Source organism: Catenulispora sp. GP43, assembly GCF_041260665.1.
In the GTDB taxonomy this organism is placed as follows: Bacteria; Actinomycetota; Actinomycetes; order Streptomycetales; family Catenulisporaceae; genus Catenulispora.
This window is the reverse complement of the sequence record NZ_JBGCCT010000006.1, coordinates 225,067-281,124: the sequence shown is the minus strand read 5'-3', so window position 1 is coordinate 281,124 and position 56,058 is coordinate 225,067. Positions and strand designations below refer to the sequence as shown.

The window sequence follows — 56,058 nt, the reverse complement described above, 5'->3', positions numbered from 1 at the left end:
GGCGCCCACACCTTCGCCGGCGAGGCGACGTACCTGGTCAACCGCGCCCAGGCCGAGGACCTGGAGCACAAGGGCGCCGGCTACCTCGCGATGTTCACGCAGCTCGGCGCCCCGGTCGCCCGCGAACTGGAAGGCACCCACCTGCCCACCCCCGACCTCGTCTACGACGGGGACCACACCCTCGACCTCGGTGGCCGCACCGTCCACCTACGCCCCACCGGCCGCGGCCACAGCCGCGGCGACCAGGTCGTGGCAGTCCCCGACGTCGACGTCCTGTTCACCGGCGACCTCGCCGAAGCGGGCCAGTTCGCGATCTTCCCCTGGTTCCCGCCCCACGACACCGACGTCTCGGGCCTGCGCTGGCTGCGCGTCATGGAACGCCTGGCCGCCGAGCAGCACCGCACAGTCGTCCCCGGCCACGGCACCATCGGCGACGCGGGCCTGCTCGCCGAAGTCCGCGACTACCTCACGGAGCTGCGCGACGAGACATGGCGCCGCCGCGACTCGGCGATGAGCCAGGAGACGATCGTGGAGGAGGTCAGGGCGCTGATGGTGGAGCGGCATCCGGACTGGCGGATGCGCGAATGGATCGAGAACGGGGTCGGGTGCTTCTGCGCTGAGCATGCGGGGCAGGACTGAGGGGGCTGCGAGCCGGGGCGGCGGCCGGGCGGCGGCCGGCCGCCGACTCGGTCACCGCCCCGCCACGCGCCACCTCCCGCGCCCTTCAACTCCTCCAGCGGTGTCAGGACGTCGCAGAGGTCACGTCGTCGCAGGGGTCACGTCGTCACCAATGGAGCTCGCCGGTGCAGATCAGCGCCCCTCCGCCGGCCGCATAGAGGCAGCCCTGCGCGCCGGCGAAGTTGAAGGTGTTGAAGTGGAAGTAGTTGTACTGGCTCGACTGCGTGTGGAACGCACCGTTGTCCCAGTAGGTGCCGGCGTAGTTGTCGTTCTGGTCATAGCGGTTCAGAGCGAACCGCACGTTCCCGTATTCGAGCCCGCTGGAGAAGCTGACGGTGTAGCCGCTCGAACCCTCCTCCAGGCAGATCGTGCCGACGTTGTTCGTGCTCACCGAATTGCACGTCATCTGCCCCGGCGAGGCGGACGCCGGAGCGGCGGCGGCCAGCGGCGCCACACTGGCGAGCGCCAACGCGGCAGCTACGAGGACCTTGCGATAAGTGGCCACAGCGGGACCCTTCGTTGACTGGGCTCTGATGTCGGCCTCAGCCTCGCTCGGTCCGCTGGCAGAAAGCTGGCAGCCGCGGAGCAGATCAGCGCGCTGGAGGAGTAGCCGGCGCCGCATGGCTGGCAGGAGGACCGCTGCTGGACGTCGGCCTGTAGTCCCGCGCGCCACCGCCACATCGCCGAGTCCGCTCGCCGCGCCGCCGACTCGCGAGCTCCATCCGCCATCCGCCAACCGCCAACCACCAACCACCAACCGAGTCGCCCACCACCCCGCAGTGTGAGCCACCCCGCCACTGGAGATCACCTCATCCAAGGACCCACCCCGCCGCCCGGCGGCAGCCCCGCTGGAGGCCCGCGTGCTCGCGCTCACGGTGATCGTCGTGATCGGCGCCTGCGTGCTGGTCAGCGGCATCGTGGGCAACCGGACCGGGATCGCGCCGCCGGTGCTCATGCTGGCGGCCGGGGTGCTGGTGGGGTTCGTGCCGCGGCTGCGGGCGGTCGACCTGCCCCCGGACACCGTGCTGCTCGTATTCCTGCCGGCGCTTCTGTACTGGGAGAGCCTCAACGCCTCGCTGCGGGCGATCCGGCGGGCCCTGCGAGGCGTGGTGCTGATGAGCACCGTGCTGGTGATCTTCTCCGCGGCCATGGTCGCCGTGGTCGCGCACGCGTTCGGGGTGCCGTGGGGTCCGGCGTGGATCCTCGGCGGGGCGCTGGCTCCGACCGACGCCACCGCGGTCGCGGCGCTGGGGCGGGTGCTGCCTCGGCAGGCGATGAACGCGCTGCAGGCCGAGAGCCTGATCAACGACGGCACCGCCCTGGTCGTCTACGGCGTCGCGGTCTCAGTCACCATCGGAACGGAGCACTTCAGCGCCGTGCACGTGAGCTGGCTCTTCGTCCGCTCCTACCTCGGTGGCGCGCTGTCGGGGATCGTGGTCGCCTATGTCGGGGCGAAGGTGCGGGCGCGGCTGGAGGACCCGCTGCTGGAGAACGTCGCCATCCTGCTCATCCCGTTCAGCGCCTTCCTGCTCGCCGAGGCGATCCAGGCCTCCGGGGTGCTCGCGGTGGTGGCGTGCGGGCTGATCATGAGCCAGCTCGGCCCCCGGGTCGGCACCCCGGCCGTCCGCCTGCTCTCCCAGGGCTTCTGGACGCTGGGCACCTACGTCCTCAACGGCGCCCTGTTCGTCCTGATCGGCCTGCAGTCCCAGTCCGCCGTCCGCAACCTCACCAGCTTCGACCTGGCCCGGGCTCTGTCGCTGGTGGCGGCGGTGTGCGGGGTCCTGATCGCCTCCCGCCTCACCTTCCAGTTCGTGGTCGTCTACGCCATCCGGCTGCTGGACCGCCGCGCCTCCCAGCGGGCCCGCCGGGTCAGCCACGGCTTCCGGATCATCACCGGCCTGGCCGGTTTCCGCGGCGCGGTCTCCCTGGCCGCCGCGCTCGCCGTCCCCAACACGCTGCACAACGGCGAACCGCTCCCGGACCGCGACGTCATCGTCTTCGTCACCGCCGGCGTCATCGCGGCCCTGATGCTCCAGGCCTTCGCGCTGCCGCCGGTGGTCCGCTGGGCCGACCTGCCGGAGGACACCGTCATCGAGTCCGAGCGCCGCATGGCCACCCGCACCGCCGCCGAGGAGGCGCTGCAAGCACTCCCCGACATCGCCGAGACACTGGGCACCGCCCCGGAGATCACCGAGATGACGCGCAAGGAGTACCAGAAACGTCTGCGCATCGGCCGGGCCGGCGACCCCGACGACGACAGCGAGGACATCGACGACGACGCCGCCGAGCGCCTCCGCGCCTTCGACGAGCAGTACCGCGAGCTGCGCCTGGCCCTGCTGGGCAACAAACGCGCGACCGTTCTGCGGCTACGGAGCGAGCACCGCATCGACGACGCCGTGCTCCGGCAGATCCAGGCGAAGCTGGACGTCGAAGAGGTGCGGCTATCGCGCACGCAGCTGGTCGAGTAAAGCAGCTCGCCGAATACCGAACGACCCGGGCGACCCGCTACTCCAACTCCAGCCGCGAACGCCGCCCCGGACCCAACTCCCCCAGCCCCAGCGCACTGACCGCCTCACCGAGCTGCCGCGCCAGGTGGGGCACGGTCGTCGAGGCGAGATACAGCTCGGCCCCCGAATCGATCAGCCGCCGCACCGGCCCCCGATAGCTGATCCCGAGCTCCGGATCCTCCAGCTCGGCGACGACCACGCGGGCCTGAGGGAACATCGACCGCAGGTTCCCCAGCAGCTGCGGACTGATCGGCGGGACCAGCAACACGTCCGCCGTGCTCGGCGCGTCGTGCATGTCCAGCACGATGTACTCCGCCCCGAGTTCGTTCGAGAGCTTGGTCCGCGCACTGTCCGACAGCTTCATCGAGGTGGCGACGACCATCACGTCCTCGCCGCCGGACCCCGGCGCCGTCCAAGGCTCGTCCTCGGCAGCGGCGCGCGCCTGGATGACCATGCCTTCCAGCGGAGCGGACCCGGCGGCGGTGAGCGTCGCGACCGGCTCGCCGTCGTGCGTGATGACCACACTCGCACCGGGCGCCAGCCCCGCTATGAGCTCTGCCACCTCGTTCGGCAATCGAGCCAGTTCGACATGCACACCGCGCCGGTCTTTCATGACGGCCAATCTACCGACGCGCCGCGCCTCCCGCGCCGGCCGCACTACATCAGCTGCTCGCTGACCTCCCACAACCGCGCGGCAGCGTCCTGATCGACGGCGTAGGGCAGCACCCCGGGCAGCACCAGCAGCCCGCCGGACTCCGCGAGCGTTTCGGCGTCCACCACCGGGCTGATGTCGCAGTCCTCGCAGTAGACGCCGCCGAGGCCGTCCAGCGCGGGGCTGGTCGCGCACCACACCGTGGTGGCCGCGCCCTGCTCGACGGTCTTGACCCGGCGTGCGGTGTTCAGCACGCGCTTGCCGTCGACCTCCACGACGCCGGCGGCCGCCAGCGCAGCGGGGTCGACGTACCGGGTCAACCCCGTTTCGAGGATCGCGCCGGGGTGCACGGCGAAGGCGCGGACGCCCTCGGCCCGGCCGCGCCGGTCGAGCTCCACGGCGAACAGCGAGTTCGCGGTCTTGGACTGGCCGTATCCGAGGAACGGCTCGTACGGACGGTGTTCGAAGTTCAGGTCCTCGAACACCACCGGCGAGTAACGGTGCCCGCGCGAGGTCAGCGCGACGACGCGCGCCCCGCCGGCGGCGGCCAGCGCCGGCCACAGCCGGGTGGTCAGACGGAAGTGCCCCAGGTGGTTGACGGCGAACTGCAGCTCGTTGCCGCGTGCGTCCCGCTCCAGCGGCGTGGCCATGATGCCGGCGTTGTTGATCAGCAGGTGCAGCGGACGGTCCTCGGCGAGGAACCGCTCGGCGAAGGCGTCGATCGACGCGGAATCGCCGAGGTCGAGCGGTTCGACCCGCACGCCGTCCAGCTCCCGCAGGGCGTTCCGCGCCCCCTCGGTGTTCCGCGCCGGAACGATGACCAGCGCGCCGGCGTCCCGCAGGGTGCGCACGGTCTCCACCCCGATGCCGCTGGCGCCGCCGGTGACGATCGCGGTGGTGCCGGTCAGATCGACGCCCTTGATCACCTCGGCGGCCGTGGAGTCGGCGCCGAAACCGGAGGTCAGGGGCTGTTGCGCTGTAGTGGTCATGACGGTGGGTCCCTTCTGGTTGTGCTGTCATCACCACCGTACGCGCGGCGCGATGTACGATTAATACTCGTGAGTTCGGAAAACTTGCTCGAGAGTTCAGTCGATTCGACTATTTCGGCCGAAATCGACGACCCGCTCTGCGACGCGCTGGCGGTCGCCGACGCCCGCGCGGCCATGTCCGGCGCGTTCGTGGCCGGCGGCGCCTGGGCGGTCCGGCTGCACGCCCCCGACCGGCTGAAGGTGAACTGCGTCGTGCGCGGCGAGCCGGTGCTGGTCCGCGAGGACACCGGCGAGCAGGTGCAGCTCGCCCCGGGCGACGTGATCGTCTCGGACGGCGCCCTGCCCTACATCCTGTGCAGCGCCCCCGACGTCCCGCCGCAGCCCTCCGGCCCGCTGCCCACCGATCCCCGGACCGGCTTCCGCCGCCTGGGCACCGGCGAGGACGCCATGTGCGTCGCGGGCCACGTCGACCTGAGCCGCGACCGCGGCGGCCTGCTGCGCGACGCGCTGCCCGCCCTGGTCCGCGTCCGCGGCGACGCGCCGGAGGCCGCGACCCTGCGCCGCCTGGTCGAGCAGCTCCTCGACGAGATGACCGGCCACCGCCCCGGCGCCACGGCCGCCATGGACCACATCGCCCAACTGGTGTTCCTGCACGTACTGCGCATCAGCCTCGCCGACACCGCGAACCTGCCCGCCGGCTGGCTCCGCGGCCTGGCCGACGAACGCGTCGCCCCGGCCCTGCGCCTGATGCACGGCGACCCGGCCCGCGCTTGGCGCCTGGAGGATCTGGCGCGCGCGGCATCGCTGTCCCGCACCGCGTTCGCCGTGCGCTTCCGGGACACCGTCGGTGTTCCACCCCTGACATACCTGCTCACCTGGCGCATGAGCCTGGCCGCCCGGGCCCTGCGCCACGAGGCCACACCGGTGGCGGTGCTGGCCCGCGAGGCCGGCTACGGGTCGGAGAGCGCGTTCAGCACCGCGTTCAAGCGCGCGATGGGGAGCTCGCCGCGTGACTACCGGCGTTCGCCGCAGCCGTTGGGAGCGGGCGGCCAGTGATTCAGAGTTCTGAGTCACTGTGACTACCGCGCGGGTATCTGGCAGTACTCGTTCGCCGAGACCGCAGACCACAGACGGCGGGGCGCCGAGCCGCGGAAGCACGCGGCCCGGCGCCCCTGTTCACCCATCGACAGCGAACGCCTCCGAGGTCAGGCGTTCATGAACTCGTCGATGCGGAGCGGCCGGCCGGTGATGCGGACATCGCCGAGCCAGCCGTTGTGGATCTGGTTGATGGCGCCGCCGTACTCGTAGCCGCCGAGCAGCCAGGAGAGGTTCAGCGCCGTGATGCCGATCGCCGGCGTCGAGGGGTTGCGGCCCTCCTCGCAGCCGTTCACGTACATCCGGTTTACCTTGCCGTCGTTGACGACCGCGACGTGCCACCACTGGCCCAGCGGCAGCAGGTGGCTCCAGGCGGTGGACGCGCCGGGCTGGTTCAGCGGGTAGACGTTCCACTGGAGTTCGGAGCCGCCGGACAGGCTCAGGGTGGCGATCGGCTCCTGCGGGTCCGTGTTGCCGCCGGACTTGCCGGCCTCGGAGGCCATGCCCCAGCGGCTGAGCAGGCCGCTCCACGCGCTCTGCGAGGAGTCCCAGTCCGCGGGCAGCTTGAAGAACGCCTCGAAGGTGTATCCGTGCTGGAACGTCTCGTTGTTCAGCGGCGCGTTCGGGACGGTCTGCAGCCACGCGCCCTGGACCGGGTGGCCCTGGCCGGTGAAGCGCAGCGAGCCGTGGCCGGGCTGGTCGGGGTGGAACTCGGCGGTGGACCAGGTCAGCGGCGCGCCCGGGGTGCCGGGGACGTTCTCCTTCACCAGGTCGTTGCCCTTGCCGGACAGGTCGCGGATGACCTGCTTGTCGCCGACCGCGGAGCCGTCCGCGCCGCCGCCGTCGAAGCGCCAGTAGGCCAGCGTGCCGCGGACCAGCATCTTGTTCGCCGGGCGCGCAGGACGTGCCGGGACCGGCGCGAAACCGTTGAACCGCTGGTCGAAGTCGACCGACATGGAGAACCGGTCGACCGAGGAGGTCAGCTCGATCTCCTGCCCGGCCTGCTCGTTCACCTCGTTGGTGGGCAGGCCGCCGAAGAACGGCGAGAACGTCGAGACGTCGATCGTGTTGCGCCGCATGTCGAAGCGGTACGTGCGGATCATCGCCGCGCCGCCGTAGTAGCGGTCCTGGTAGTTGGTGATGTGGACGTGCACATCGTGGCCCGCGGTGTTGCTCAGCGTGGTGGACCCGGGCGGCCAGTAGTGGCCGTTCAGGGTCAGGAACACCTGGTCGTGGTTCTTGATCAGGCCGTCCCACAGCTGCTGGCCGTAGTCGGACAGGTAGGCGGTGCCTGAGTCGTCGGCGTAGGCGATCTCGTGCGTGGTGACGATGACCGGCAGCGTCGGGTGGTCGGCGATCACCTTGTTGGCCCAGGCGAACCCGGCCGGCGACAGCCGCCAGTCCAGGCCGAGCAGCAGCCAGTCGCGACCGCCGCCGCGGAAGACGTGGAAGGTGTTGTAGCCGTCGGGGCTCGCGCCGCCGAAGGTCGCGGACTTCGCCGCCCGGGCCTTGGTGAACGTGCCCGAATACGGCGTGGCCCCGCGCTGGTCGGTGCCGGAGACGTCGTGGTTGCCGGCGACGACGCTGTAGGCGACCTTCTTGCGGTCCAGCATCTCGAACACCGAACCGGCCGCGGCGAACTCCCCCGCCTGCCCGTTCTGCGTGATGTCGCCGAGGTGCGCCATGAAAACGATGTTCGCGTCCTCATCCCCGCTGAGGATGTAGCGGAACGAGGCCTCCATCGGCGCCGGGTGGATGCGGTCCTGGTCGAACATGTACTGCGTGTCCGGCATCACGACGAGCGTGAACACCGGGTTGTCCGGATCCGGGTCCCAGCAGGCACCCGGGTCGGAGGTATCGATGGCGGTGATGTCGTAGACACCGGCCCCGCCATGCGCGGCATCAGTGGTGGCACCGGCCGAGGCGGCCGCGGCGGTGGCGGCCGGCCCGAACACCGTGGCACCGGACGCCAGCGCGGTCGCGCCGGCACCCAGCAGCCCGGCGTTGCGCAGGAAGGCCCGGCGTCCGGTGGCGGCGGGCCCGGCGGAGTCGAATTCGGCGGTGCGGGGGCACTGGCAGTGAGCGTCTTCTTCGTGCTCGTGGTTCATAGCGGCTCCGGGGAGGTGAGGATTCCGCCGGTACCGTATGCGGCGCCGCGCGACCGGCGAGGATCACTTCAGCCAAGGCCGGTCGAACATCGGTGAAACGCGTTAGTCGGCGGCTTCACCGGACGCGGTCGGGGCCGGGCCGCGCGTGAAGGGCTTGTGTTGTCAGGGGCGTTGGGGACGATGATCGGGTCCCTCGCCGCTCCACCGGCCGGCGTCGTACTGATCACCGTCGAGTGGCTGCGACGGCGAGCCGAGGACCGCGCTACGGGACTCGTGCGACCGGACCGGCCATGGATCTGATGGCGACAGGCGGGCCGCCGCCTCACAAAAGCGGCCGCACACACTCCGCGAACGTATAAGCCTCCTCCAAATGCGGATACCCGGACAGCACAAACTCCTCGATCCCGACGTCTCGGTACTCCGCGATCCGCTCGGCCACCTCCTCATGGCTGCCGACCAGCGCGGTTCCGGCGCCGCCGCGCACCAGGCCGACGCCGGCCCACAGGTTCGGCGCCACCAGCAGCCGCGAGCGATCCCCGCCGTGCAGCGCCAGCATCCGCCGTTGGCCCTCGGACTCCAGCGTCCGCAGGCGCTGCTGCCCGGCGGCGATCGTCGCGTCGTCGAGTCCTGCGATCAGTGCGTCCGCCGCGCGCCACGCCTGCTCCGACGTGTCGCGGCTCAGCACGTGGATGCGCAGTCCGAAGCGGAGTTCGCGGCCGAGCTTGGCCGCGCGTTCGCGCACCCGCTCCACCTTCTCGGCCACCTGCGCGACCGGTTCGCCCCACGTCAGATACGTGTCCGCGTGCTTGGCCGCGACGTTCAGGGCCGGGTCCGAGGAGCCGCCGAAGTAGACGCGCGGGATCGGGTCCGGGGGTTGGCGCAGGTGGCCGCCGCGGATCTCGTGGTAGCCGCCGAGGTAGTCGAAGGGCCGGCCGGACCATGCCTCCCGGACCACGTCCAGGAACTCCTCGGCCCGCTCGTAGCGCTGGTCGTGGTCCAGGACGTCGCCGTAGCCGCGCTGCTCCGCGTCGCTGCCGCCGGTCACCACGTTCAGCAGCAGCCGGCCGCCCGAAAGCCGCTGGAAGGTGGCCGCCATCTGCGCCGCCAGCACCGGGCTGACCAGCCCGGGCCGGAAGGCGACCAGGAAGCGCAGGCGCCGGGTCGCGGCGATCAGCGCGGCGGTCACGATCCAGGCGTCCTCGCAGTGCGCCCCGGTCGGGGTGAGGACGCCTTCGTAGCCGAGAGAATCAGCAGCCTGCGCCAGCTGCGTCAAGTACTCCAGACTCGCCGGACGCGTGCCGGCCGGATCCGTCGACGCGCCGGGGGTCGCCCCGATCCCCGCGCCGTGGACCGCCGGGCTCAGCCGTCGCGCGTCCCCGCCCGTGGGCAGGAACCAGTGGAACCTCATCGCCGCGACCCGCCGCTCAGGAGTTGCTCGCCGGCAGCCCGGGCGGGTTGAGCTGGGCGGTCTGCACCGCCTCGGTGCTCAGGTTCCAGGCCGCCAGCCACTTGCCGTAGTCGCCGTTCTGAATCAGGTAGTTGATGGCATCGGCGATCGGCTTGGCCAGTCCGCTGTCCTTCTTCGCGGTGGCCCCGATCAGGCCCTGCAACGTCGCCCCCGCGCCGGAGTACTCCCCGGCGATCCGGGTCGGGTTCGGCGACTTCGAGGTCTGCGTCACCTGGTAGGCCACGCCGGGGTTGGGCCCGAGGTAGACGTCGATCTTGCCCGAGGTCAGCGCGAGCAGGGTCGAGTTGCTGTCCGGGTAGTACTTGACGCTCAGGTCCTTGCCCTCGGCGCGCAGCTTGGTCTGCCACTCCAGCAGGATCTTCTCCTGGTTGGTCCCGGACCCGACGGCAACGGTCTTGCCGGCCAGCGCGTGGTAGTCCCCGGTGAAGGACCACGTGCTCGACTTCAGCGTCTCGAACCCGAGGTTGTCCTCGCGGTAGGTGGCGAAGTCGTACTTCTGCTTGCGCTGCTCGGTGTCGGTGATGTTCGCGAACCCGACCGCGTCCTTGCCGCTGTCGATGCCCACGAACATGTTGTCCCACGTGGCGTTGTCGAAAGTGGGCTTGAGCCCGAGCACCGCGGCGACCAGGCGGGCCAGGTCCGGCTCGGAGCCGGTCAGGGTCTTCTGGTCGCTGCCGACGTAGGCCAGCGGCGCGAACCCGGCCGGCAGCGCGCCGACAGCGATCTTGAGCGTGCCGCCGTCGCGGATCGCGGCTGGGAGTTCGGCGCGGATCGCGTCCTGCTGGGCGACCGTCAGGTCGGTCTCGGTCGCGGCGCCGTTCGACAGGGACCCGACCCGCACGACCGTCGAGCCGGCGGCGGCCGGCGCGCTGTCGGTCTTGGCGCCCGATGCACCCGAGGCGCCGCTGGAGCACGCCGCGGCCAGCAGGGCCACGGCGAATGCGGGTACGGCGAATCTGAGCAGCTTAGTAGTCATGTCTATCTCCGATACAGAAAGCTGTTAAAGAACCTTGCTGAGGAACTCGCGGGTACGCGGATGCCGCGGCCGGTCGAGGACTTCTTCGGGCGTGCCCTGCTCGACGATCCGGCCGCCGTCCATGAACACCACCTGGTCGGCGGCCTCGCGCGCGAACCCGATCTCGTGCGTGACGACGACCAGCGTGGTCCCCGTCCCGGCCAGGTCCTTCATGGCCGCCAGCACCTCGCCGACCAGCTCCGGATCCAGCGCGGACGTCGGCTCGTCGAACAACACCACGCCGGGCCGCAGCGCGAGCGCCCGCGCGATGGCGACCCGTTGCTGCTGCCCGCCGGACAGCTGCCCCGGATAGGCGTCGGCCTTCTCGGCCAGCCCGACCGAGGCCAGCAGCTCCAATGCCCGCTCTCGCGCTTCAGCCCTGGTCGCCCGGCCGGTGGCCACCGGCGCCGCGGCGACGTTCTCCAGCGCCGTCAGATGCGGGAACAGATTGAAGCTCTGGAACACGAAGCCGATATCAGCTCTCTGAGCCAGGATCGCGCGCTCGCTCAGCTCCTTCAGCCGCGTCCCGTGCTGCCGGACGCCGATCAGGACGCCGTTCACCGACACGTGGCCGGCGTCCAGCTTCTCCAGATGGTTGATCGCGCGCAGCAGCGTGGACTTCCCCGCGCCCGAGGGGCCGATGATGACGGTGACGTGGCCCGGGCACACCGTCAGGTCGACGTCGTCGAGCACCTTGTGCACGCCGAACCACTTGCTGGCCTTGCGGACCTCGACCGCGGCGGCGAGCGCGCTCATCGGCGCTCCCCCGCCCGCAGCCGGCGCTCGATCCAGTACTGCGCCACCGACACCAGGCTGGTCAGGATCACGTACCAGGCCGTGGCCACCAGCAGCAGCGGCACCACGTCCCCGGGATAGGTGCTGCTCATCGTCTGCACCTGGCCGAACAGGTCCAGCAGCGAGACGTAGAACACCAGCGAGGTGCCCTTGATCAGCCCGATCAGCTGATTGACATAGGCGGGCACGATCGCGCGCAGCGCCTGCGGCAGCACGATCCGCCGGAACTGGTACCACTTCGGCAACCCCAGCGCGGCGGCCGCCTCCCGCTGCCCGCGCCCCACCGACAGGATCCCCCCGCGCACCACCTCGGCGGCATAGGCGGCCTCGTTCAGGCTCAGCCCGATCGTGGCCACGACCAGTTCGGTGGCCAGCTTGTTCTCGTCGAAGCGGAAGAAGCTCGGCCCGAACGGCACCCCCAGACTCAGGGTCCGGTAAAGCGCGCTGAAGTTGAACAGGATCAGCAGCACCACGATCAGCGGGATCGAGCGGAACAGCCAGATGTAGACCCAGCTGATCGTACGCAGCACCGGATTGTGCGACAGCCGGGCCAGCGCCAGCACGACGCCGCCGAGCAGGCCCAGCACCGCCGACAGCGCGGTGACCTCCAGCGTGACCCACAGACCGCGCAGGATGACCGGACGCGCGAACCAGTACCCGAAGCGGCCCCACTGGTAGAACGGGTTGGTCGCCAGGCCGTGCACGAACTGCGCGGCCACTACGAGCACTGCGATGGTCGCGATCCAGCGGCCCGGATGGCGAAGCGGGATGACCCGCTGCGTGCTCAGCTCCGGGTCCGGGCTCCCGGTGACCGTGACGGCCCCGGCCCCGGCCCCGGCGGCGGCGACACCCCCGACGGATTCGACGGATTCGGCGGAGAGCCCCATCACAGGCTCGGATCCGGGTTCACCTGCGAGGCCTTCACCTCGGTGTCGACGACCCCCCACTTGGCGAAGATCTTCGCGTAGCTGCCGTCGGCGATCAGCGCGTTCACCGCGTCGGACAGCGGCTTGGCCAGCGGCGAGCCCTTGGCCGTGACCAGGCCGACCGGCGTGGAGCTGATCTGACCGAGGAACTTGGTGCCCGGCACGTGCCCGGCGTCGTACTTCACGCTCAGCGTGGGGCCGAACATCACGTCGATCTTCCCGTTGGCCAGGCCCAGGAAGATCGGGGCGCTGTCGGAGAAGTACTGGACCTGGTACGGCTTCCTGCCGGCGGCCGCGCACTTGGCCGCGCCGTCGGTGAGGATCTGCTGGAACGTCGAGCCGGGACTGGTCGCGACGGTGTAGCCGCACAGGTCCGTCAGGGTACTGATCTTGTCGGCGGAAACACTCGACGCGCCGAGGAACGACTGGCCGTCGGTGAGGTACGTGGCGAAGTCGACGATCTGCTCGCGCGCCTTGGTCACCCCGAAGTTGCCCCAGCCCACGTCGAACTTGCCGTTCTGGGTGCCCGGGATGATGGTCTGGAACGTGCCGTACTGGGTGTCCCAGGTGACGCCGAGCTTCTTGGCTATCGCGTTGCGCAAATCGACGTCCAGGCCCACTTCCTTGCCGGCGGACACGCCGTCGTGGGGAAGGCCGGCCAGGCCGGTGGGCTGTGTGGTGCCCAGCAGCAGGGTGCCGCGCGCGGCGATGGCGGCGGGCAGTTCGGCCTTCAGCGCGGGGTCGGTCTGGACGCCGGACACGACGTCCTGCGTCGGCAGCGAGGCCGACGTACTGCCTTCGGCGGCCACCGGCGCACCGGCGGCGGCCTTCGAGGCCGAGGCCGGGGACGAGGCCGAACCGCAGGCCGCGGTCAGCGCGAGAATGGCGGCCGCCCCGAAAGCGGCAAGGGGCGATCGACGGCCTGGTTTTAGGAAAAGGCCCAGCCGGCCGGGGGTCGTCACGGAAGTGGTCCCTTCAGAGGGTCATGTATCAGAGGTTTGCTAAAGCACGGCGGACAGGAACGCCCGCGCACGGTCGTTGCCCGGCCGGTCCAGGACGTCGGCGGGCGCGCCGACCTCGACGATCCGGCCGCCGTCCAGGAACACCGCCTGGTCGGCGACCTCCCGCGCGAACCCGATCTCGTGGGTGACGATGATCATCGTCATCCCGCCGACCGCGAGGTCCCGGATCACCCCGAGCACCTCGCCGACCAGCTCGGGGTCCAGCGCCGAGGTCGGCTCGTCGAACAGCAGCAGCCGCGGCTCCATGGCCAGTGCCCGGGCGATGGCCACGCGCTGCTGCTGGCCGCCGGACAGCTCGCGGGGATAGGCGCTCTCCCGGCCGGCCAGGCCGACCCGGGCCAGCAGCTCGCCGGCCTTGGCGGCCGCCTGCGCCTTCGCGGCGCCGCGCACCGAAACCGGCGCCTCGACGAGGTTTTCCAGCACTGTGAGATGCGGGAACAGGTTGAACTGCTGGAAGACCATGCCGACCTGCGTGCGCTGCCTGGTGATCTCGCGCGCCGGCAGTTCGTGCAGCCGGCCGTCGCGGTACCGGTAACCGACCACGGCCCCGGCCACCTCGACGAAGCCGGCGTCCGGCCGCTCCAGGTGGTTCACGCAGCGCAGCAGCGTGGACTTGCCCGAACCGGACGGCCCGAGCAGCACCGTCACCGAGCCCTCGGCGACGTCCAGGTCGACGCCGTCGAGCACGCGGTGCGCGCCGAAGCTCTTCTTCAGGCCCCTGACCCGCACCAGCGGCCGCGCCGCGTCCCCGCTCACGATCCGCTCCCCGTGGCCAGGCCGGCCCCGCCGAACAGCGGCAGGTTGCGCCGGAACAGCGTGCCGAAGCCCTCGCCGCGCCGGCTGGTCCCGCGGGCGTAGCGCCGTTCGACGAAGTACTGCCCGATCGACAGCACGGTGGTCAGGACGATGTACCACAGCGTCGCCACCAGCAGCAGCGGGATGATCTGGAAGTTCTCGTTGTAGATGAGCTGCGCGGAGTACAGCAGGTCCTGCACCGCGATGACGCTGACGATCGAGGTCGCCTTGAGCATCCCGATCAGCAGGTTGCCCGAGGCCGGCACGATCGCCGGCATCGCCTGCGGCAGCACGATCCGCCGGAAGATCCGGCCGCGCCCCAGCCCCAGCGCCTGCGCCGCCTCGACCTGGCCGGCCGGCACCGCCAGGATGCCGCCGCGGATGATCTCGGCGGAGAACGCCGCGACGTCCAGGCTCAGCGCGACGTAGGCGGCGAGGATCCCGCCGAACAGGTGCGCGGTCTTGAACGTGGCGAACTCCGGACCGAACGGGATCCCGAGCGACAGCCTGGGGTACAGCGAGGCGAGCTCGTACCAGAACAGCAGCTGGACCAGCATCGGCACCGAGCGGATGAGCCAGACGAAACCGAAGCCCAGGGACTTCAGGATCGGGTTCCTCGACAGCCGCGCGGCGGCCACCGCAGTGCCGAGGAGGTAGCCGGTGACCAGCACCGCGCCGGTCAGCCAGATCGTGAGCTCAAGGCCGTGCACGACCGAGCGCTCGAAGAAGTAGCCGCGCACCACCGGCCATTGGAAGCGTTTGTTGGTGATCAGTGTGTGGACCAGCATCGCGGCCAGCAGCGCCAGGAACGCGGCGGATATCCACAGTCCGGGGCGGCGCGGGGCCACCAGGCGGGCAGCGAGCAGTTGTTCGTCAGAAGCCATGATGTGTGCCTTCGAGGGGCGGGTCGGGACAAAAGAACAACAACCGGTCAGCAGACCGGGGCGTCACCCGGACACAGCGCACTGTTGACTCGAAGCAGGTCGACATGGCGACGGACGACCCGGAGTTGGGAGTACGGGGACTGCACGCGGGTCACCTCGCCTTCGCTCAGACCCGTGGCACGGCCGGCACTGGTGTGAAAATCTTCCCAGTCGAGACCATGCCTATCGAACTACTGGAGATTCGGTACGGTCATCAGCATGCCAACAAAGTCCGCTGATCCGTCAGTCCCGTCTCACGTCTTGGACGATCCGGCCCGCGCCTCGCTGCTCGGAGCCCATGCCCGGTTCGCCGAATCGGTCGGCGCGGTGCTGCGCTACGACCCCGAGGTCTCCGTCTTCGTCTCCGTGCCGCCGAACCCCGGCGAGCACGACTGGCGCGACGCCGCCAAACTGCTCGGCCCCGGCGGCCGGCTGGCCGTCGGCGGGCTCACGGCGACGCCGCCGCCGGACTGGGAGCAGATCATGAACGTGCCCGGGGTGCAGATGATCGCCGAGGACGTGGCCGCCGCGCCGGATCCCGAGGCCGTCCGGCTCGGCGCCGCGGACGTGCCGGAGATGCTCGCGCTCATCGAGCGCACCAATCCCGGGCCGTTCCTGCCCCGGACCGTCGAGATGGGCACCTACCTGGGCATCCGCCGCGAGGGCCGGCTGATCGCGATGGCCGGCGAGCGCCTGCACCCGCCGGGCTTCACCGAGATCAGCGCGGTGTGCACCGATGCCGACGCCCGCGGCCAGGGGCTGGCCACCCGCCTGGTGCACGCCGTCGCGCACGGCATCGTCGAGCGCGGCGAGACGCCGTTCCTGCACGCCTCCGCCGCGAACGTCACCGCGATCCGGCTCTACGAGGCGCTCGGTTTCCGGCTGCGGCGCGAGCTCCTGTTCGCCGCGTACCTCGTTCCCGTCCGCGATGCGGACTGATGCCCGCGATCTTCTTGACGAACTCCGAACGTGCTCTACTATCCCCAGTATCTCAATAGGGATTAGGTCCTGACAGCGAGGGAGGTGAAGGCGTTGCCCACGGCCACCGGCTATTACTCGCGGCGCCACATCGACCTGCAGCGCATCGCCAGCGCCCTGTGTCCCGCGCTGCCGCGCCTCTGAGTTCTGCCTCTCCTCCTCGCTACCCGCGCTTCTCTCCTCTGCCGACCGCGCCCGCCGCGCACCGGGCAGTTCGCAGTTCGCGCACCCCCCGCACAGAAAGCGATCCAGCATGTCCCCCGATCCCTTGCTGCACCTGGCCGTCGCCCTCGACGGCGCGGGCTGGCACCCGGCCGCCTGGCGCGAACCGGACGCCCGCCCCGCCGAGCTGTTCAGCGGCGCCTACTGGACCGACCTGGTCGCCGAGGCCGAGGAAGGCCTGCTCGACTTCGTCACCATCGAGGACTCCTTCGGGATCCAGAGCACTGACTTCAACGACGTCGACGACCGGGTGGACCAGGTCCGGGGCCGGCTGGACGCGGTGCTGACCGCGGCCCGGACCGCGCCGGCCACCTCGCGCGTCGGGATCGTGCCGACCGTGGTGTCCACCCACACCGAGCCCTTCCACCTGTCCAAGGCCGTCGCCACGCTGGACTACGCGGCGCGCGGCCGGGCCGGCCTGCGGATCCAGATATCGGCCAAGCCGCACGAGTACGCGCTGCTCGGCCGGCGCACCACCGAGCCGGTGGCGCTGGCGGACATCAACACCGCCGAGGTCCAGGCCCGCATCGCCGACCACTTCAGCGAGGCCGCCGACTACGTCGAGGTGGTGCGGCGGCTGTGGGACAGCTGGGAGGACGACGCCGAGATCCGCGACGCCGCCACCGGCCGGTTCATCGACCGGGCCAAGCTGCACCACATCGACTTCGAGGGCGACTGGTTCGACGTGCGGGGCCCGTCGATCACCCCGCGCCCGCCGCAGGGCCAGCCGGTGGTCACCGCGCTCGGCCACGCGACGATCCCCTACCAGCTCATCGCGCGCGCCGCCGACGTCGGCTTCGTCACCCCGCACGACCGGGACGGCGCGGCGGCGATCGTCGCGGAGATCCGGCGCGAGCAGGAGTTCGCCGGCCGGGGCTCGCAGACCCTGCACGTCTTCGGCGACCTCGTGGTCTTCCTCGACGCCACGGCCGCGGCCGCCGAGGAGCGCCGGGCCCGGCTGGACGAGGCCGCGGGCACGCCGTACACCAGCGACGCGCACATCTTCGCCGGAACCGCCTCGGAGCTGGCCGACCTGCTGGCCGACTGGCGGCACGCCGGCCTGACCGGCTACCGGCTGCGCCCGGCGACCCTGCCGCACGACCTGCTCGGCATCACCCGCGAGCTGGTGCCGGAGCTCCAGGCCCGCGGCTTGTTCCGCACCGCGTATCAGGCCTCGACCCTGCGCGGGCACCTGGGCCTGCCGCGGCCCGCCAACCGTTACGCCGCGGCCGATCCGGCCGTCGATCCGGCCGTCGATCGCGCCGCCGAAGCCGCCCCCGCGACGGCCGGCGCCGGGCACTAGGGAAGCAGAGGAAGAGCCCATCATGAGCAAGCCCGTGAAGCAGATCCACCTGGCCGCGCACTTCCCCGGCGTCAACAACACCACGGTGTGGAGCGACCCGGCCGCCGGCAGCCACATCCAGTTCGACTCCTTCGCGCACTTCGCGAAGACCGCCGAGCGCGCCAAGTTCGACTTCGTCTTCCTGGCCGAGGGCCTGCGGCTGCGCGAGCAGGGCGGGCAGATCTACGACCTGGACGTGGTCGGCCGCCCCGACACCTTCACCGTGCTGGCGGCGCTGGCCGCCGTCACCGAGCGCATCGGCCTGACCGGCACCATCAACTCCACCTTCAACGAGCCCTACGAGGTGGCCCGGCAGTTCGCGTCGCTGGACCACCTGTCCGCCGGGCGCGCCGCCTGGAACGTCGTCACCTCCTGGGACGCCTTCACCGGCGAGAACTTCCGGCGCGGCGGCTACCTCGCCGAGCAGGACCGGTACGACCGCGCCGAGACGTTCCTGCGCACCGCGTGGGAGCTGTTCGACTCCTGGGACGGCTACCGGATCGAGGCGGACAAGGAATCAGGGGTCTTCCTCTCCGATCCCAAGGCCGGCACGTTCGAGCACCACGACCGGCACTTCGACATCTCCGGCCGGTTCAACGTCCCGACCTCGCCGCAGGGCCGCCCGGTCATCTTCCAGGCCGGCGACTCCGACGCCGGCCGGGAGTTCGCGGCAGCCGCCGCCGACGCCATCTTCGGGCGGCACAGCCAGCTGGAACCGGGCCAGGCGTTCTACTCCGACGTCAAGCGCCGCCTGCCCGCGTACGGCCGCACGTCCGAGGACCTGCTGATCCTGCCGGCCGCCACCTTCGTGCTCGGCGACACCGACGCCGAGGCCGCGGAGCTGGCCGTGGAGGTGCGGCGCGCGCAGGTGAGCGGGCAGACCGCGATCAAGTTCCTGGAGCAGCTGTGGAACCGGGACCTGAGCGCCTACGACCCGGACGGTCCGCTGCCGCGCGTCGATCCGGACGTCTCCGGCGACTCGATATCCAAGGGCCGCGCCGCGGACCGGCTGTACCGGGACCGGATCGCGGTGGCCCGGGAATACCGCGAGCAGGCCGAGGCCAAGGGCCTGTCCATCAGGGAACTGATGATTGAGAGGACCTCGCGGCAGTCGTTCATCGGCTCCGCCGAGACCATCGCGACGCAGATCGACGAGCTGGTGCAGGCCGACGCCGCGGACGGGTACATCCTGGTGCCGCACGTCACCCCCGGCGGCCTGGACGCGTTCGCAGACCGCGTGGTGCCGATCCTTCAGGAGCGCGGCCGGTTCCGCGCGGACTACGAGGGCACGACCCTGCGCGACCATCTGGGGCTGGGCGCGGCCCGTAAGACTGCCGCGCCGGTCCCGGCGGGGGCCGTGCGATGAAGTTCCTGACGATATCGCTGATCGTGCACGCCCCGGATCCGACCACCGGCGCGCAGGTCCCGACGAACGAGCGGTTCCGGCAGGTCGTGGACGCCGCGGTGCTCGCCGAGGAGTTGGGCTTCGACGGCTTCGGCGTCGGCGAGCGCCACGAGCGGCCGTTCATCTCCTCCTCGCCGACCGTGGTGCTCAGCCACATCGCGGCGAAGACCAGCCGCATCAAGCTGTTCACGGCCGTGACGACGCTGAGCCTGCTGGACCCGGTGCGCGCGTATGAGGACTATGCGACGCTCGACCATCTGTCGGGCGGCCGCCTGGAACTCATCATCGGCAAGGGAAACGGCTCGGCGCAGCGCGAGCTGTTCCATGTGACGCCGGAAGACCAGTGGGACCGCAACGCCGAGTCCTACGAACTGTTCCGCCGGATCTGGCGCGAGGACAAGGTCACGGCCACCGCGAAGTTCCGGCCGTCCCTCACCGACGCGGAGGTCTGGCCGCGTCCGTTCCAGCAGCCGATCCGGGTCTGGCACGGCAGCGCGACGTCGAGGGAATCGGTCGACCTGGCCGCGCGCTACGGCGACCCGCTGTTCTCGGCGAACGTCACCAACCCGATCGAGCCCTACGCCGAGCTGATCCGCTACTACCGCGAACGCTGGGCGTTCCACGGCCACGACCCGGCGAAGGCCGCGGTCGGCGCGGGCACCGCCGGCTTCTACGCGGCGGCCACCTCGCAGGAGGCGCTGCGCGGCTACGCCCCGGTGTTCGCCGGCCATCTGGCGATGTCCAAGCGGCTGGGCATCGAGCCGGTGTTCCCGACGCTGGAGGACTTCGTGGCCCGCAGCTCGGCGCTGATCGGCAGCCCGCAGCAGATCCTTGAGAAGGTCCACCGGTACCACGGGCAGTTCGGACACACGGTTCTTCACCTCCAGGCCGAGCCCTCGGGCCTGACCCCGGCCGAGCACCGGGCTTCGTTGGAGCGGTTCCAGGCGGAGATCGCGCCGGTGCTGCGGCGGGAGATCCCGGATCCGCCGTGGGACTGGGATGCGCGACCGGATGGCACGGCCGGCGCACCGACCGCCGACCCCGCCGGCGAGCAGCCGGGCTCCGGTTGGCCGCCGCACCTCATACCCACCTTGCAAGGAGCCTGATTCCCATGGCCAATACTCCCCTCGGCGTCCTGGACCTGGTCCCGATCAGCTCCGGCTCCACCGCCGCGCAGGCCCTGCGCAACAGCATCGACCTCGCCAAGCAGACCGAGAGCTTCGGCTACGCGCGCTATTGGTTCGCCGAGCACCACCTCAATCCGGGCGTGGCCGGCACCAGTCCCGCTGTGGTCCTGGCCCTCACCGCCGCCGCGACCTCGACCATCCGCCTCGGTTCCGGCGCCGTCCTGCTCGGCCATCGCACACCGCTGGGCACCGTTGAGGAATTCGGCCTGCTCGACGCCGCTTTCCCCGGCCGCTTCGATCTCGGTCTCGGCCGTTCCGGCGGCAGCCGGACGCCGAGCGCGGCGCCGCAACCAGCACTCGCCGGCACAGCCCCGCCCGTCGTCGACGGCTACACCGCCAACGGCCTGCGCATCCCGCCGCGCTTCGACTTCGCGCCGCTGCTGAAGTCCCCGCGCTTCGCGCTTCACAGGGCCCTGCTTCAGCAGCCGAACGCCCAGACCCCCGAGTACGTGGACCAGATCGCCGACATCCTGGCGCTGCTGGCCGGCACCTACGTCGACGGCAACGGCCAGGAGGCGCACGTCGTGCCCGGCGAGGGCGCCGAGGTGCAGGTATGGATCCTGGGCAGCAGCGGCGGCGCCAGTGCCGAGGCGGCCGGCGGCAACGGGCTGCGGTTCGCGACCAACTACCACGTCAGCCCGGCGACCGTGCTGGAGGCGGCCGAGGGCTACCGGGCCGCGTTCAAGCCCTCGACCGAGCTCGACGCGCCGCACGTCGGCGTCTCGGCCGACGTCGTGGTCGCCGAGACCGAGGAGCGGGCCCGCGAGCTGGCCTCCGGCTACGGCGCGTGGGTGCGCAGCATCCGCACCGCCGAGGGTGCGATCCAGTTCCCGACGCCGGAGGAAGCCAGGGCTCTGCCCTGGTCCGAGGCCGACCGCGCGCTGGTCGCCGACCGGGTCGAGACCCAGTTCGTGGGCACCGCGGCCCAGGTCGCCGACCAGCTGGAGGTGCTGCGGGACGCGGTCGGCGCGGACGAGCTGATCGTCACCACGATCACCCACGACCACGCCGACCGCGTCGCCTCCTACCGGCTGCTGGCCGAGGAATGGGCCAGGCGGTGACGGCCATGACTGTTCAGGACGTCACCGCCGCCCACCATCCCAGGGAACTGCGACGCGTCTACGGCGCCTTCCCCTCGGGGGTGACCGCCGTGGCCGCGCTCGTGGACGGGGTCCCGGTGGGCCTGGCCGCGAGCTCGTTCACCTCGGTGTCGCTGGCGCCGGCGCTGGTCTCGGTCTGCGCGGACAACCGCTCGACGACCTGGCCGGTGCTGCGGACGCTACCACGACTGGGTATCAGTGTTCTGGGAGCGCATCAGGAGGCGGCGTGCCGCCGGCTCTCTTCGAAGAACGGAGAACGCTTCGCGGAGCTGGACTACCGGACGAGCGCTGACGGGGCGTTGTTCGTCGAGGGAGCCAGCGCGTGGCTGGACTGTTCCATCGAGTCCGTGCTCCCGGCCGGCGACCATGACATCATCGTCTTCCGGGTGCACGACCTCGACGCCGATCCGGCGGTGCCGCCGCTGGTGTTCCACGGCGGCACGTTCGGGCGGCTGGCGGCGTGACCCGCGCTATTCCGCGTCGGCGACGATCGATCCGACGCGCTCCCCCAGGCCCGGATCGCGGCGGTTGAGCACCACCGCGTACACCAGCGCCACCGCGAGCACCCCGAGCGCCAGGTACGGGAACCAGTCGTACGGCGTGGCCTGCCCCGGCTTGGCCAGGTAGTACAGCGGCACGACGATCGCGGCGGCCCCGATGACCGGCAGCACCGCGTGCCGCACGACGTTGAACTCCGCACGCTGGTACTTGCGGTAGTAGAACGGCAGCGCGATGTTCGAGGCCAGATACACCAGCAGGATCAGGATGGTGCCCATGGTCGAGGACTCGGCGAAGAAGTTGACCGGGTCCATCGTCCCCTTGCCGCCGATGATGTGCAGCAGGCCCCAGCCGCCGATGATCAGCATGCCGGCCGAGACGAACACCACGATCGCGTTGAGCGGCGTGCGCCAGGTCGGGTGCACCCGGCCCAGGAAGCCCGGCAGCAGCCGTTCGCGGCCGGCGTTGAACAGCAGGCGGGTCTGGGAGTTCGTACCGGAGATCAGCGCGCCGAGGGTGGAGGTGAGGCCGGCGAGGTAGGCGAAGAAGGCCAGGACGCCGAGGGTGCCGTGGGCCACGTCGATGAACGGCACGGCCGCGGCGCCGGTCTTGTCCGCGTCGTAGCCGAAGCCGGTGACGGTGGCGTACGCGAACAGCAGGTAGCCCACCGACATGATCCCGATCGAGGAGAACACCGCGCGCCCGACGTTGCGCCGCGGGTTCTCGGTCTCCTCGGCCAGCGCCGCGGAGTTCTCCCAGCCGATGAACATGTAGACGGCCAGCGGGAAGCCTTCGGCGAGCCCTGACATGCCGCCCTTGACGTGGCTGGGCATGAACGGCTTGAGCGACAGGTGCGCGCCGTGCTTGGCGATCGCCACCACCGACACCACGACCAGCACGGTCATCTCGACCGCGAAGAAGTACCCGGCGATCCGCGTGGACATCCCGACCCCGCGGACCATGAGCACCACCGCCAGGCACGTGAGCACCAGCGTGAACAGAATCCAGGGCACGTTCCAGCCGAAGTAGTAGTTCAGCGTCATCTCCAGGAACCCGCCGGAGATCGCGATCACCGACGCCATGGCGATGATGTAGCCGGCGGTGACCAGCAGCGCGGTGGTCACGGCGCTGGTCGGCCCGAACGTCTTGCCCACGAAGGTGATGAAGCCGCCGGCCGAGGGATGTGCCCGCGAGAACTGGGCCAGCGTGTTGCCCAGCAGCGCGACGGTGATCCCGGCGCAGACGATGGTCAGCGGCGAGGCCACCCCGGCCGTGGTGGCCAGCAGCCCGAAGCCGAAGTAGAAGCTCATCGCCGGCCCGATGTTCGCCATGGTGGAGCTGGCGATGTCGAGCAGGCCTAGCGAACCGCCGCGCAGGCGGTTGTCACCCGGCTCGGGCCCGGTGGCGGGCGGCGCGGGCGCGGTGGAGGGGGGATCCATTGTGGACATGGGGCTGCTCCTCGACGGCTGGAGAGCTGGTGATCAGGGCGGGGCCGCGGTCTTGCCGAGAAAATAGCTCACAGGGAACAGATAAACAAGGGGTAATGGGTCGCCGTGAGCAAATATCGCGGGCCGGCCTATGCCCGCAGGTGGCGCCGGATCGCGACGGCGACGAAGACGGTCGCGATCAACGACACGCTGAGCGCCCCGACCGCCACCGCGAGCGCGTGCCACGCCGAAAGCCCGCGCTGCAAGCCGTACGAGTACAGGCCGCCACCGATCATCGAGCCCAGACTCGCCCCCATGGACTCGGCCAGCACGAGCCCGGCAGCGTAAGCATCGGTGGCCGACTTGTCCGCGACACCGACCGCCGTCACCGGCAGGTTGGTGTAGATGAAGCCCATCCCCGACCCGGAGACCAGGAACGCCACCCACATCAGCGGCATCGCAGTACCCGATGACAGATGCGCGGCGAGCATCACCGGCAACCCGGCCACCGGCACGGCCACCAACAACGCGCCGACCACACCGGCCGTCCCGGTGCTCAGCTTCCAGCGCTCATAGAACTTCGGCTGCAGGAACGCCACCGTCGACCACGCGACCGCATCGCAGGTGAGGACCGCCGACGCCGCCGCGATGGAGGAGCCGAAGCCGCTGCGCGCGATGACCGTCGCCATGGCGTCCAGGCCGGAGTAGCCGAGCGAGAGCGTCAGCATCGCCACGACCGCCAGCCGCGGGCCGCGCTCCCCGGCGGGCAGGAGCTTGCGCGCGGCCGCGGCGACCAGGAGCAGGCCGCACACCGCGATGATCTGGCCGATGGCGCTCTTCACGCTGGTGCCGCCGAGCAGGAGCAGGCAGCCGAGGATGAGAATCAGAACCCTGGCGAACGGCGGCGTCCGCACCTCGCGGGATCGAGTCTGCTGCACCGCCCCGGCCCGCCGAACGACCAGCGCCCGGCCGACGACCACCAGCGGCAGGACCAACGTCAGCGCCCACCGCCACCCGAGAAGATCCGACACCGCCGAGGCGTACACCGGCCCGACGAACGCCGGCAGCAGCCACATCGCCGAGATCAGCGAGTAGACCCGCTTGCGCAGCCGCTCGGGAATGGAGTGCGCCACGGCGCTGACCCCGAACGTAGTCAGCACCCCGGACCCGAACCCCTGGAACACCCGTGCGGCGACGAACACCACCGCCGACCCCGCCACCGCGGCCAACACCCCGCCCACCACGAACACCACGGACGCCAACCCGGCCGTCCGCATCCGCCCCAGCCGCGCCGTGATCCCCGGCGTCAACGGCGCGGCGGCGATCATCGCCATCCCGTAGGAGCCGAGCAGCCAGCCGTAGGAACGCTCGGCGTTCAGATCATGCGCCACCAGCGGCATCACCACCGCCACCGCGAAGTACTGCATGGCGGTCGCGAACTCGAGCAGCAGCAGGCCCACCACCAGCAATCCGGTTCCGCCGCGGAAGAGCTCGCGCCAGGACCCGCCGGCGGATGCGGACTCGACGGCAGGTACGGACTCGACGGCGTCCACCGGAGCGGCGACAGCGGCAACCTCAGTGCTCATGAATCCTCAGCCAGGGCAAGGGCCGGCCGGCGACCGGCCGATGATCGTCGATGACGCGTCACCACGATCGCACGGCGTCGCTGGCGGGGGTATGCGGCTTTGGGCTTAGCACTTGGGGCTTAGGCCCGACGTTGCCGCTGCGGCTTAGGCGGCCCTTTGGTGCGTTTCATCCCTCCAGGATCTGACGCGATCCTGACAGCTCGCTGCGATAAAGTGCGTCAGCTTCGATGGCCGATACCACCCGGATCGGCCTCATGGGGTATCCGAGGGGGATCCACAACTATGAGATCTGTGTTCAAGGCCCTCGTCACGACCTCCGCACTCGTGGCGGGCGTGACATTCTTCGGACCGGTGGCGCCGGCCTCGGCCGCGAGCCCGTGCGGCGGCAACATCGTCGAGGGCGACAGCGGCTCGTGCGTCGTGGGCATCCAGCAGATGCTGGCCGACTGGGGCTTCGGCTACGACCTGGGCCCGGGCGGCATCGACGGCCAGTTCGGCCAGGACACCTACAACGCGGTCCGCGCGTTCCAGACCGCGGCCGGGATCGGCGTCGACGGCCAGGTCGGCCCGCAGACCTCCGGCACGCTGTGGAGCGCCGGGTCCAACGGTCCGGGGCACAGCCGCCACGTCCTGCGCGAGGACGAGCGGATCGGGAACACCGGCTACCTGCGCTGCCTGCAGGAGAACGGCTCATCGACGTCGGCGTCGATCTGCACCGCCGGCATCAACCAGGTCTGGGACATCTACCCGGTGCCGTATCACAACGGCTCGTACATGCTCGCGAGCGAGGGCGTCGCGAGCTGCCTGCTGGCGAACGGCCCGCAGGTCGAAACCGGCTACTGCGACGGCGGCACGAGTCAGAAGTGGACATTCGGCCCCGACTCGCTCGGCCGGCTGACGCTCCACAACGTCAACCAGGGGCTGTGCGTCGACACGATCCCCTCGGGGCAGTCCAACCAGCCCTCTGAGATGAACGGGTGCGACAACAGCGCGACCGAGGCGTGGTACCAGGTCTGACATCCGTTAGCCTGGCCCGCGTCTGAGGACGTGTCCGGACACGGCGTCCCGACACGTCCAGTTCTGCTGGACCCGGCTGGGCGGAAGGCTTTGCCCGAATGCCTGGTCGGCTTCGGCTTCATGGGGCCTGTTATCCGGACTCTCCTCTCCCGGCCCAGACCATCGAAGGGTCCGTACCCGCCGGCGGCCAAGCCGGGCGCCCCCGCGGCGCGACAACCGCCGTAGGCGGGTACCCGTCGCGGGTCGGGCCCGCCGCTGCCAAGCGCAACCGCCGCCGCTGTTGTGGGCCACAGGAGAGAATCAGGGTGCAGCAACAGCTGGAGGTCATGGCCAGATAGCCGCGGTCGAATGCGAAGCTCAGGTCGCACTCGTCGCCGCGCACCTCGAGCACGTCCACCGCCCACAGCCGCTGGCCGGTCAGCGCCGCCAGGCCGGCGGGGGCCTGCCGATCCTCGCCGAGCCGATACCAGCCCTCGGGATCATCGGCTACAACCGCCATGTCCATCTCGGTGACGGTGATACTGCGCGCCAGGCCGTTCCACTCGAACTCGAGGAGCAGCCCCTCGAAGTCGAAGACGACCGGCGCCCGACTGCCCCAAGCAAGCGCAGAGCGACGAGGCAACAGCCCCCGCGTCGGAGTCCGGATCCCGGTCAGGCACCGGCCGACCGCCGACGCCAGCAGCGGCCCGTGCCGATCCACGATCTCGTCGTAGCACCGAGCCCAATTGCCATCAGGACCCGACGCCCGCCGCCCCGTCCCCGTCTCCGTCCCCATCCCCGTCACACCCCCACCACCCGATGCGCCTTCACCGCCCCGACCGCGGCATCCAACCGCCCGAGCTCCAACGCCGCGAGCAAGTCGGCATGGTGCTTGTTCGCCTCCTGCAGCCGCCCCGCGTCCGGCACCGCCGCCAGCAGGCACAGCCGCCCCAGCAGGTCCGCGACCTCCTCCCCCGCCATCCCCTGCCCCAGCGTCTCGGCCAGTCCGAGGTGGAAGCACGCCTCCAGGCGCAGCAGCTCCGCGTGGTCGCCGGTGGCGTTCATCTCGTCGACCACCGCCTGCAGGCCCGAGTCCCAGGCCGCGGGGAGTTCGTCGGCGGAGCGGGCGACCAGGCCGCATTCCAGCAGCAGGTGGAAGTCCTCCAGTGCGGCCGCCTGTTCCTCGTCACGGAACGCCGCCACGATCGCGTCCCAGTTCGGCGCGACGAACGTGCCGCCGACGCGCCCGCGGCGGCGGTCCAGCAGGCCGTCCTGGCACATGGTCTCCAGCGCGCGGCGCACCGTCATCTCGCTCATACCGAGTTCCTCGGCGATGACGCCGGTGTCGGGGAGGCGTTCGCCGGGTGCCAGCACGCCGACGCGGACCTGCAGGGCTATGCGCGAGCGGATCAGTTCGGCGCCGGCCTGCTGGCGGACCGGCAGCCGGGCCGTGTTCGTGCCGCCGAGCGGCGCCGTCAGCGCCGGCGCCGGGTAGGGCCCGAACTTGCCCGCAGTGTTCGCCACGGTAGACACTCTAAATCGCGCGGTTCGCGGCTGCCGCGCAGGTCGAAGTGCTCACTCATTCCTCATAACCGTCGGCGACGATCGCTCCGACCCGCTCGCCCAGCGCCGGATCGCGCCGCGTCAGGACCCACGCGTAGGCCACAGAGGCGGCCAGCAGGGCAAGCGAGACATAGGGGAACCAACTGTACGGCGCGGGCTGCCCCGGTTTCACCAAGTAGTACAACGGCACGACGATCGCCAGCGCCCCCGACACCGGCAGCACCACGTGCCGCACCACCCGGAACTCGGTGGGCCGGTACCTGCGGTAGTAGAACGGCAGCGCGACGTTCGCCGCCAGGTAGACCAGCAGGATCAGGATCGAGCCCATCGACGAGGCCTCGGCGAAGAACACCGTCGCGTCCATCCCGCCGTGGTGTCCCAGCACGTGCCCCAGCCCCCAGCCGCCGACGATCACCAGGGCGGCGGCGATGAACGTCAGGATCGCGTTCGTCGGCGTGCGCCGTGTCGGGTGCACGTACCCCAGGAACGCCGGCAGCAACCGCTCGCGGCCGGCGTTGAACAGCAGCCGGGTCTGCGAGTTGGCGCCGGCGATGAGCGAGCCGACCGTCGAGGTGAGTCCGGCGATGTAGGCCAGGAACGCCAGAACCCCCAGCGTCCCGCGCGCCACCACCATGAACGGCACGTCCGCCGCGCCGACCTTGTGCACGTCGTACCCGAACCCGGTGACCGTGGCATACGCGAACAGCACGTAGCTCAGCGACATCACCGCGACCGAGGAGAACACCGCGCGCCCCACGTCCCGCCGCGGATTCTCGCTCTCCTCGGCCAGCGCCGCCGAGTTCTCCCACCCGATGAACAGATACACCGCCAGCGGGAAGCCCTCGGCCAGTCCGCTCATCCCGCCCCGGATGCGGCTCGGCAGGAACGGCGCGGCCGACAGGTGGCCGCCGTGCTTGACGATCGCCGAGACCGACACCACCAGCAGCATGACCAGTTCCACCGCGAAGAAGAAGCCGGCGACCTTGGTCGACAGCACGATCCCGCGCACGATCAGCGCCGCCGAGGCCGCGGTCAGCACCAGCGTCCACACCACCCACGGCGGACTCCACCCCGCGTAGTACTCCAGCGTGGTGGCCAGGAACCCGCCGGACACCGCGATCACCGCGGAGATGCCGATGATGTAACCGAGCGCCGCCAACAACGCCGTCGCCACGGCACTGGCCCCGCCGAACGTGGTCCCGACGAACGTGATGAAGCTGCCCGCGGACGGATGCGCCCGCGAGAACTGCGCCAGCGTGTTCCCCAGCAGCGCGACGGCGACGCCCGCGGCGACGATCGTCAGCGGCGAGGCGAGGCCGGAGGCCGTGGCCAGGAACCCGAAGCTGAAGTAGAAGCTCATCGCCGGCCCGATGTTGGCCATCGTCGACCCGGCGATGTCCAGCAGCCCCAACGCCCCGCCGCGCAGGCGCTGCTGGTCCGGCCGGGCGCGGACCGGCGGCGGTGAGACTACGGACATGGCGCGGCTCCTCGCCGGCTGAGGGGGTCGTCGGTGGCCGCGAAAATAGTTCGTGGCGACCGGTTAGGCAAGTGGCGGCCGCACCGGCCGGCATCGCCGAACCGCATGCCACGGCGGTCAAGCTCAAGATTCCACGCGATGATCCTCGACTTACCTTAATCACCCGCAATATTTCGTGGACATGTCAGAGTCTTGCGTTCCTCTGTCGCCCGCGCAACGATGTGCCCTGCGATCCACCCGCCAGGCACATCCATCCATCGCCAGGAGGACGCATGAGTGTCATCGGACACCGCATCTGGACCCCGCCCCTGCGCAGACGGCTCACCGCACTGGCCACCGCCGCCGCGGCCGCGGCCGCCACCATGCTCGTCGGCGCCTCGCCCGCGCACGCCATGAACGGCCCCGGCACCCCGCCGTACTGGGCCCAGTCGCCGTTCAGCGTGCCCGGCGGCACCGGCGCGAGTCTGGGGTTCACCGAGTACGAGGCCGAGGCCTCGACCACCACCGGCACGCGGCTCGGGCCCGACTTCACCCAGGGCACCGTCGCCAGCGAGGCCTCCGGCCGCGAGGCGGTCCAGCTCGGTGCGGGCCAGTACGCGCAGTTCACGCTGACCAGCGCGGCCAACGCCTTCGACCTGCGCTACAACCTCAACCAGGGCGCCTCGGGGTCATTGTCGGTGTACGTCAACGGCACCAAGCAGAGCCAGGAGCTCGCGCTCACCTCCGCGTACAGCTACATCAGCACCGGCGGCATCACCGGCAGCAAGACGCACAAGTTCTTCGACGACGCCCGGATGATGTTCGGCCAGACCCTGGCCGCCGGGACCACCGTGAAGGTGCAGGTCGACTCCTCCGACACCGCGGCGCCCTACACCGTCGACGTCGCAGACTTCTCCAACGTCCCGGCTGCTGCCACGCAGCCCTCCGGCTCGGTCTCCGTCGTCAGCGAAGGCGCCGACCCCACCGGCGCCGCCGACTCCAGCAACGCCTTCAACAGCGCCATCAACGCCGCCAACGCCGCGAACCAGCCGGTCTGGATCCCGCCGGGCACCTACCTGGTCGACAACGCGATCCAGACGCAGAAGGCGACCATCGTCGGCGCCGGCAGCTGGTACTCGCAGATCAAGTCCAACATGTTCATCCACAACTCCGGCGTGGTCTCCGGACCGGTGAACCTCAGCGGCTTCGCCATCCTCGGCAACACCGTCGGACGGCACGACGACAGCTCGGCGAACGCCATCGACGGCTCCCTGGGCAGCGGCTTCACCGTGAACGGCCTGTGGATCCAGGACACGAACGTCGGCTTCTGGCTCCAGTACGGCAACAGCAACTGCACCGTGGAGAACAGCGTCGTGGAGTCCACCGACGCCGACGGCCTGAACTTCAACGGCAACGCCTCGCAGTGCACCGTGAAGAACAACTTCCTGCGCGGCACCGGCGACGACAGTCTGGCGATCTGGTCCTACCCGAGCGCCGACTCCAACATCACGTTCAGCAACAACACGATCGTGGCGCCGACACTGGCCAACGGCATCGCCGACTACGGCGGCTCGAACAACACGATCTCCAACAACGTGATCGCCGACGACAACGCCCTCGGTAGCGGCCTGGACATCTCCAACGAGGCGTTCCTGCAGCCCTTCTCCCCGCTGTCCGGGACCATCACGGTCTCCGGCAACTACCTGATCCGGGCCGGCGCCTACAACCCGAACTGGAGCCACGTGATGGGCGCCGTCCAGTTCGACGCATACGACTCGGACTTCAGCGGCGTGACCGTCGACTACAGCGGCGGCGCGATCCTCGACAGCCCTTATGAGGCCTTCGAGATCGTCGGCGGCAGCGGCACCGGCCACGTCGTCAACGGCCTGAACATCAGCAACGTCAACGTCCAGAACACCGGCACCACCGTCTTCCAGGCCGAGACCGGCGGCGCGGCGAGCGTGAGCGGCGTGACCGCCGGCGGCGTCGGCGTCTCGGGCACCTACAACAACAGCTATCCCGGCAACGTCGCGGGCGCCTACACCTTCAACCTCGGCAGCGGGAACTCCGGCTGGAGCACCACGCCGGTACTCACCACGTTCCCGGACCCGGTCCAGCCCGGCGCGCTGCACGCCACGCCGAGCAGCCTGTCCTTCGGCGACGTGAACTCCGGCTCGACCAGCGCGGCGCAGGCCGTGACCATCACCAACCCGGGCACCAGCGCCGCGGCGCTGTCCTCGATCAGCGCCACCGGGCCGTTCGCGCAGAGCGACAACTGCGGGAGCTCCCTGGCGGCCGGCGCCTCCTGCACCGTGCAGGTCACGTTCACGCCGACCACCGGCGGCAACGCCACCGGCACCCTGACGGTCACCACCAGCGCCCCCGGCGGGCCGCTGAGCGTGGCGCTGTCCGGGCGCGGCATCACGTCCTCGACGAACCTGGCGCTGGGCCAGCCGGCCACCGCGAGCAGCACGCAGACGTCGTTCGTGGCCTCGAACGTGACCGACGGCAACACCGGCAGCTACTGGGAGAGCTCCGACGGCGCCGGCTACCCGCAGACCATCACCGTGGACCTGGGCTCGACGCAGCCGATCGGCTCGACCACGCTGAACCTGCCGCCGTCCTCGGCGTGGAACACCCGCACGCAGACGCTGTCCGTGCTGGGCAGCACCGACGGGACGACGTTCAGCCAGATCGTCGGCTCGGCCGACTACACCTTCGATCCCTCGACCGGCAACACCGTCACGATCTCGCTGCCGTCCGGGACGAAGGCCCGCTACGTGCGGCTGAGCTTCACCGCGAACACCGGATGGAGCGCGGCGCAGCTGTCCGAGTTCCAGATCTTCCCCGGCGGCTCGTCGACTGGCAACCCCAGCGCGCTGACGGCGAACCCGGCGAGCGTGTCGTTCGGCAATCAGACGGTCGGCTCGACCAGCTCCGCGCAGACCGTGACGGTGTCCAATCCGGGCACCACCGCCGCGGCGATCTCCTCGGTGAGCACGAGCGCGCCGTTCGCGCAGACCAACAACTGCGGCAGTTCCCTGGCCGCCGGCGCCTCGTGCACGGTCCAGGTGACCTTCGCCCCGACCGCGGCCGGCGCCGCGAACGGCACGCTGTCGGTCGCCAGCAACGCTCCCGGCAGCCCCCTGACGGTCGCGCTGTCCGGCACCGGCACCACAAGCGGCAGCACCAACCTGGCGCTGAACAAGCCGACGACCACCAGCGGCTACACGCAGAACTACGTGCCGGGCAACGCGGTCGACGGCAACACCAGCAGCTACTGGGAGAGCACCGACAACGCCTTCCCGCAGTGGCTCCAGGTGGACCTCGGCGCCTCGGCGAGCGTCGGCCGGATCGTGATGGACCTGCCGCCGTCCTCGGCGTGGGGCACCCGCACCCAGACCATCCAGATCCAGGGCAGCACCGACGGCACGAACTACACGACGCTGGAGCCGTCGCAGGGGTACACGTTCAACCCCAGCACGGGAAACACCGCGAGCGTGACGTTCACGGCCGCGAACGTGCGGTACGTGAAGCTGACGTTCACGGCGAACACCGGCTGGCCGGCGGGACAGCTGTCGGAGTTGCAGGTGTTCTCGCAGTGATCTGAATATCGAGTGACGCGGGGCCCGGTCTGGCGGATTCGCCGGCCGGGCTCCTGCCTACCGGCGTATGCTCACCGCCACCGCTCCTCGGCCGGCAGTGGCAACTGCGCCAGCGACCAGGCCGACAGCTCGTCGAGATCGCCGTCGGCCAGTCGCGCCGCACCGTGCCGGAGCAGCCAGTCGGCGAGGTCGGGGGCGATGTTCGGGCCGTCGACGTAGACCGAGATGTCGAGCTCGCCGGCCAGGATCTGCTGGCCCCACTCCCGCCACAGCTCGGCCACCTGAAGGTCGGCGGAGCGACCCGGCGTCCGGGTCCAGATCTCCAGCCACGGCGCGATCTCCCGGGTGAGCGGCACCAGGAACGCCAGCGCACCGGTCACCGGCCACTCGTCCACGGGGCCCGCAAGCGCCGTCCGCCACCAGGCCGAGCACAGTGTCTCAATGGCCTGACGCTCAGCGGGCGGCCACTCCCGCCACTCGGCCTTGTGCAGCCGCACTGCGACCATCTCGTCGTCGAGCAGTTGCCCGGTCTCCATCATGTCGCGCATCAGACGGGGCGTGACCCAGCGCAGCCACGCCACGCTGTCGTCCAGCGTGTTGCCCCAACTGAAGACCGCGTCGAAGAGCTCTGCTTCGGCGATCTGCCCGGCCGGCCCGGACAGCCTGGCGAGCTCCTCCTCGGTGTAACAGTGGCGGCAGCCGTCGACCGGCGCGGTCCGGCCGGTGCGCGGGCCGAAGGCGCGGTCGATGCCGTCCAACGCGGCGGCCACAGTCTCGCTCATGATGTCCCCCTTGCCGCAGAAGCGTAGCGCCGGGCCAGCATCGCGAAAGCGTATTTCAGCTCCGCCGGCCCGACCACCTCGACATCGGCGTCGAACGCGCCGACCGCCGCCGCCAACGCCGGCCACGACCAGGCTCCCAGCACGAGGCGGCAGCGCTCCGGTCCCACCTCCTCCACGACCGCGTCGTGCGCGAACGGCGCCACCTCCGCGATCGGCGCGTGCAGGATCACTTCACCGCGACAGGGCCAGCCGCCACCGTCAGAGCCCTGAAAGCGGCTGGTGACGAACGCCGCCACATCGCCGCCGGGCACTTCACGCGGACTGAAGCGCGGTCCGGTCGGAATACGAGGCCTGATGCGGTCGGCACGGAACACGCGCCAGTCGTCCCGCTCCAGATCCCACGCCACCAGATACCAGCGTCCGCCGCGCGTGACCAGATGCTGGGGCTCCACCCGGCGCGGCATGTCCGCGTCCGCGTAGTCGAAGCGCAGTACCTCCCGCGCGTGGATCGCGGCGCTGAGCGCCGTGAGCACCTCCACCCCCACCGCCGCCTGCCCCGCGCCCGAACCGATCGCGGTCACCTGGACCATGTCGACCCGGCGCCGCAACCGCGACGGCAGCACCTGCCGCACCGTGTTCAGCGCACGCACCGCCGCCTCCTCGATCCCCCCGCCCCCGGCGACCGCGGCCTGCAGGGCCACCGCCAACGCCACGGCCTGGTCGTCGTCGAACAACAACGGCGGCAACTCCGAGCCGGCGGCCAGCCGGTAGCCGCCGTCCGGCCCCTTCGTCGTCGCTATCGGATAGCCGAGCTCGCGCAGCCGGTCGATGTCGCGCCGCACCGTCCGCGGACTCACCTCCAGACGCTCGGCCAGGTCCGCGCCCGGCCAATCGCGGCGCGCCTGCAACAACGACAACAGGGACAGCAACCGTGCGGACGTCTTCGGCATGTCTTCCATCATGCCTGGAGTAGAGGACACAACCTGGCCGCTACTACTGCGACGGTGTTCCCCATGAACGAAAACCAGAACGAGAACCAGACCCAGACCCAGACCCTCAAGTCCACGACCCACGTCAACTTCCGCGGCGACGCCCGCGCCGCACTGGAGTTCTACCGCGACGTCTTCGGCGGCGAGCTGACCGTCATCACCTACGGCGCGATGAACGCCGCGCAGAGTCCCGAGGAGGCCGACCAGATCATGTGGGGCCAGGTGACCGCGCCCAGCGGCTTCGCCATCATGGCCTACGACGTCCCCGCCGACCGGCCCTACGACAAGGGCGTCGCGCCGTTCTTCGAATCGGTGCGCGGCCAGAGCGTCGAGGACGTCACGCCGGTCTGGGAGAAGCTGTCCGACGGCGCGGTCATCCTGCAGGACCTGAAGCCCTCGCCGTGGGCTCCCGCATACGGGATGCTCACGGACCGCTTCGGCCTCACCTGGGTGGTCGACGTCGCCGCCGGCGGTCCGCCCGCGACGTGACGCGGCACACAGTATCCTGATGCCCCAACGGACCGCCGGCGGATGGGGCCGGCCGCCGAGGGTGGAGGTGTGCATGTCTGAGAATGCCCAGCGTCACAGTGGTGTCGAGGGGGTCGGGCGCTGGTTGCCCACCACCATCGACACGTCCGTGGCGCACATCGCTCGGGTGTACGACTTCTTCCTCGGCGGCAAGGACAACTTCCCGGCGGACCGCGAAGCCGCTGCGCGAATCCTCAAGGGGAATCCGGGGATGCGCGACACCTGTCGCGAACAGCGCGAATACCTGCGCCGCGCGGTGCGGTTCCTGGCCGAGGCCGGCATCCGGCAGTTCATCGACATCGGGACCGGGCTGCCGACGCAGGAGAACACGCACGAGGTCGCGCAGAAGACAGCCCCCGACGCGCGCATCGCGTACATCGACAACGACCCGATCGTGCTGGCGCACGCCCGCGTCCTGATGGCCGACCAGGACCACGGCCGCACCGTGTTCATCCACGCCGACGCCCGCGACCCCGGCAAGCTGCTGGCCGATCCGGCGCTGACCGACGTCATCGACTTCACCCGGCCGGTGGCGGTCCTGCTGATCGGGATCCTGCACTTCCTGCCGGACAACGACAACCCCGGCGAGCTGATCAGCACCCTGCTGGACGCCGTCCCCGAAAGCAGCTACCTGGCGATCAGCCACGGCACCCCGGACTTCGCCCCGGCCATCGGCGACGCCGTCCAGGCCGCTTATCAGGCCTCGTCGATGCCGTGCCGGGTGCGCACCTCGGCGGAGGTCATGGACCTGCTCAAGGGTGTCGAGCTGGTGGACCCGGGCCTGGTGCTGCTGGCCGAGTGGCGCCCCGACGGCCCGGTCCCGGCGAACCACCAGCAGATCACCTACGCCGCGGTGGGACGCAAGGTCTCCTGAGGTCCCGCGGCGCGATATCGCCGCGATATAGCGGTCCCCTACCTTCCTCGCAGAACGTTGCGATAAGGAAACCGGACCCCAGGAGCAGCACGATGAGCGCCCCCGAAACCACCCGCGCCAAGGCCGTCATCACCGTCGCCAAGTACGAACCGGCCGTCTACGACCAGACCGCCGACGGCGGCACCCTGAGCAGGATCCACGTCGAGGAGAGCTTCGCCGGCGACATCGAGGCCGACGGCGTCGTGGAGTTCCTGCAGGCCGCGTTCGCCGACGGCTCGGCGAGCTTCGTCGGCGTCGAGCGCGTCTCGGGCACCCTGGCCGGCAAGCGGGGCACGTTCCTGTTGCAGGACCAGGGCACGCTTGAGGGCAGCGTGGTGTCCGGCGAATGGTTCGTCGTCCCGGGATCGGCCACCGCCGAGCTGACCGGGCTGCGCGGCACCGGCGGCTTCACGGCGAACCTCGGCGAGGGCGCGGAAGTGTGGCTCGACTACTGGTTCCAGGCGTGAGCACCGACGCGGCCCGGCGCCCGCTGACGGGCAGGACCGCGCTGGTCACCGGCGCCGCCACCGGCATCGGCAAGGCGATCGCCGGGAGCCTGGCGGCCGCCGGAGCGCGCGTCGTGGTCAACCACGACCACACCCCGGAGCCGGCGGCGGCGGTGGTCGAGGCGATCACCGCCGCCGGCGGCACGGCTATCGCCGTCGCGGCGGACGTGCGCCACCGCGATCAGTACACCGCGATGGCAGACCGCCTGACCGAGGAGTTCGGCGGCTGGGACATCCTGGTGAACAACGCCGCCGTCGCGGTGACCAAGCCCTTCGGCGAGGTCACCGAGGCGGAGTTCGACACGAGCTTCGAGGTCAACGTCAAAGGCGTCTTCCATGGCCTGCAACTGGCGCTTGAACGGATGCGCGACGGCGGCCGCGTTGTGACGGTGTCGAGCTCCACCACCGCGCTGATGCTGCCGGGCTATGCGGTGTACGACGCGACCAAGGGCGCTGTCGAGCAGTTCACGCGCATCCTGTCCAAGGACTTCGGCAGGCGCGGCATCACGATCAACACCGTGAGCCCGGGCGCGACGGAGACCGAGACCTACCGCGACGGCAAGAGCCCTGAGTTCCTCGCCGGCCTGGAAGCGCTGAGCGCCTTCGGCCGCCTGGGACGTCCTGCCGACATCGCCTCCGTGGTCACGTTCCTCGCCGGCGACGCCGCCGCATGGGTCACCGCGCAGAACATCCGCGTGAACGGCGGAACGGTTTAACCGCATGCCCCACTGCGCGCCCCGTGATTATGGGGCGCGCAGACATCGTATACAGCTATCAGCGGCAGTACGGTCCCGTCACCCCATAGGTGAACGGGAGGTTACGCAATGGCCCGCACCACCCCCAGGCGACGCGGCGTACTGGCATCGCTCGCCGCCGCGCTCCTGACTCTGGCCGCCTCGGCCCTGACGCTCGTCCCCTCCGGCACGGCCCACGCCGCCTCGACCCTGAACCAGGTCACCGGCTTCGGCTCGAACCCCGGCAACCTGGCGATGTACAGCTACGTCCCCCAGAACCTGCCGCAAGGCGCACCACTCGTCGTGGCCCTGCACGGCTGCACCCAGACCGCCACCGACTACTACGACCACTCCGGCTGGTCGCAGTTCGCCGACCAGTGGGGCTTCACGGTGGTGTTCCCGCAGACGTCCAGCGCGAACAACTCCTTGTCCTGCTTCAGTTGGTTCGACTCCACGAAGGACACGCGCGGCAACGGCGAGGCCGCGTCCGTCGCGCAGATGGTGTCCTACGCCGAGAGCCACTACGGCTCCGATCCGCACCGCGTCTACGTCACCGGGCTGTCCGCCGGCGCCGGCATGACCGCCGACCTGCTGGCCGACTACCCGGACGTGTTCGCCGGCGGGGCGATCGACTCGGGCCTGCCGGCACAGTGCGCGACCTCGCAGTCGGCAGCCTCCTCGTGTCAGACGAGTAGCCAGAACCTCACTCCGGCACAGTGGGGCGACAAGGTGCGCAACTCAGACCCCGGATACAGCGGACCGTGGCCTCGGGTCGCGATCTGGCAGGGCAGCGCGGACTACACGGTCTATCCCGTCAACGCCACGGAACTGCGCGACCAGTGGACGAACGCCTGGGGCATCAGCCAGACGGCATCGAGCACGCAGAGCCTGAGCGGCGGAACGACGGAGTCGGTCTACAACGACGGCAGCGGCAAGCCCGCGGTCGAGATGTACTCGATCAACGGCATGGGGCACGGCCTCGCCGTGGATCCGGGATCGGGCGCCGCGCAATGCGGATCGACCGGCGCGTACTTCCTGAGCTACATCTGCTCGACGTACTACACGGCGATGTTCTGGGGGCTGAACTCCGGCACACTGCCGACCACGACGCCCTCCACCACGCCCTCCACCACGCCGTCCACCACGCCCTCCACGCCGCCGACGACACCGACCACACCGACCTCGACGCCGCCGACCACATCCACGTCCTCCTCGGCGCCGGCCCAATGCTTCACCGCGAACAACTACGCCCAGACCGTCGCCGGCCGCGCCTACCAGTCCGGCGGCTACACCTACGCGGACGGCTCGAACCAGAACATGGGCCTGTGGAACGTGGCCGTCACCCACACCCTGAAGGAGACCAGCCCCGGCTATTACGTCATCGCGGACAGCGGCTGCTGACGCTTTTGCGCCACGCCGTCATGGACTCTTTCAGGCATCGCTCCTATGGTCTCAAGGCCCCGATACACCCCACCTTGTACGGCCCTGGGAGCATCTCATGCCACGAAGCCTCCAACGGCTCACCCGGATCCTGGCGGCGGCGGCCCTGACCGCCGCCGGCCTGACGACCACCTCGATGACCGGCGCGTCCGCCGACTCCGGTCTGCGCGACGTGCTGGTGGTCGGGAACAGCCAGGCCGGGACGGTCAGCGTGATCGACGGCCACACCTTCGCCAACCTCGGTTCCATCAACGTCATCCCCGACCTGTCCCAGCGCATGCTGGAGATCTACCTGAACCCGATCTGGCTCGCCGGCTACGAGGCGGTCCGCGCGGTCGAGGGCGGCGACCGGTACGTCGACGACGCGACCGTCTCCCCCGACGGCAAGACGCTCTACGTCTCGCGCGGCAACCTCGACGACGTCGCCGCCTTCGACCTGACCACGCACGCCGAGCTGTGGCACACCCGGCTGTCCGGCTTCCACGCCGACCACGCGGCCCTGTCCCCCGACGGCACCCGCTACGTCGTCTCGGCGACCACCGCGCAGGTGGCGCAGGTCATCGACACCGCGACGGGCAACGTCGTGGGCTCGTTCCCGACCGGGACCTACCCGCACCAGAACGACTACTCGGCCGACGGCAAGTACATCTACAACTCCAGCATCGGCATCACCTCGCTCCCGCAGTCGCTGGAGTGGGCGAAGGGCTCGTTCCAGCTGACCAAGGTGGACGCCCAGACCCTGCAGGTCGTGCAGACCTGGACCCTCCCCCACGGCATCCGCCCGAACGAGATCGCCCCCGACGGCCACACGTTCTACGCCGACCTGTCGTACCTGAACGGCTTCGTGAAGTACGACCTGAACACCTCGCAGATCCTGAACACGGTCCAGATGCCGTACGCCAGCGGCGGCACGACCCTGAAGCCCGACGACTACCCGAAGAACTCGGCGCACCACGGCCTGGCCCTGAACGGCGACGGATCAAAGCTCTGCGACGTCGGCACCATCGACGACTACACGGCCATCGTCGCGACCTCGAACCTCACCACCACCGGCATGGTGAACTACCCCGCCGGGGCGCTCCCCTACTGGGGCCAGACCAGCGCCGACGGCCAGTACTGCTTCGTCTCGCTGAGCAACCTCGGCCAGGTCTCGGTGATCGACTACGCCACCGCGACCGAGGTCGCCCGGGTCCCGGTCGGCGCCTTCCCGCAGCGGGAGCGCATCTCGCAGATGGCGCCGGCGGCGATCAGCGCCCTGAACCCGGCGACGGGCTGAGCGACTCGCGCGCCGCGGCGCCAAGGCCGGCGGGACCGGAGCGATTCCGGTCCCGCCGTTCGCGCTTCTACTTCGCGTCGAGCCGCCCGACCGAATCAGCATCCTGGTCCAGCTCCACGGCCACCGCCTCGAAGCTCCCCTCATCCACCGCCAGCGCCGTGCGCAAGTACGCCGTCGTGACGCGCTGAATGAGCGCGACCCGCTCCGGACTCTCGTCAGTGGTCTCGGTGTGCGAGTACCCGACGATGCCTCCGAGCGAGTGCTCGCCGCCGAACAGCGTCAACAGGTACTGGACGCCAGGGCTCATGGAGTAGGCGTCGGTGAACCAGTCCGGGCCGCGTGTCGAGAGCAGCGACTGGTCGTGGTCGCCGGTGACCATGAGCGCAGGGGTGGTCAGGCCGCTGAACTCCGGGTTCATGAAGGGGAAGTTCTCCGCCGCGAACGGCGTCAGGCTCTCGCCGGTGCCGGTCAGGGACAGCAGGACGCCCGCCGTCACGCGCTTGTCGGCGAAGTCCTCGCCGGGGATGCCCGACGGGTCGAGCACCCGCGCCCCGAGCAGCGTGCTCACGGTCTGGGCGCCCCAGGAGTGGCCGGCGACGGCGACGCGCGTGCTGTCGGCACGCTGCGCCAGGCCCGGGACGGCGGCGAGCAGGGTGTCGAGGTCGTCCAGGATCCGCGTCAGGTCGCTGATACGCAGCCGCCAGATCTCCGGGAACCGCGGGTCGTCAGGAGTGACGGCGAGAGTACGCGAGTCCAGGTGCGTCGGCTGCAGAACGACGAAGCCGTGCGCGGCCCAGAAGTCGGCCAACGGCGCGTACTTGTCCAGCGATCCGCCGAAGCCGTGGGAGAAGACCACGATCGGCAGGCCGCTTCCGCTCACCGGCGCTGACACCCGCACCCGCAGGTCGTCGCCGCGCTCGGGGGCGGCGAGCACGACCGGCTTGACGGAGATGATCGGAGTCTCGGCGCCTATCGCAGAATTCAGATCTGACATGATTGATCAAAGCCTTTCTATGGGTGGATCACTTGGATTCGACGCGGCCGACCGCGTCGGGGCCGGTCGTCAGCGCCTGGCACGCCGCGGCCCACGCGTCGTCGCCGTCGAAAAGCCGCGAACGCAGGTAGGCCGCCGTCAGCCGCACCACCGCCGCGACCATGTCAGGGTTCTCATCAGTGGTCTCGGCCGCGTCGTAACCGGCGACGCCGCCGAGTCCGTGTTCGGCGCCGAACAGCGTGAGCAGCGCCTTGGAGCCGGGAGCCAGCGTGTAGGGGTCGGCGTGCCACTGCGGGCCGACATCGGTGAAGTGCCGCGAGTCGTCCTTGTCCCCGGCGACGACCAGGGCCGGCGCGGCCATCGCGCTGTAGTCGACCGTCCGGAAGAACGGCGCGATCGCGGCGTAGGGCCCGTTCAGCGCGTCACCGCCTCGCCCCGGCGCGGCCAAAAGCACTCCGGCCCTGATCCGCGGCTCGGTCAGATCGGCGACCTGCCCGGTATCCGGATCAGTGATCCGCGCACCGAGCAGCTGGGCCGCGGTGAATCCGCCGAGCGAGTGTCCGGCGACGGCGACCTTCGAGGAATCGAGCCGCCCGGCGAGCAGCGGCACGACCTGCTCGACAGCTTCGAGCCGGTCAAGGATGTGCCCCATGTCCGCGGCGCGGGAGCGCCAGAACAGCGGTGCGCCGGGAAGATCGGCGAGGTGGCTGCTCAAGGTCCGGGAGCTGAGGTGGGTCGGCTGGATGACGACGAATCCCTGCGCGGCCCAGGCATTGGCCAGCGGCCCGTACCCATTGGATGAGGACAGGTTGTTGGACTGGCCGTGTCCATGGGACAGCAGGATCACCGGCAGGCCGGTGCCCTCGGCCGGCGCCGAGACGCGTAGTTCGAGATCGACCGGACGCCCGGCGACGGGCAGGACGACCGGGCTGTACGACAGGATCGGAGATGCGGGGGTATATGACGGGCTCATGACGGAGCCTCCCTTCGACGAGGCGCCGCTCAGCTAGGCTAAACTGAAACGGAACGCCCTTCCGCTTCAGTATCCGGAACCACGTTCCGCTTTGTCAACCGCGTCGAGAGGATGCCTGTGCCCAGCAAGAAGCGTTCCGACGCGGTCCGCAACGAGCAGACGCTGCTCACCGCCGCCGCCGAGGTCTTCGTGACCTCGGGCGTCGACGCGCCGATCCGGGAGATCGCAGGCAAGGCGGGCGTCGGGGTCGGCACGTTCTACCGCCACTTCCCCACCCGCGCGGACCTGATCACCGCCGTCTACCGGTACCAGATCGAGGAGTGCGCCGAGGCCGGACCGACGCTGCTGGCCGACGCCGACACCCCGTTCGACGCGCTGCGCCGGTGGATCGACATGTTCACCGACTTCCTGGTCACCAAGCACGGCCTGGCCGACGCGCTACGCTCGGACGACGCGACCTTCGCCGCCCTGCACACGTACTTCCTGGACCGGCTCGGGCCCGTCGCGACGCGGCTGATCGACGCCGCCGTCGCCGCCGGTGACATCCGCTCCGACATCAGCGCCTACGAGCTGATGCGCGGGGTCGGCAACCTGTGCGTCGGACGCGACCTCGATCCGCGCTATGAGCCCCGGCGGCTCATCGCAGTGCTCTTGGACGGCCTGCGCGCGCCGCAGTAGGCATGCTGCGGGTAGCTGTGTAGCAGGTAGCAGGTAGCAGGTAGCAGGTAGCCGACTAGCCGATCTTGCGCCGCCGCAACCCCCGCCGCTTCAACCGGCTCAGGCTCCGCTCCCGCGCGGCCAGCGATCCGTGCACGTCCAACATCGACGCGATGGTCGCCGACCACGGGAACTGCTCGGCACGCTCCCGCGCCGCCGCCCGCCGCTCGGCCTCCGGCCAGGCCAGGATCCCGGCGACCGCGCGCGCCATATCAGCCCCCGTGGAAGCCGCCGCGATACCCGCTCCGGCGGCGAGCAGTTCGCCGGCCCCGCCGGTGTCCGCGGTGACGACCGGAGTGCCGCAGGCCAGCGACTCCAGGACGGTGAGCCCGAAGGTCTCGGCCGGCCCCGGGGCGATGACGATGTCGGCCCGGGAGATGCGCGCGGCCAGTTCGGCCCGGTCGGCCAGGTGGCCGTGGAAGGTGATCGGCAGGTCGGCGGCGACGCGTTCCAGGTGGTGGCGCTGGCTGCCGTCGCCGTAGACGTCGAGGTGGACCGCGAGGTCGTCCTGGATCAGGGCCTTGATGGTCTCGATCGCGGCGATCGGGTTCTTCTCCAGCGACAGCCGTCCGCTGTAGACCAGCCGCCAGGGGTCCTCCTCGGTCCCGCGAGACGCCTCCTCACGTCCGGTCCCGCACTCGCCATGGGTGGGCCGGAAGGTGACCAGGTCCACGCCGAGCGGGATCTCGCGCAGGAAGCCGCCGGTGCCGGCGAACTCGGTGCCGGCGAAGGCCGAGGCCACGACGACCGCGTCGAAACGGGTCGCCAGCGCCCGGGTGCGCCGGTGCAGCGCCGGCTTCAGGGCCCGGTGGCCGGCGCGCCAGGCGTGCGGGAAGCGGGCCGCGGCGACCGCGTCCAGCCGCTCGTGCGAGATCAGGACCGCGCCGACGCCGCGCGAGCGGGCCCAGGGGCCGGCGGCGGCCAGCGTGGCCTTGTCCGAGACCTCGACCGAGTCCGGCTGCAGTTCCTCCAGCAGCTCCCGGACCGGCGAGAAGCGGGGGATCATCCGGTACCCGCCGCTGACCGGTACGCTCGGCAGCGTGACCACGAGCCCTGATTCGCCCTGCTCGCGGGAGTGCCGCTGGCCGGGGATCACCAGCACCCGCTCGTGCCCGGCGGCCACATATCCCCGGCCCAGCTCGTCGACCACGGTCCGCAGGCCGCCGGAGGTGGGGTTGTAGGCGTTCGCGAGTTGGACGATCCTCACGGGGCCGGAACCGCCGCGCGGCGCATCACGAGCCCGGTGTACGTCCCGGCCCGGTAGCCGGCGGCCAGCGCCTGGTCGATGACGGCCAGGGTGGTCGCGCGCAGGCCCGGGTGCCGCAGGTCGTCCGGGTGCAGCGCGACCCGGAAGGAGCGCTCGCGCCGGACCATCGCGGCGGCGGTCCTGCGCATCATCCGGGCCGCGAAGACCTCGCCGGTGCCGCCAGGGCGGTGCGACAGGGCCGGGAGCATGTAACGCTGTTCGGTGATCAGGTCGTGGATGAACAAGTGAGAGCTCGAATACCGCAGTCCGACGCGGTGCAGCGCCTGGTACGCGCCGGGCGAGGCGAGCCAGCCCGGCGGGTGGAAGCCGACCGGCTCGATGTCCAGCGCGGCCAGTTCGGCCAGGCCGGCCGACAGCCGGGCGGTGGCGTCGGCGACGTCCAGGGCCGCGAACTCGGCGGCGCCGCGGGCCAGGAGCGTGGCCGCGGCCCGGCGCCAGGGCGCGCCGTCCGCTCCGGCCTTGTGCGCCCAGCCGTGCAACGCCAGCTCGTGGCCGCGCGAGGAGGCGTCGTGCAGCGAGGCGACCAGATCAGGGCTCTGACTCAGCCGGGATCCGCGCCACGGTCCCGGGATCACCAGCAGGGTGCCCGGGATGCCGCGCTCGTCGAGGTCGGCCAGCCAGCGCTCGGTGGCTCGGGCGCTGGCCGGGGCGATGTCGTGGATGGAGACGAGCAGATGCGGGCGGGGCATTCACGCCGCCGTTTCGAGGCCGGTCGGCGCGGACGAGTCCGTGCCGAGGGTGCCGGTCTGGCCGGTCTGGCCACGCTGGCCGCGCTCGCCGCCCTGGCCCGCCTTGCCGCGCTTGCCGACCGCGAGGGTCCGGCCGACCTTGCCGGCCTTGCCGACCTTGCCGACTCTGCCGACCTGGCCGACCCTGCCCGCGGCGGCGTTGGCCCCGGCGGTGATCGTCAGCCCGACCGCGTCCGACACGGCGGCGAAAGGCACGGCGGCGACCGGGCTCCGGTCGGCGACGACCGTCTCCAGATGCCGCATCAGCTGGTCGTTGACGGCGCTCCAGGTGCGGGTCTCGACCTCGGCCCGGGCGTTGTGCCCGTACAGGGTCCGCAGCTCGCGGTTGGCGCTGAGCCGCATGACCGCGGCCCGCAGTTCGGAGGACGAATCAGGGTCGTACAACACCCCGGTCCGGCCCGGCGTGACCAGGTCCAGCGGCCCGCCGGCGGCCGGCGCCACCACCGGGACGCCGCTGGCCATCGCCTCCTGCACCGACTGGCAGAAGGTCTCGTCGGCGCCGGTGTGGATGAACACGTCCAGGCTGGCGTAGGCGCGGGACAGCTCGTGCCCGTCCAGGAACCCGGTGAACGTCGCGTTCGGCAGCGCGGCGCGCAGCCTGCCCTCGTCGGGCCCGTCGCCCACGACCAGCAGCCGCACCCCGGGCAACCCGCTGAGATGCGCCAGCATCCCGACGCGCTTCTCGGGGGCCAGGCGGCCGACGTACCCGACGACCGTCTCCCGGCCGGGCGCGACCTGGTGCCGCAGCATCTCGTCGCGGTAGCGCGGGTGGAAGCGCTCGGCGTCCACGCCGCGGCGCCACAGGGCCAGACGCGGGATCCCGTGCTCGTCCAGACTCTTCAGTGTCGCTGTCGACGGCACCAGAGTGAGGTCGGCCTGGGAGTGGATCCGCCGCAGCCACGACCAGATCACCTTGTCGGTGCCGTGCAGGCCGTAACGCTTGGCGAAGCCCGCGATGTCGGTCTGGAACACCGCGACACACGGGATGTCCAGCTTGCGCGCGGCGACAGCGCCGGCGTAGCCGAGGCTGAACGGGGAGGCGAGGTAGACGACGTCCGGCTGGAACTCGCGCAGCTTGCCGACCAGCCGCGCCATCGGCAGCCCGACGACGAACGACCGGTATCCCGGCAGCGCGAACCCTCCGACGGAGGACACCTCATGCCCGGCGTACTGCTCGGGCCCCGGCTTGGCCGCGATGACGAGCGCCTCGTGCCCTCGCGCGGCCAGCTGATCCAGGACGCGGCAGACCGAGTTCGTGACCCCGTTGACGCGTGGGAGGAACGATTCGGTGATGACGGCTATACGCACGCTGCCCACGATGAACGCGCCAGATGGAACGCGGATATTAATAACGCGAGGACACGCACAACCTGAGGTGAAAGGTAGGGGCCGCCGCCGTCACATCTTGCCCCCTGTCACATTCCCGGCGGCCCGGGCGTCAGTGTGACGGCATCGACCTCACACAGACAAGGAACCGTCATGAAGCTCGCCAGCATCTCCGGTCTCACCTTCCAGTCCTCCGACCTGGACCGCACCGTCGCCTTCTACGAGGGCCTGGGCCTTCGGGTCGGCAAGCGCGACGAGCAGCAGGCGACGCTGTACGTGAACTGGTTCTGGATCACCGTCTCGGCCGTCGACGGCCCGGTCGATCCGGGGACCTCCTCGGCGGTGCACATCAAGGTCGACGACATCCAGCAGGCTTACGAGGAGGTCGTCGCGGCCGGGCACAAGCCCGCGGGCGAGCCGGCCAAGCGGGCCGGCGGCGGCTCGGAGTTCGAGCTGGCCGACCCGGACGGCTACCGGCTGGTGTTCTTCTACAAGAAGTAGGCCGTTACGAGAAGTAGGCCGTCCACCCTGTCCGACGCGCCATGCAACCACATCGGGGAAACCGTGGGTTCTGGGTTTCTGTGAGGTATTACGCGGCGCGATCGGAGCTGGGTGGGCGATGAGTCAGAGGAACAGTGACAGGAAGCAGTCCGCACGCGAGCGGGTCGAGGCCGAGCGCCGGGCCCAGCAGCTCCGCGGGAGGAGACGGCGACAGCTGGTGATCCTCGCCGCGGTGCTGGTGGTGCTCGGCACCGTGACCGGGGTGGGGATCGCGGTCAGCACCTCGTCGAGCAAGCCGCAGGCCTACTCCGCGCCGTCCGACGGCTCGGTGGTCGCCGACAAGTACGCCGATCCTTCGGGCAAGGCGACGGCGCTGGCCTACGGCCCGGCCTCGGCGCCGCACACGCTGTCCGTCTACGAGGACTTCCGCTGCCCGTTCTGCCGGGCCCTGGAGACCGGTTCGGCCTCGGTCTACAAGTCCTACGTCGCCGCCGGCACCCTGCGCGTACTGTTCCACCCGGTGACGCTGATCGACGCCAACGATCCCGGTACCAGCGGCTCGCTGTGGTCGGGCGCGGCCTCGGTGTGCGCGGCGACGGCCGGGAAGTTCGACGAGTACCACGACGCGCTGTATGCCGACCAGCCGGACGAGTCCGTCGACGGCTACAGCGACACCGCGAAGCTGATCTCGGTGGCCAAGCAGGTGCCGGGGCTGGACACCCCGGCGTTCGAATCCTGCGTCACCTCGGGCACGTACAAGGGCCTGGTCCAGCAGAACATGGCGGACTTCAACACCCTGCGACTCGGCGGGACCCCGACGCTGCTGCTGGACGGCAAACCGCTGAACATCCCGGAGTCGGTGTACAAGCTCTCCGCCGACGGCAAGTCGGTGGTCGGGTCCGATCCCGCGCAGCTGAAGCAGATCCTGCAGGCCGCCGGGCTTTCCTAGGGTCAGCTCATTTCATGGGTCAGCTCATGTCATAGGTCAGCTCAGTTGATCTGGCCGAGCGGCCGCACGACGAGCTGGTTGACGACCACGTCCGCGGGCTGACTGAGGGCGAACACGATCGTGGTGGCGATCTGCTCGGCGGTCAGGGACGCCTCCGGGGCTCCGCCGCGCTCGTCCCAGAAGGCGGTGTCCACCACGCCCGGGGCGACGAGGGTGACGCCGACGCCGTCCTTGCCCACCAGGAGCCGGACGTTCTCGACCAGGGCGTGCACGGCCCACTTGGTGACCGAGTACAGGTTCCCGGGCGTGTACCGGATGCCCGCGACCGAGCCGACGACCACGATGCGGCCCTTGGACTCCCGCAGCGCCGGCAGCGTCTCGCGCACCAGCAGGGCCGGGCCGAGGACGTTGGTCAGGACCATGGCGCGCATGTCCTCGGGGTCGTGGTCCTCCAGGGTGCCGGGCAGGGAGAAGCCGGCGTTGGCGATCACCGTGTCCAGGCGCCCCCAGCGTTCCAGGACCTGGGACACGGTGGCGGCCACGTCGCCGGCGTCGCTGGCGTCGCCGGCGATGGTCAGCAACTGCTCCCCCGCCCCGGTCGCGGCGGCGAAGGCGGCCAGCCGCTCGGCGTCGCGGCCGGTGACGGCGACCCGGTGGCCCTGCTCGAGCAGCGCGCGGGCGGTCGCGGCGCCGATGCCGCTCGAACCGCCGGTGATCAGGGTGACGGGTGCCATGGGTGGCCTCCTCATGCTCGGTGCTGGCTGCGGCATGGTATCCGATCATCGTGGCCGATCACCGCGCCCTGACCCGCGCCCCGCCTCCCGGATCACCGCGCCGGCCAGCCGGGCCGACGTGGCGGCGATCTCGCGCGGCGGCACCGGCCGGCCGGCGTCGAGCCACCAGGTGATCGACTGCGTGAACATCGCGCCGAGGACCGCCGGGACCAGGTCGGTCTCCGATGCCGGGACCACGCCGGTCTCGGACGCCGGCACGTGCGCGGTCACCATGGCGGACAGGGCCGCGCGCATGCGGTCGGCGAACCAGGGGCTGCCCTTGCGGCCGAGCATGGCGCCGTAGAAGCGGTGGCAGGCGTCGATGTGCTCGAAGAAGGCGGCCCAGCGTTCGGGCGGCGGGGTGGTGTCGTCGACCGTGCAGTCGATGAGGGCTTCGCGCAGGAGTTTGCGCGTGCGGCGCACCCGCACGTTCTCCGTCTGCTGAGACACTTTCCGCCCCTTGTCTCGCCCTGGACAGAGCCGCCGTTTTGAAGGAGGCGCCGGCCCCGGTGCCGGCGGCCGGGCAGGTGGTGATCGATGTGGAGGTCGCCGGCGTGCTCTTCGGCGACACGATTCTGCGCAGCGGGCGCTTTCCGTTCCCGCTTCCGTGTATACCGGGCCTGGAGGTCGGCGGAGTCGTGGCGTCCGTGGGCTCCGGCGCCGACGGTGGCGGCCACCCGGTGGCTCTTCGAGGTCCCGGACGTCATCGAGCTCGAGCACGCGGTCCCGGTCTTCCAGGCCGGCGCCCTGGCCCTGGGCATGCTCAGCGCGATGAGGCTGGCGGCGGGCGAGACGATTCTGATCACGGCCGCGGCCGGACGGATCGGGTCGCTCCTGGTCCAGGCCGCGAAGGCAGCCGGTGCGACGGTTGTCGGCGGCGTGGGTGGCGGAGGTTTCGGTGTCGGTGGCGGCGGTTCGGCCAAGGCGCAAGCCGTCAAGGCACTCGGCGCGGACGAGGTCGTCGACTACTCGCATCCCGATTGGGTCGAGCAGGTCCGGGCTCTCGCCGCGGGCCACGGCGCCGACCTGGCATCACCTTCGCCAAACCGGACACCGAGCAGCGCGCCGACGCCGAAGCGGCACTGGCCGCACTGGCCGCCGGACGCCTCACCCCACGCATCCACGCCGCGCTCCCCCTGCAGGACGCACCCCTGGCCCACGCCGACCTCGAAGGCCGCCGGAACGTCGGCGCGGTGCTGTTGAAGCCCTGAGCCCGAAACCCCCCGATGGGCGATAGGGTTGGACCGCCATGAGCCCGGGTCCGCGGACCCGCTCGCGTCGACGATGTGCCCGTGTGCGGCGGGGGAAGTTAGGGAACTGCGATGAACGCCGACCCCGCCGAGGGGCAGCCGACGACCGTGCCCGAGACGACCGCGCCCGAATCCACCCCGCCTGAGAAGAGCACGCCGGAGACGGAGACGAAAACGGCTGGGGCGGACGCGAGCGAGCCGGACGCGAGCACGGACGGGTCAACTGAGGCTGAGGCGACCGAGCCCGATGCGAGCACGGACGCGCCCGAGATAGGCGAGTCGGAAGCAGCCGGGCCGGAGGCAAGCGAGCCCGAGACCGCCGAGGCCGAAGCACAAGGTGGCGAAGCCGAGGCGACCGAAGCGCAGGGTGGCGAAGCCGAATCCGAGGCAGATGAGGCTCCGGCCCTCGAAACCGAGGCGGATGAAGCCGAGGAGACACCGGCTCCGGCCCTCGAAGCCCCGGCCCTCGAAGCTCCGGCGGCCGAGGCTGAGGCAAGCGAGCCCGAAGCGGCTGAGGTCGAGGCGGCCTCGGATGAATCGCCCGCAGCAGAAGCGGTCGAGCCCGAAGCTGTCGAAGTCCCGGCGTTCGAGGCCGACCCCGAACCCGACCCCACCTTCCCCAAGTCCGCCTCCACCACCCCCCTCGTCGCCGGCCGCTACCGCCTCGTCGCCGAGATCGGCGGCGGTGCGATGGGTGTCGTCTGGCGCGCCCGCGACGAGGTCCTCGGCCGTGATGTCGCCGTCAAGGAGTTGCGGCCCGACCACGGCATGAGCGGCGCGCAGGTCCGCACCTCGCATCAGCGGGCTCGGCGGGAGGGGCGGATCGCGGCTCGGTTGCAGCATCCGAACGCGGTCGTCATCTACGACGTCGCCGAGCACGATGGCCGTCCCTACCTCATCATGGAGTACGTCCCGTCGCAGAGCCTGGGCGACATCCTGGCCACCGGTGCGGTGCTCACGCCGGCCGAGGTGACCAGCATCGGGGCGCAGCTGGCGTCGGCGCTCACCGCCGCGCACGAGCGCGGGATCGTGCACCGGGACATCAAGCCCGGCAACGTGCTGATGACCTCCGACGGCACCGTGAAGCTCACCGACTTCGGCATCTCGCGGGCCGCCGGGGACGCGACCGTCACCGCGACCGGCGAGATCCTCGGCACCCCCGCCTACACCGCGCCCGAGGTCGCGCAGGGGCACCCTGTGGCGTTCCCGGCCGACGTCTTCTCCCTCGGCGCCACGCTCTACGCCGCCGTCGAGGGCACCCCGCCGTTCGGCGAGGACGTCAACGCCATGGCGCTGCTGCTGCGTGTGGTGCGCAACGAGATCCGGTCGCCCAAGCGCTCCGGTCCGCTCACCGACACCGTCATGTGGATGCTCAGCCCCGAGCCCGCCGACCGGCCCACGATGAAGCAGGTCTGGCAGGGGCTCGACCGGCTGTCGGCCAAGCCGCTGCCGCCGATCGGGATCAGGCCCCTGACCCCGGAGACGAAGGCGTTCGCGGCCCCCGCGCCGACGATCGTGGTGCCGGAGGCGGGAGCCGCGAAGAGCGGCACGATCACGCCCCAGCCGGCCTCCGAGCCGCTGCCCGCCTCGGTGACGCCGCCGCCGATGTCGGCACCGGTGCCGATCACGGCGCCGACACCGACGCCGCGCTCCATATCCTCGCGAGTCACGCCGCCGACCGTGGAGCCGGCCTCGACCCCCACGTCGAAGTCCTCCCCGATCGCCGCGACGCCGACCTCGTCGATGCCCTCCGCGACGTCGACGCGCAATACGCGCAACACCCCCGTACCGGCGGCAGCGGCCGCGGAGCCCCCGGCGTCCACACCGCCCCCGGCTTCCAAAAGCCCCGCCGCGAGCCCGGCATCTCCGCCCCCGGCCAAGCGCAGCCGCATGCCGCTGGCGATCGTGGTCTGCGTCGTCGGCACCGCGGTCCTGATCGTGGCCATCGTGGTCGCGATGAACTCCGGCAGCCACGACTCCCCGAACCAGCCGGTCGCGCACGGCTCGACCGCCTCGACGCCGTCCTCCCCGGCCCACTCCAGGACCACGAACGGGCCCTCGACGGCGCCCTCGAGCAGTGGCGCGGCCAACCCGGCGCCGCCCACGACAGCGAGCTCCACCACGTCGAGCACCGCACCGTCGAGCACCGCGCCGTCGAGTACGCCCTCGACCACGGCCAGCACCAGCACTCTGGCCTCGGACCCGGTGACGTTCGTGTCGAACTACTACGCCCTGCTCCCCGGCAACCTCGACGCGGCCTGGCCGCAGATGACGTCGGCGTACCAGACGAACGTGGCCGGCGGCCGCAGCGGCTATGACAGTTTCTGGAACGGCATCCAGCAGGTCACGCTGTCGGACGTGAGCGCGACCGGGCCGAGCACGGTCGTCGCGACCATCCACTACGTGGAGAAGAACGGCACCAGCAGCACCGAGCGCACGACCTTCGGCCTGGTCAAGAACGGCACCAGCTGGCAGATCAACACCAGCCACACCGGTTAGGCGGCCAGTAAAGGGCGGCCAGTACAGGGCGGCCAGTACAGCTAGTCCGCCGTCACCTCGGCCAGCACCCGCTGGTCGGCATAGTCGCGGAACAGCGTGATGAGCCCGTCCCGGATCCGCAGGATCTGGACGGCCGTCACGCTGAACGACCGGCCCGTCGTGGTGACGGTCCCGCTCGCGCGCACCTCGGCGATTATCACCTCAGGGTCGTGCGTCTCGTACAGCGCGCTGACCTCCAGGTCGTCCATCCGCAGCAGCGAGGCCATCGCGTGCCGCGCGTACTCGAGGATCGCCTGCCTGCCCGCCAGCCGCATCGGTGCCTCCGGCGTCCCGGCGAAGGGCACCTCGATCACCGCATCGGGCGCGAACAGCGCGGCGAAGCCCTCGGCGTCGCCGGTCAGGATCAGGTGGCGGCGGCGCTCCAGCAGCTCGGCAGGCGTGACCGAAACAGTCGATGACATGGGTCTCCCCTTCCCCTCGGGGTTTCATTCAACGCTTGTTCAATGAACAGCCTAGGCCCGCCGGCCCCCTCGGTCAACGCTCGTAGAATGAAGGCGTGACCGACCCCCAGCCCGACCCCCAGCCCGGCTCCCGCGCCGACCAGCGCCGCCGCACCGAACAGCGCATCCTCGACGCCGCCACCCGGTCCTTCTTCGACGTCGGATACGAGCGCACCACGATCCGGGCCGTGGCCTCGGCGGCCGGCGTGGACGCGGGCCTGGTCATGCACTACTTCGGCGCCAAGCAGGCCCTCTTCCGGCGCGTGATCGACGCCGCCCCGGTCCCGGAGGTCGACGCCGAGCCGGGCCGGCCGGCCGAGCACATCCTGGCGGGCCTGGCCGGACGGCTGGCCGAGGAACCGGTCGCCTCGCTCACGATCCTGCGCTCGATGCTGACCAACCCCGAAGCCGCCGAGGCCATCGGCAGCGCCGGACAGCGCTACCAGGCGAACATCGCGCAGGCCATCCCCGCCGAGGACGCCGGCCTGCGGGCCGCCGTCATCAACGCCGTCCTGCTGGGCATCACGGTGTCCCGGCACCTGCTCAAATACGACGAGCTCGCCGACGCCGACCCGGCTCGGATCATCGACCTGCTGCGCCCCGGGCTGCGGTCACTCGCGGCCGACGACAGCGACAACGGCAGCGACGGCGACAGCGACAGCGACAGCGACGGCGACACGGAATCCGGCGCGGAATCCGAGGCCTGACCTCAGCGCGCCATACCTCGCATGAAGGCGTCCACCTCGCGGCGCGTTCGGAACAACCGCCAGAGCACGACACCGCCGGCCACCACGACGCCCGCCACGACCACGATCGGCACCGTCAGCAGCGCGGTGCCCAGACTCCCGCCTTGCATGAGCACCGCGGCACCGACCGTCGTCGCGAGGGCCGCGAACATCACGACGGAAACGGTGAAGAACCTGACCCGCCTGCGCAGGGCCGTGTCGAACCACTCCGTCAGCATCGCGCTGAGCAGCGTCATCCCGACCAGGACCAGCGTGAAGGCGGCCACGAAGAAGACGCCGACCAACCGCGAGCGGTACCGCTCGGACGGCGCGGCGGGCGTGACCTCCGTGTCCCCCTGCGCGGTGGCGGCGACGATCTGCCCCCGCCAGCTCGTCAGGACCACGGAGTCGCCGATCCGGATCCGGTCGAACGCCGCTCCCACACCTCGCGGGAACGTCAGGTTCACGTCGGTGGCGCTGGTGGCGACCGTCAGCGTGACCGTCTGGCTCCGGTCCTTGTGCTCCGGCGATTCGGCTGCGACGACCGTGATGTTCTCCACGCAGTCGGGGTCCTGGGCACCCGGGCCAAGTCCCTGTGCCGCGCACGGCCGCGCCCGATCGAAGGCGTGCTCATCGGCTGTCACCGCATGCGCCCGATCGCCCAGGTACACCGTGAACGCGACCGCGAGTCCGGTCACGGCCCCGAAGCCCCACACCGCCCCACGCTTGACCATCGGTTTCCCCCGTTTCACGGGTGACTCTAGCTCAGGCGGAACCACCCGGGGCCAGAAGGCTCTCCCCGATGAACCCGAGCACCCGATCCGTCAGCATCCTGAGATCCTCCTCCGGCGCCGCCCGCAGGGGACCCTGGCCTGTCAGCACCGCCAGGCCGTGCACCGTCGACCACACCGGGACCTCGATCCCCTCCCGCCGGCCCGCGTCCAGCAGCCCGGCCTCGACCAGCTCGTCGAGCACGTCCCGCAGCTGGTCCAACGGCGTGGACTCCGAGCCGGACCCGGACGTCGGCGGCAGGTAAGGATGCTGCTCCGGGACGGAGAACGCCGTCGCGAACAGCCCCGGCTCCTCGCGGGCGAACGCCAGATACGCCATGCCCAGCGCCGCCAAGCGGCCGAAGGCGGCGTCGGGGTCGCCGTGCTCCCCGGGCACGCGCGCCACCTCGGCGGCCATCCGCGCGCCGAGCTCGTCCATCGCCGCCAGGCACACGGCCGCCAGCAGTTCGTCGCGGTCGGCGAAGTGCCGGTAGGCGGCGTTCGGCACGACGCCGACGATCCTGGTCGCCTCGCGCAGCACCACGGCGTCCGGGCCGCCGGTCCGGGCCAGTTCCAGGCCGGCGGCGATCAGCCCGTCGCGGACCGCGCCGCGCGGACGGCGCGCCGCTGACCTGGTGTTCCCGGCTGTCGATCGGTCGGCGCTCATCCGTTCACGATAGCAACGTGGACAGCGTCCACATAACTGAGCTAACGTGGACAGTGTCCACTAAGCGCGCCTCCGACTCCGACCGAACGGAGCTCATCGTGACCGGTATGGCCTCCCTGCTGGAGAACAACGACTGGGCCGCCCACACCTACACCCCGGTGCCGCTCGGCGTGCCGACCGCCCGGGTGATCGTCGTGACCTGCCTGGACCACCGCCTGGACCCGGCCCGGATCCTGGGCCTGGAACCCGGCGACGCCCCCGTCATCCGCAACGCCGGCGGACGCGTCACCGAGTCCGTCATCACCGACATCGCCTACCTGGGTTTCCTGGCCCGGCAGGTGTTCGCCGTCGAAGGACCGCTGTTCGAGATCGCGGTCATCCACCACACCCAGTGCGGCACCGGCTTCCTGGCCGACCCCGACTTCCGTGACCGGGCCGCCGACGCGACCGGCGTCAGCCCCCAGCGACTGGCCGCCACGAAGGTCGACGACCCGTCGGCGACGGTGCGGGAGGACGTCGAGCGCCTGCTCGCCGCGCCGTCGCTCCCGCCCGGGACGTCCGTCTCAGGACACGTCTACGACGTCGACACCGGGCGGGTCACCATGGTGCTCGAGGCGGCTAGCGGAAGGTGAAGCGGTCGACGAGCATGAACGCCCCGCTGTGCTTCACCAGCCGGATCGTGTGCACGCCGGGCCTCAGGCCGTCGATGTGGTAGACGACCTGCTGGGACAGCCGCGTCGGGCTGGAGGCGCTGACAGCCTGCTGCGTCTGCCCGTCCACGGCCACCCCGACGCCGCCCTCGTCGGAGTTCGTCTCGGTGACGAAGTCGACGCCGGTCCCGGACCAGGTGGCGGTGACCGAGTCGCCGTTGGTCGCGGTGTAGTGCACGCCGTCGCCGTAGTCCCCGAGGCCGCGCCCGGCGCTCACCGCCCACGCCCCGCTGTACTGGAGTGAGGCGTCGGTGTCGTCGATGGTCTTGTCCAGTTCGTAGCCGTCGATCGTGGCGTACGTGCCGGACTGCTTGGTGAGCACGACGGTGTGGGTGCCGTAGGGCAGGTTCGCCACCTGGTACACCGGCGCCTGGAGCTGGCGTGCGCCGGCCGTCGAGGTGCCGGTATCGACGGAGCCGGCGGCGGCGCCGTCGAGGGTGACGCCGAGGGTGCCCTGGTCGTTGTTACGCTCGCCGAGGACGCGGATGCCGGTTCCGGTGAAGGAGAAGGTGACGCTGTCGCCGTTGGCCGTGGTGGCGTGGACGTCCTCGTTCAGGTCGCCGTAGTCGCGTCCGCTGTATGCGGTCCACGAGCCGGTGTAGGTGATCGTCCCCGGTGCCAGCAGGGAGCCGATGGCACCGTCGTTGACCAGGTCGGCTTCGGGGATCGCGAGGTTCTTGTACGGGGCCTGAAGGCCTGCGGCGGCAACGATGCTCTGCGCGCCGGCCGGCCATACGCCGTCGGTCACGGAGGTCGTACCGGTGATGGTGACGTTGGTGCCGTTGTTGTTGAGCCGGGTGACGTCGGTGTAGTCGTTGTCGAAGGTGTCGTCGTGGATGGTCGGGGTCCACATGTTGGCCCAGTTCCCGGCGGTCTGGCTCACGACGTTGCCGCTGACGGTCCACCACGAGCTGCCCTCGTCCAGGTAGATGCCCTGGCAGCCGCCGCTGGCCGAGGTACAGGTGCTGAGCACGTTGCCGCTGAAGGTGGAGTGGACGGTGCCGTCGCCCTGGCCGCCGAGGGTGTAGACCAGGCCGCCGTCGTTCAGGACGCGCATGACGTCGTACACGTGGTTGCCGGTGATGGCGTTGCCCTGGGAGTAGATCGTGCCGTGGCGGCTGCCGCCGTTGGTCGAGGCCCAGCCCCATCCCCAGCCCAGGGAGATGCCGGAGTAGGGGGTGT

54 protein-coding genes and 1 pseudogene (2 of these 55 cut by a window edge) are annotated in these 56,058 nt (G+C 70.8%); 26 read left to right on the top strand and 29 right to left on the bottom strand.

Translation table 11 applies throughout. The features are described 5' to 3' along the window. Positions 1 to 639, top strand: partial view of an MBL fold metallo-hydrolase gene (locus tag ABH926_RS15385; RefSeq protein ID WP_370366219.1) — the 3' portion only. 279 nt of this gene lie to the left of the window's left edge; the window shows 639 of its 918 coding nt (coding positions 280–918); its start codon lies off the left edge, out of view; it ends in the stop codon at positions 637 to 639. 145 nt (positions 640 to 784) lie between these two features. Here the strand turns inward: ABH926_RS15385 and ABH926_RS15380 are convergent, their stop codons facing one another. After that, entirely contained in the window at positions 785 to 1,183 is a 399-nt protein-coding gene (locus ABH926_RS15380) for a hypothetical protein (RefSeq protein ID WP_370366218.1), read from the bottom strand. Between the two features lie 355 nt (positions 1,184 to 1,538). On the opposite strand from ABH926_RS15380, the gene ABH926_RS15375 reads away from it, so the two are divergent. Beyond that, complete coding sequence (locus ABH926_RS15375; RefSeq protein WP_370366217.1) at positions 1,539 to 3,146, top strand: Na+/H+ antiporter; 1,608 nt, start codon at positions 1,539 to 1,541, stop codon at positions 3,144 to 3,146. A gap of 37 nt (positions 3,147 to 3,183) precedes the next feature. On the opposite strand, the gene ABH926_RS15370 is transcribed toward ABH926_RS15375, so the two are convergent. Together ABH926_RS15370 and ABH926_RS15365 are read right to left on the bottom strand one after the other, a co-directional pair. Continuing rightward, positions 3,184 to 3,798, bottom strand: coding sequence for a hypothetical protein (locus ABH926_RS15370; protein WP_370366216.1), 615 nt, complete (start codon positions 3,796 to 3,798; stop codon positions 3,184 to 3,186). 44 nt (positions 3,799 to 3,842) lie between these two features. Continuing rightward, positions 3,843 to 4,826 (bottom strand): oxidoreductase, encoded by a 984-nt coding sequence (locus tag ABH926_RS15365; protein ID WP_370366215.1) that lies wholly within the window; start codon positions 4,824 to 4,826, stop codon positions 3,843 to 3,845. A 69-nt stretch (positions 4,827 to 4,895) separates the two neighbouring features. Here ABH926_RS15365 and ABH926_RS15360 point away from each other — a divergent pair, with 69 nt between their 5' ends. Further along, on the top strand, positions 4,896 to 5,882 hold the full coding sequence (locus ABH926_RS15360; RefSeq protein WP_370366214.1) for an AraC family transcriptional regulator: 987 nt from the start codon (positions 4,896 to 4,898) through the stop codon (positions 5,880 to 5,882). A gap of 149 nt (positions 5,883 to 6,031) precedes the next feature. On the opposite strand, the gene ABH926_RS15355 is transcribed toward ABH926_RS15360, so the two are convergent. The 8 genes from ABH926_RS15355 to ABH926_RS15320 form a co-directional block, all read right to left on the bottom strand. Next, positions 6,032 to 8,029, bottom strand: coding sequence for a LamG-like jellyroll fold domain-containing protein (locus ABH926_RS15355; protein WP_370366213.1), 1,998 nt, complete (start codon positions 8,027 to 8,029; stop codon positions 6,032 to 6,034). Between the two features lie 322 nt (positions 8,030 to 8,351). Continuing rightward, entirely contained in the window at positions 8,352 to 9,437 is a 1,086-nt protein-coding gene (locus tag ABH926_RS15350; protein WP_370366212.1) for an LLM class flavin-dependent oxidoreductase, read from the bottom strand. 16 nt (positions 9,438 to 9,453) lie between these two features. Then, a complete protein-coding gene (locus ABH926_RS15345; protein WP_370366211.1) occupies positions 9,454 to 10,473 on the bottom strand; it encodes a transporter substrate-binding domain-containing protein in 1,020 nt (339 codons plus the stop codon). 24 nt (positions 10,474 to 10,497) lie between these two features. Beyond that, positions 10,498 to 11,268, bottom strand: a complete 771-nt coding sequence (locus tag ABH926_RS15340; RefSeq protein ID WP_370366210.1) for an amino acid ABC transporter ATP-binding protein — start codon at positions 11,266 to 11,268, stop codon at positions 10,498 to 10,500. Beyond that, positions 11,265 to 12,194: an amino acid ABC transporter permease gene (locus ABH926_RS15335; protein ID WP_370366336.1), complete on the bottom strand. Its 930-nt coding sequence runs from the start codon at positions 12,192 to 12,194 to the stop codon at positions 11,265 to 11,267. The genes ABH926_RS15340 and ABH926_RS15335 overlap by 4 nt, the downstream gene beginning before the upstream one ends. Next, positions 12,194 to 13,195, bottom strand: coding sequence for a transporter substrate-binding domain-containing protein (locus tag ABH926_RS15330; RefSeq protein ID WP_370366209.1), 1,002 nt, complete (start codon positions 13,193 to 13,195; stop codon positions 12,194 to 12,196). Before ABH926_RS15330 ends, ABH926_RS15335 begins: the two co-directional genes overlap by 1 nt. Before the next feature lie 39 nt (positions 13,196 to 13,234). Further along, positions 13,235 to 14,011 carry an amino acid ABC transporter ATP-binding protein gene (locus ABH926_RS15325; RefSeq protein WP_370366208.1) on the bottom strand — a complete coding sequence of 259 codons (777 nt, stop codon included), beginning with the start codon at positions 14,009 to 14,011 and terminating at the stop codon, positions 13,235 to 13,237. Further along, complete coding sequence (locus tag ABH926_RS15320) at positions 14,008 to 14,934, bottom strand: amino acid ABC transporter permease (protein WP_370366207.1); 927 nt, start codon at positions 14,932 to 14,934, stop codon at positions 14,008 to 14,010. Before ABH926_RS15320 ends, ABH926_RS15325 begins: the two co-directional genes overlap by 4 nt. A gap of 258 nt (positions 14,935 to 15,192) precedes the next feature. Between ABH926_RS15320 and ABH926_RS15315 the strand changes: the two genes are divergently transcribed. The 7 genes from ABH926_RS15315 to ABH926_RS15285 all read left to right on the top strand — a co-directional run bounded on the left by ABH926_RS15315 (position 15,193) and on the right by ABH926_RS15285 (position 21,671). Then, the gene (locus ABH926_RS15315) at positions 15,193 to 15,912 is read left to right on the top strand and encodes a GNAT family N-acetyltransferase (protein ID WP_370366206.1); all 720 of its coding nucleotides are present in this window, start codon (positions 15,193 to 15,195) and stop codon (positions 15,910 to 15,912) included. Positions 15,913 to 15,996: 84 nt separating this feature from the next. Beyond that, positions 15,997 to 16,095: a putative leader peptide gene (locus ABH926_RS15310; RefSeq protein WP_370366205.1), complete on the top strand. Its 99-nt coding sequence runs from the start codon at positions 15,997 to 15,999 to the stop codon at positions 16,093 to 16,095. Between the two features lie 109 nt (positions 16,096 to 16,204). Next, the gene (locus tag ABH926_RS15305; RefSeq protein WP_370366204.1) at positions 16,205 to 17,476 is read left to right on the top strand and encodes an LLM class flavin-dependent oxidoreductase; all 1,272 of its coding nucleotides are present in this window, start codon (positions 16,205 to 16,207) and stop codon (positions 17,474 to 17,476) included. A gap of 22 nt (positions 17,477 to 17,498) precedes the next feature. Then, entirely contained in the window at positions 17,499 to 18,881 is a 1,383-nt protein-coding gene (locus tag ABH926_RS15300) for an NtaA/DmoA family FMN-dependent monooxygenase (protein WP_370366203.1), read from the top strand. Continuing rightward, entirely contained in the window at positions 18,878 to 20,026 is a 1,149-nt protein-coding gene (locus ABH926_RS15295; protein WP_370366202.1) for an LLM class flavin-dependent oxidoreductase, read from the top strand. Before ABH926_RS15300 ends, ABH926_RS15295 begins: the two co-directional genes overlap by 4 nt. Before the next feature lie 5 nt (positions 20,027 to 20,031). Beyond that, on the top strand, positions 20,032 to 21,168 hold the full coding sequence (locus tag ABH926_RS15290) for an LLM class flavin-dependent oxidoreductase (protein ID WP_370366201.1): 1,137 nt from the start codon (positions 20,032 to 20,034) through the stop codon (positions 21,166 to 21,168). Between the two features lie 5 nt (positions 21,169 to 21,173). After that, entirely contained in the window at positions 21,174 to 21,671 is a 498-nt protein-coding gene (locus ABH926_RS15285; RefSeq protein ID WP_370366200.1) for a flavin reductase family protein, read from the top strand. Positions 21,672 to 21,677: 6 nt separating this feature from the next. On the opposite strand, the gene ABH926_RS15280 is transcribed toward ABH926_RS15285, so the two are convergent. Next, on the bottom strand, positions 21,678 to 23,144 hold the full coding sequence (locus ABH926_RS15280; RefSeq protein ID WP_370366335.1) for an APC family permease: 1,467 nt from the start codon (positions 23,142 to 23,144) through the stop codon (positions 21,678 to 21,680). A gap of 137 nt (positions 23,145 to 23,281) precedes the next feature. Continuing rightward, positions 23,282 to 24,718 carry an MFS transporter gene (locus ABH926_RS15275; RefSeq protein ID WP_370366199.1) on the bottom strand — a complete coding sequence of 479 codons (1,437 nt, stop codon included), beginning with the start codon at positions 24,716 to 24,718 and terminating at the stop codon, positions 23,282 to 23,284. Positions 24,719 to 25,000: 282 nt separating this feature from the next. Between ABH926_RS15275 and ABH926_RS15270 the strand changes: the two genes are divergently transcribed. Further along, on the top strand, positions 25,001 to 25,735 hold the full coding sequence (locus ABH926_RS15270; RefSeq protein ID WP_370366198.1) for a peptidoglycan-binding protein: 735 nt from the start codon (positions 25,001 to 25,003) through the stop codon (positions 25,733 to 25,735). 130 nt (positions 25,736 to 25,865) lie between these two features. Here the strand turns inward: ABH926_RS15270 and ABH926_RS15265 are convergent, their stop codons facing one another. The 3 genes from ABH926_RS15265 to ABH926_RS15255 all read right to left on the bottom strand — a co-directional run bounded on the left by ABH926_RS15265 (position 25,866) and on the right by ABH926_RS15255 (position 28,754). Next, positions 25,866 to 26,435 carry a hypothetical protein gene (locus ABH926_RS15265; RefSeq protein ID WP_370366197.1) on the bottom strand — a complete coding sequence of 190 codons (570 nt, stop codon included), beginning with the start codon at positions 26,433 to 26,435 and terminating at the stop codon, positions 25,866 to 25,868. A gap of 80 nt (positions 26,436 to 26,515) precedes the next feature. After that, entirely contained in the window at positions 26,516 to 27,238 is a 723-nt protein-coding gene (locus ABH926_RS15260; protein WP_370366196.1) for a GntR family transcriptional regulator, read from the bottom strand. A gap of 55 nt (positions 27,239 to 27,293) precedes the next feature. Continuing rightward, a complete protein-coding gene (locus ABH926_RS15255) occupies positions 27,294 to 28,754 on the bottom strand; it encodes an APC family permease (protein ID WP_370366195.1) in 1,461 nt (486 codons plus the stop codon). Between the two features lie 272 nt (positions 28,755 to 29,026). On the opposite strand from ABH926_RS15255, the gene ABH926_RS15250 reads away from it, so the two are divergent. Continuing rightward, positions 29,027 to 32,338 (top strand): discoidin domain-containing protein, encoded by a 3,312-nt coding sequence (locus ABH926_RS15250; protein ID WP_370366194.1) that lies wholly within the window; start codon positions 29,027 to 29,029, stop codon positions 32,336 to 32,338. Positions 32,339 to 32,409: 71 nt separating this feature from the next. Here the strand turns inward: ABH926_RS15250 and ABH926_RS15245 are convergent, their stop codons facing one another. Together ABH926_RS15245 and ABH926_RS15240 are read right to left on the bottom strand one after the other, a co-directional pair. Continuing rightward, positions 32,410 to 33,120, bottom strand: coding sequence for a hypothetical protein (locus ABH926_RS15245; RefSeq protein ID WP_370366193.1), 711 nt, complete (start codon positions 33,118 to 33,120; stop codon positions 32,410 to 32,412). Further along, positions 33,117 to 34,070 (bottom strand): helix-turn-helix transcriptional regulator, encoded by a 954-nt coding sequence (locus ABH926_RS15240; protein ID WP_370366192.1) that lies wholly within the window; start codon positions 34,068 to 34,070, stop codon positions 33,117 to 33,119. Before ABH926_RS15240 ends, ABH926_RS15245 begins: the two co-directional genes overlap by 4 nt. Before the next feature lie 63 nt (positions 34,071 to 34,133). On the opposite strand from ABH926_RS15240, the gene ABH926_RS15235 reads away from it, so the two are divergent. The 6 genes from ABH926_RS15235 (at position 34,134) to ABH926_RS15210 (ending at position 39,506) form a co-directional block, all read left to right on the top strand. Beyond that, positions 34,134 to 34,598, top strand: coding sequence for a VOC family protein (locus tag ABH926_RS15235; protein WP_370366190.1), 465 nt, complete (start codon positions 34,134 to 34,136; stop codon positions 34,596 to 34,598). A 73-nt stretch (positions 34,599 to 34,671) separates the two neighbouring features. Then, complete coding sequence (locus ABH926_RS15230) at positions 34,672 to 35,511, top strand: SAM-dependent methyltransferase (protein WP_370366189.1); 840 nt, start codon at positions 34,672 to 34,674, stop codon at positions 35,509 to 35,511. Positions 35,512 to 35,603: 92 nt separating this feature from the next. Continuing rightward, positions 35,604 to 36,017, top strand: coding sequence for a DUF3224 domain-containing protein (locus tag ABH926_RS15225; RefSeq protein ID WP_370366188.1), 414 nt, complete (start codon positions 35,604 to 35,606; stop codon positions 36,015 to 36,017). Then, entirely contained in the window at positions 36,014 to 36,772 is a 759-nt protein-coding gene (locus ABH926_RS15220) for an SDR family oxidoreductase (protein ID WP_370366186.1), read from the top strand. The genes ABH926_RS15225 and ABH926_RS15220 overlap by 4 nt, the downstream gene beginning before the upstream one ends. 108 nt (positions 36,773 to 36,880) lie before the next feature. Then, positions 36,881 to 38,191 carry a PHB depolymerase family esterase gene (locus ABH926_RS15215; protein WP_370366185.1) on the top strand — a complete coding sequence of 437 codons (1,311 nt, stop codon included), beginning with the start codon at positions 36,881 to 36,883 and terminating at the stop codon, positions 38,189 to 38,191. Positions 38,192 to 38,288: 97 nt separating this feature from the next. Further along, positions 38,289 to 39,506, top strand: coding sequence for a YncE family protein (locus ABH926_RS15210; RefSeq protein ID WP_370366184.1), 1,218 nt, complete (start codon positions 38,289 to 38,291; stop codon positions 39,504 to 39,506). A 67-nt stretch (positions 39,507 to 39,573) separates the two neighbouring features. On the opposite strand, the gene ABH926_RS15205 is transcribed toward ABH926_RS15210, so the two are convergent. After that, positions 39,574 to 40,500, bottom strand: a complete 927-nt coding sequence (locus tag ABH926_RS15205; protein WP_370366183.1) for an alpha/beta hydrolase family protein — start codon at positions 40,498 to 40,500, stop codon at positions 39,574 to 39,576. A 28-nt stretch (positions 40,501 to 40,528) separates the two neighbouring features. Continuing rightward, positions 40,529 to 41,473 (bottom strand): alpha/beta hydrolase family protein, encoded by a 945-nt coding sequence (locus ABH926_RS15200; protein ID WP_370366182.1) that lies wholly within the window; start codon positions 41,471 to 41,473, stop codon positions 40,529 to 40,531. A gap of 111 nt (positions 41,474 to 41,584) precedes the next feature. On the opposite strand from ABH926_RS15200, the gene ABH926_RS15195 reads away from it, so the two are divergent. After that, positions 41,585 to 42,151 (top strand): TetR/AcrR family transcriptional regulator, encoded by a 567-nt coding sequence (locus ABH926_RS15195; protein ID WP_370366181.1) that lies wholly within the window; start codon positions 41,585 to 41,587, stop codon positions 42,149 to 42,151. Between the two features lie 55 nt (positions 42,152 to 42,206). Here ABH926_RS15195 and ABH926_RS15190 read toward each other — a convergent pair whose 3' ends face one another. From ABH926_RS15190 to ABH926_RS15180, 3 genes are read right to left on the bottom strand one after another with little or no spacing between them, the layout of a single operon-like run. Continuing rightward, complete coding sequence (locus tag ABH926_RS15190) at positions 42,207 to 43,397, bottom strand: glycosyltransferase (protein ID WP_370366179.1); 1,191 nt, start codon at positions 43,395 to 43,397, stop codon at positions 42,207 to 42,209. Next, positions 43,394 to 44,146, bottom strand: a complete 753-nt coding sequence (locus ABH926_RS15185; RefSeq protein WP_370366178.1) for a DUF2334 domain-containing protein — start codon at positions 44,144 to 44,146, stop codon at positions 43,394 to 43,396. Before ABH926_RS15185 ends, ABH926_RS15190 begins: the two co-directional genes overlap by 4 nt. Continuing rightward, entirely contained in the window at positions 44,147 to 45,514 is a 1,368-nt protein-coding gene (locus tag ABH926_RS15180; RefSeq protein WP_370366177.1) for a glycosyltransferase family 4 protein, read from the bottom strand. 171 nt (positions 45,515 to 45,685) lie between these two features. On the opposite strand from ABH926_RS15180, the gene ABH926_RS15175 reads away from it, so the two are divergent. After that, positions 45,686 to 46,033: a VOC family protein gene (locus ABH926_RS15175; protein ID WP_370366176.1), complete on the top strand. Its 348-nt coding sequence runs from the start codon at positions 45,686 to 45,688 to the stop codon at positions 46,031 to 46,033. A 118-nt stretch (positions 46,034 to 46,151) separates the two neighbouring features. Then, the gene (locus tag ABH926_RS15170; protein ID WP_370366175.1) at positions 46,152 to 46,982 is read left to right on the top strand and encodes a DsbA family protein; all 831 of its coding nucleotides are present in this window, start codon (positions 46,152 to 46,154) and stop codon (positions 46,980 to 46,982) included. Between the two features lie 41 nt (positions 46,983 to 47,023). Here the strand turns inward: ABH926_RS15170 and ABH926_RS15165 are convergent, their stop codons facing one another. Next, positions 47,024 to 47,716, bottom strand: coding sequence for an SDR family oxidoreductase (locus tag ABH926_RS15165; protein WP_370366174.1), 693 nt, complete (start codon positions 47,714 to 47,716; stop codon positions 47,024 to 47,026). Between the two features lie 45 nt (positions 47,717 to 47,761). Continuing rightward, on the bottom strand, positions 47,762 to 48,205 hold the full coding sequence (locus tag ABH926_RS15160; protein ID WP_370366173.1) for a TetR-like C-terminal domain-containing protein: 444 nt from the start codon (positions 48,203 to 48,205) through the stop codon (positions 47,762 to 47,764). An 87-nt stretch (positions 48,206 to 48,292) separates the two neighbouring features. Between ABH926_RS15160 and ABH926_RS15155 the strand changes: the two are divergent. The 3 genes and pseudogenes from ABH926_RS15155 to ABH926_RS15145 form a co-directional block, all read left to right on the top strand. Further along, positions 48,293 to 48,727 (top strand): annotated as a pseudogene (locus tag ABH926_RS15155) (hypothetical protein); the annotation flags it as partial. Positions 48,728 to 48,735: 8 nt separating this feature from the next. Continuing rightward, entirely contained in the window at positions 48,736 to 48,966 is a 231-nt protein-coding gene (locus tag ABH926_RS15150) for a zinc-binding dehydrogenase (protein ID WP_370366334.1), read from the top strand. Between the two features lie 111 nt (positions 48,967 to 49,077). Beyond that, a complete protein-coding gene (locus ABH926_RS15145) occupies positions 49,078 to 51,504 on the top strand; it encodes a protein kinase (protein WP_370366172.1) in 2,427 nt (808 codons plus the stop codon). Positions 51,505 to 51,545: 41 nt separating this feature from the next. Here the strand turns inward: ABH926_RS15145 and ABH926_RS15140 are convergent, their stop codons facing one another. Then, positions 51,546 to 51,965, bottom strand: coding sequence for a nuclear transport factor 2 family protein (locus tag ABH926_RS15140; RefSeq protein ID WP_370366171.1), 420 nt, complete (start codon positions 51,963 to 51,965; stop codon positions 51,546 to 51,548). Positions 51,966 to 52,060: 95 nt separating this feature from the next. Between ABH926_RS15140 and ABH926_RS15135 the strand changes: the two genes are divergently transcribed. After that, the gene (locus ABH926_RS15135; protein WP_370366170.1) at positions 52,061 to 52,711 is read left to right on the top strand and encodes a TetR/AcrR family transcriptional regulator; all 651 of its coding nucleotides are present in this window, start codon (positions 52,061 to 52,063) and stop codon (positions 52,709 to 52,711) included. Between the two features lie 2 nt (positions 52,712 to 52,713). Here the strand turns inward: ABH926_RS15135 and ABH926_RS15130 are convergent, their stop codons facing one another. After that, positions 52,714 to 53,463: a hypothetical protein gene (locus ABH926_RS15130; RefSeq protein ID WP_370366169.1), complete on the bottom strand. Its 750-nt coding sequence runs from the start codon at positions 53,461 to 53,463 to the stop codon at positions 52,714 to 52,716. A gap of 31 nt (positions 53,464 to 53,494) precedes the next feature. Further along, entirely contained in the window at positions 53,495 to 54,166 is a 672-nt protein-coding gene (locus tag ABH926_RS15125) for a TetR/AcrR family transcriptional regulator (protein ID WP_370366168.1), read from the bottom strand. A 107-nt stretch (positions 54,167 to 54,273) separates the two neighbouring features. Here ABH926_RS15125 and ABH926_RS15120 point away from each other — a divergent pair, with 107 nt between their 5' ends. Beyond that, positions 54,274 to 54,798, top strand: a complete 525-nt coding sequence (locus tag ABH926_RS15120; RefSeq protein ID WP_370366333.1) for a beta-class carbonic anhydrase — start codon at positions 54,274 to 54,276, stop codon at positions 54,796 to 54,798. Here ABH926_RS15120 and ABH926_RS15115 read toward each other — a convergent pair. After that, positions 54,785 to 56,058 carry the 3' portion of a hypothetical protein gene (locus ABH926_RS15115; RefSeq protein ID WP_370366167.1) on the bottom strand. 1,762 nt of this gene lie beyond the right edge of the window, so 1,274 of the gene's 3,036 nt are visible here — the last part of the coding sequence; its start codon lies beyond the right edge, outside the window; it ends in the stop codon at positions 54,785 to 54,787. The genes ABH926_RS15120 and ABH926_RS15115 overlap by 14 nt on opposite strands.

What these genes read in the sequence shown, in the direction of transcription:
- ABH926_RS15210 (WP_370366184.1), top strand. Translation starts at nt 38,289, where the DNA reads ATGCCACGAAGCCTCCAACGGCTCACCCGGATCCTGGCGGCGGCGGCC.
- ABH926_RS15335 (WP_370366336.1), bottom strand. Translation starts at nt 12,194, where the DNA reads ATGGGGCTCTCCGCCGAATCCGTCGAATCCGTCGGGGGTGTCGCCGCC.
- ABH926_RS15340 (WP_370366210.1), bottom strand. Translation starts at nt 11,268, where the DNA reads ATGAGCGCGCTCGCCGCCGCGGTCGAGGTCCGCAAGGCCAGCAAGTGG.
- ABH926_RS15175 (WP_370366176.1), top strand. Translation starts at nt 45,686, where the DNA reads ATGAAGCTCGCCAGCATCTCCGGTCTCACCTTCCAGTCCTCCGACCTG.
- ABH926_RS15165 (WP_370366174.1), bottom strand. Translation starts at nt 47,716, where the DNA reads ATGGCACCCGTCACCCTGATCACCGGCGGTTCGAGCGGCATCGGCGCC.
- ABH926_RS15130 (WP_370366169.1), bottom strand. Translation starts at nt 53,463, where the DNA reads ATGGTCAAGCGTGGGGCGGTGTGGGGCTTCGGGGCCGTGACCGGACTC.
- ABH926_RS15185 (WP_370366178.1), bottom strand. Translation starts at nt 44,146, where the DNA reads ATGCCCCGCCCGCATCTGCTCGTCTCCATCCACGACATCGCCCCGGCC.
- ABH926_RS15215 (WP_370366185.1), top strand. Translation starts at nt 36,881, where the DNA reads ATGGCCCGCACCACCCCCAGGCGACGCGGCGTACTGGCATCGCTCGCC.
- ABH926_RS15305 (WP_370366204.1), top strand. Translation starts at nt 16,205, where the DNA reads ATGTCCCCCGATCCCTTGCTGCACCTGGCCGTCGCCCTCGACGGCGCG.
- ABH926_RS15370 (WP_370366216.1), bottom strand. Translation starts at nt 3,798, where the DNA reads ATGAAAGACCGGCGCGGTGTGCATGTCGAACTGGCTCGATTGCCGAAC.
- ABH926_RS15145 (WP_370366172.1), top strand. Translation starts at nt 49,078, where the DNA reads ATGAACGCCGACCCCGCCGAGGGGCAGCCGACGACCGTGCCCGAGACG.
- ABH926_RS15300 (WP_370366203.1), top strand. Translation starts at nt 17,499, where the DNA reads ATGAGCAAGCCCGTGAAGCAGATCCACCTGGCCGCGCACTTCCCCGGC.
- ABH926_RS15320 (WP_370366207.1), bottom strand. Translation starts at nt 14,934, where the DNA reads ATGGCTTCTGACGAACAACTGCTCGCTGCCCGCCTGGTGGCCCCGCGC.
- ABH926_RS15245 (WP_370366193.1), bottom strand. Translation starts at nt 33,120, where the DNA reads ATGAGCGAGACTGTGGCCGCCGCGTTGGACGGCATCGACCGCGCCTTC.
- ABH926_RS15225 (WP_370366188.1), top strand. Translation starts at nt 35,604, where the DNA reads ATGAGCGCCCCCGAAACCACCCGCGCCAAGGCCGTCATCACCGTCGCC.
- ABH926_RS15355 (WP_370366213.1), bottom strand. Translation starts at nt 8,029, where the DNA reads ATGAACCACGAGCACGAAGAAGACGCTCACTGCCAGTGCCCCCGCACC.
- ABH926_RS15280 (WP_370366335.1), bottom strand. Translation starts at nt 23,144, where the DNA reads ATGGATCCCCCCTCCACCGCGCCCGCGCCGCCCGCCACCGGGCCCGAG.
- ABH926_RS15195 (WP_370366181.1), top strand. Translation starts at nt 41,585, where the DNA reads ATGCCTGTGCCCAGCAAGAAGCGTTCCGACGCGGTCCGCAACGAGCAG.
- ABH926_RS15270 (WP_370366198.1), top strand. Translation starts at nt 25,001, where the DNA reads ATGAGATCTGTGTTCAAGGCCCTCGTCACGACCTCCGCACTCGTGGCG.
- ABH926_RS15140 (WP_370366171.1), bottom strand. Translation starts at nt 51,965, where the DNA reads ATGTCATCGACTGTTTCGGTCACGCCTGCCGAGCTGCTGGAGCGCCGC.
- ABH926_RS15200 (WP_370366182.1), bottom strand. Translation starts at nt 41,473, where the DNA reads ATGAGCCCGTCATATACCCCCGCATCTCCGATCCTGTCGTACAGCCCG.
- ABH926_RS15230 (WP_370366189.1), top strand. Translation starts at nt 34,672, where the DNA reads ATGTCTGAGAATGCCCAGCGTCACAGTGGTGTCGAGGGGGTCGGGCGC.
- ABH926_RS15275 (WP_370366199.1), bottom strand. Translation starts at nt 24,718, where the DNA reads ATGAGCACTGAGGTTGCCGCTGTCGCCGCTCCGGTGGACGCCGTCGAG.
- ABH926_RS15345 (WP_370366211.1), bottom strand. Translation starts at nt 10,473, where the DNA reads ATGACTACTAAGCTGCTCAGATTCGCCGTACCCGCATTCGCCGTGGCC.
- ABH926_RS15295 (WP_370366202.1), top strand. Translation starts at nt 18,878, where the DNA reads ATGAAGTTCCTGACGATATCGCTGATCGTGCACGCCCCGGATCCGACC.
- ABH926_RS15365 (WP_370366215.1), bottom strand. Translation starts at nt 4,826, where the DNA reads ATGACCACTACAGCGCAACAGCCCCTGACCTCCGGTTTCGGCGCCGAC.
- ABH926_RS15125 (WP_370366168.1), bottom strand. Translation starts at nt 54,166, where the DNA reads ATGAGCGCCGACCGATCGACAGCCGGGAACACCAGGTCAGCGGCGCGC.
- ABH926_RS15315 (WP_370366206.1), top strand. Translation starts at nt 15,193, where the DNA reads ATGCCAACAAAGTCCGCTGATCCGTCAGTCCCGTCTCACGTCTTGGAC.
- ABH926_RS15250 (WP_370366194.1), top strand. Translation starts at nt 29,027, where the DNA reads ATGAGTGTCATCGGACACCGCATCTGGACCCCGCCCCTGCGCAGACGG.
- ABH926_RS15235 (WP_370366190.1), top strand. Translation starts at nt 34,134, where the DNA reads ATGAACGAAAACCAGAACGAGAACCAGACCCAGACCCAGACCCTCAAG.
- ABH926_RS15205 (WP_370366183.1), bottom strand. Translation starts at nt 40,500, where the DNA reads ATGTCAGATCTGAATTCTGCGATAGGCGCCGAGACTCCGATCATCTCC.
- ABH926_RS15290 (WP_370366201.1), top strand. Translation starts at nt 20,032, where the DNA reads ATGGCCAATACTCCCCTCGGCGTCCTGGACCTGGTCCCGATCAGCTCC.
- ABH926_RS15120 (WP_370366333.1), top strand. Translation starts at nt 54,274, where the DNA reads ATGGCCTCCCTGCTGGAGAACAACGACTGGGCCGCCCACACCTACACC.
- ABH926_RS15255 (WP_370366195.1), bottom strand. Translation starts at nt 28,754, where the DNA reads ATGTCCGTAGTCTCACCGCCGCCGGTCCGCGCCCGGCCGGACCAGCAG.
- ABH926_RS15240 (WP_370366192.1), bottom strand. Translation starts at nt 34,070, where the DNA reads ATGCCGAAGACGTCCGCACGGTTGCTGTCCCTGTTGTCGTTGTTGCAG.
- ABH926_RS15170 (WP_370366175.1), top strand. Translation starts at nt 46,152, where the DNA reads ATGAGTCAGAGGAACAGTGACAGGAAGCAGTCCGCACGCGAGCGGGTC.
- ABH926_RS15350 (WP_370366212.1), bottom strand. Translation starts at nt 9,437, where the DNA reads ATGAGGTTCCACTGGTTCCTGCCCACGGGCGGGGACGCGCGACGGCTG.
- ABH926_RS15285 (WP_370366200.1), top strand. Translation starts at nt 21,174, where the DNA reads ATGACTGTTCAGGACGTCACCGCCGCCCACCATCCCAGGGAACTGCGA.